Origin of the sequence: Methylobacterium sp. Leaf118, from assembly GCF_920984675.1 — a bacterium.
In the GTDB taxonomy this organism is placed as follows: Bacteria; Pseudomonadota; Alphaproteobacteria; order Rhizobiales; family Beijerinckiaceae; genus Methylobacterium.
Genome location: NZ_CAKLBV010000014.1, coordinates 1 through 50951, shown reverse-complemented (window position 1 = coordinate 50951; position 50951 = coordinate 1). Strand labels below are relative to the sequence as shown.

The window sequence follows — 50951 nt, the reverse complement described above, 5'->3', positions numbered from 1 at the left end:
GCGGCGAGCGCCGCCTGGATCGCCGCGGCGCGCGCCCGGGCGCTGTTGCTCTCCGCCTCGGGCAGGCTCTCGCTGTCCTTCACGAAGGCCTTGAGGCTTTCGCCGAGCGTCGTCACCGCGGCGGCCGCCTGCGCGAACGGGCCGCTCGTGCCGAAGCCCGCCGCGACCTCCTTCAGGGTGCCCTCGAACGCGTGCATGAAGCTGTCACGCAGCCGGAAGGCGAACTGGGTGTATTCGACCATGATCTGGTCGGCGGTCTTCTGGTCGCCGCCCTGGGAGGCCGTTTTGTTCGCCGCCTTGGCCTGCTGGAACGCCTCGTCGATCTGCGCGCCGACGGCGCCCAACGACTCGCCCCGCAGCGTCTTGCGCAGCTGGTCGATCTGGGGCTTGGCCTCCTCGTAGGCCTCGCGGTAGGCCTTGAGCTGATCCTGGATCCTCTTTTTGGCCGCCTTTTTTGCGTCCGCCTGCCCGAGGAGCCCGCCGATCAGCCCGGCGCCCGCTCCGATCACCGCGCCGATCGGGCCCATGGTGCCGCCCGCCGCCGCGCCGGCTGCAAAGCCCGCGAGACCACCGCCCACCGCGCCGATAATGGGGTTCTGCGAGGAATAGCCGATCGAAGCGCCGACGCCGGCTGCCATGAGGCCGCCGCCCAGCTTCGATGAGGCGAAGCCTCCCTTGCCGCCCTCACCCCCGGGCTTCAGCCACTCGGAGATGCCGTCGAAAATGCCAGAGAACGAGCCTTCGCTGACGGCTTTCTCGATCCCGCTGAAGTCGAAGCTCGAGAACAGGTCCAGACCGCCCTTGGCCCCGCCCTCCTTGCCGCCGCCGAACAGCGGGGTCAGGAAGGTGCTCTCCAAGAGACGGGTGCCGATCCGGCTCAAGCTCTTCGTGAAGCTGGCCAAGAGCCCGTCGAAGCCCTTGTTGCCGGCCGAGAACATCTCGTCGAAGACGCCGCGGAAGGCGCTGGACATCTCCTTCGAGAGGTCGTCCGTCTTACCCTTGATGCCCTCGATATCCTTGCCATCAAGGTTGAGCCGGATCTTGGTCTCCATGGCTTGAACAAGCCGCGGGTCGACCGCATTGAGTTGATCGCGGAACTTGTCCAGCAGGGCCTGGAGCGCTTCGCCCTTCTTCTTCAGGGCCTCTTCGGGAAACAGCTTCTGGAACGCAGCGTCAGCCTGCTTTTCGAAGCTCTCAAACTCGCGCGTGGCCTCCCGTGCGTCCTTCGCGGCCTCCTTCGTCGCCGAAGAGCCGGCCTTTTTTGCTTCCCGCTCGGCGTACTTCGAATTGACGTTGGAGATCTCCTGGGCCAGCGCCTGTTCCGACTTGGCAACGAGATCGTTCCGCTGAGCGCTGGTGAGGCTTGCGCGCTCGCCCTCGCTCAGGCTTTTCACATAAGCGTCATGGCTGTCGCGCAGCTTCGCGACCTCGCCGGCCTGTGCCTCCATGGCGCCGATCGACGCGGACCGCATCCGCGTATCGACTTTGGCCAGCGCATCCTCGTAGCCGGAGACGGTGCTTGTCGCGCGCTCGTAGACCTCCTTCACCTTTGCGACGCGGTCGACCATCTCATTCTGCGAGATCTCGCCCTTGAGGTAGGCCTTCTGAGCGCTCACCGTCCCTTCGTCGAACAGCGATCGGGCCTGCGTGAGCTTGCCCTGCGCCTCGACCGCCTTGGCCAATTCCGGCACCATGGCGATTAGCTTCGACAGCGCGTCGCCGTACTTCTGCATGCTCGGGATGGCAGCATCGACCTGAGCGGTCACGGCGCTGATGGTCGGCGGGAGTCCGAGGAGCGCTCGGTCAGCATCCGTTGCGGTGCCCGCAAGGCGGCGCATCGTTGCATCCGAGCGCTGGACCTTGTCGTCCAGATCAGCCTGAGCCGCGCCCAGCTGGAAGCTCGCGTCCTCTGCCTGTCCAGCGGCTGTGGAGAAGGCTTCGAAACCCGCCACACCAACTTGGGGGGAGTTGTCCGCCGCCTTGGCCTGAGCCTGTGAAAGTCGCAGTCGGGCAGCTTCGACAGCGGCCTGAGCTGCAGCGAGCTGCTCGGCGGCCAACTTCTTGGTCTCATCCGAGGCGCTCGCGAGCGAGCCCTTGTGCTGCTGAAGCGCGGCATCCAGGGTCTTGAGACCTGCCGCCTGCGCCTCGGCAGCCTTCGTGCCTTCGTCCTGCCGGAGGGCGAGGTAGGCGACGCCAGCCGCCGCGGCGGTCAGGGCAAGCCCGATCGGCCCGCCAAAGGCGCCCATCGCCACCGACAGGGCTCGGCTCGACGCGATGGCCGCGGTCTGGCTGACCACGAGTTGCCGCGTGGCGACATCGTAGACGCCTACCATCGATGCAGCGCGCGCCGCGCCGGCCGCGATCTCGATGATCGACGGGCCGAAACGGAGAGCGAGAAGGGCCGCCAGCGCGGCGCCGGCAAGCTCGCTGTTCTGGCGCAAAAACTGGAAAGCGGTGGCTGCCGTCCGCAGGCCGGACGCGAGGGCTCCGCCGACGCCCGCAGCGGTGTCCTGGCTCGAACGGAGGAACGCCGTCGTCTGGCGCACGGCGTCGTTCAGCGCCTCGGTGAGCCCGCCTTTGCCGGCCGCAAGGAACAGGTCGGTGACTGCGGTTTGGAGGCGGTTGAGGTTGGCCTGGAGGTTCTTGGACGCGTTCGCCGCCTCGGGCCCGAACGCCTCGTGCATCGCGTCGGCAAATTTCGGCAGAAAGTCCGAGGCGAGCACCTGCCCCTGCTCGAGCATCTTACCAAGTTCGGAGGTGGTGACGCCCATCGCCTTGGCCGCGATGTTGAAGGCGCCGGGCAACCGCTCGCCAAGCTGGCCGCGCAGCTCTTCGGAGGAAACGGTGCCTTTGCTCGCCATCTGGCTTAGGGCCAGCAGCGCGCCGCTCATATCGTCAGCGGACAGCCCGAGCACGGTGCCGGCCTCGGCCACGGCCGAGAACACCTTCCGGGTCTTCTCGCCCTCCAGTTCGGTGCCGCGGGTTGCCGCAGCGAACGAGGTGAAATCCTTGGCCGTCGAGCCGAGGCTGAGACCGAGCCGGTCCGACTCCGAGCGCACAAAGGCCATGGCCGACTGCGCTGCCTCGGTCGATCCCGTGGCCGCCCTCAAGCTGGCTTCGATCGCTTGGAAGCTGGTGACCGTCTGGACGAACTGTCCGGCCGTGAAGACGGCGCCGAGGGCCCCAGCCAGTGCGATGAGCTTGCTGTAGCCGGGCAGAAGCGCGCCGATTTGGGCGCCCTGCGCGGCGAAGCCTGTGGCCACGTTGTCGTTGGCGGCTCGAAGATTTTCGAGAGATCGCGCCTGCGCCGACCCCTGAGCCGAGAGGTTGCGCCACTGCGCCGCCGCCCGCTCGTTCGCTTGGATTGATTTCTCCTGAGCGGCGCCCTGCGCGGACAGCGCCGACCAGCCGCCGCGCGCCTTCGCAGCGGCGTTGTCGTTCGCTGCCGCAACTTGGGCAGTGACGCGGGCCAGATGCGCCTGCTTCTCGGCGAGAGCGGCGGCGGCACGCTCATAGGCGCGGGTACCCGAGAGGCCCTGCTCGAACGCGCGGTTCACCAGGGCCTGCGCACGCTCCACCTGCTGCTGCGCCTTGAAGGCCTGATCGTTGGACGCGGCGAATTTCTCCAGCGCCCGCTGGACGCTGATGACCTTCCGCTCCTGCTTATCGGCCGAGGTCGTGACCTTATCGACCGCGCCGGCCAATCCTTCAGCGGCGGCCTTCGTCTCGTTGACGCCATCTGCCCGGGCTTCGAGCCGATACTCGTCGCGGATCTGATTGACTGCGACCATGATCGCTCCATGGCGTTGCGGTCCCCCGGCCGGTCGCGCAATGGTGCGCGCCGCTGGTGAGGGAGGCGGATGATGGTTCGGTGCGTGGCGGTTGCGTTATTCTGCGCAACAGGCGGGGCGGCGACCGCACAAACTATCGTCGATGAGTCCGCATCTAAAATTCCAGACCCGGTCAGGGCGGCGGTCTTGAGGGTTGTTTCTGATAAATTCGGAGACCCTGTAGGAACTCAATTCAGAAGACTGGGCTTGATGGAAAGCAAGACGCCAAATTCGACTGTGGTTTGCGGCCAGATTAACGCAAAAAACTCATACGGGGCATATGTTGGGTTCAAAATGTTCGACTATATAAAACTAGAAGCAACCGAAGTTGCTCATTTCACCAATTTCATGGATCTAAATAAAATCCGGCAATCGCGCCCAGATTTGATTGAGCCGTACATCAAAGCGGGCTGCTGGCCATAGCTTAGGCGCGATCAAGGCGGAGGGGGCGGCCATTATGGCCGCCTCACTCCCCGCCCGGCTGCCTCGACGACTTCGCCATGTGCTCCAGATAGATCCGGTCCTGGGCTCGGATCATGCGCCGGAAGCGGTCGAAATCGTCCAAGTCGTCGATCTCATACCGGTCGGCATACCGGTCGATGGAGGACCAAGGAACCTGCCCGGCGCCGCCCATGGCGCCGAGCTGCCGATCCGCTGAGAGGTCAGCGAACGCCTCGCTGTAGAAGGCGAGGTGCGGCCACAATTCAGGCCGCTCGGCCATGAAGGCCGGGAAGAAGGAGGGATCGTGCTCCATCTCCATCTCGGCCCACTCGACCTCCTTGCCCCACTTCAGGGACCACCTCAGGCAGTCGGCGAGTTTCCCTCATCGGCCCGCTCAGCTTCGGCCTGCTCCTCGCCGACCTGCGAGGCCGCCCAAATCACGCCCTCACGGAAGCGCCGGAACTCCGCCTCGCTCAGCAGCGTGGACGCGAGGTCTTTGGAGTAGGGCAGCGGCTGGCCATCCTCGCCTTCGAGGCCCCGCCAGTCGAGCAGCACGGTCGCGTTCAGGCAGGTCGCGGTGATGCGGTCCTGCTCATCGGGGTCCATACGCCCGCCCTGGCGCTTGGCCCGCGGCACAGCGTCGATGAGCTTCGTCTGCAGGCGGCGGTACCTGGCGTTGTTGAGGCCGCGGACGCGGACTTCCAGATCGCCCATCTCGGGGATGTTGCCGACCCACTGGCCTTCCTCGATGGCGCTGGCGTCGACCTTCAGGCTGGAGAGCTTCACTTGGTGTCGTCCTTCTGCTCGGGCTCGGCCGCAGCCGGTTCCGTCTTGGGGATGGAGGGCTTCGCTCCGTCGCCCTTGGCCTCGCGGGCGAGTCCCTTGGCGATGAGCAAATCGGCGTGTTCGTTCGACAGCTCGGGCTCTTCACCCGTTTTGAAGACGCGCTCGTCCTTGCCGTTGGGGTAGGACGAGAAATCGGAAAGGATCTGGACAGTCTTCATCCGTACCTCCATCATGGATGGGCTGTGAGAGCAGCTTGCCGGGCGGCCTATGGTGACATGCAGCCCTATGAAGACCTGCCGCCCGGCTACTCTCAGGCCACCAGCCTCGTGACCTGAATGGAGGCCAGCGCGGTTGCGTCGTAGACGCCGCGGAACGGCAGCGAGATCATCGCGTCGTCCGTGTTGCCGCCGGGGTTGCGGGCGCCGTCGAGGAACTGCGCCTTCGGGATGAGGATGCTGTACTTCTTGTTCGCCTCGACGCCGACGGTGAACGAAATCGCGCCGGAGCCGTGGTCGAGCACCGCCTGGAACTGGTCGTTCCCCTCGAAGTAGCACTCGATCGTGCCGGTCACGTTGGCACGGCCTGCGCCGAACTCGGCCGAGTACATCGTCCCGACCGCATCACGAACGCGCAGCTCGTTGTTGACCTCGATCGACAGCGACTTCACGCGGAACGGGGTGGTGGTGCCGCCGACGCTCAGCGTGCCGACGTTCGCGGTCGACGTGGCCGGCTGGTTCGTGTTGGGCGCCGCGTAGGTGGCGCCGGTCACGATGGCGGACGCCAGCGTCTCCTGCGCGCCCATCAGGCCGAACGAGCCCGTCACCTTCTGCCGCGAGGGCAGTGTCAGCGACATGGTGTTCACCATCACGCCCGCGAAGCGCGAGAACGAGTTGGTGCCGCCGAAGTTGATGGTCTCCTCGACGGTGAAGGACGGGCGAAGAACGCCGTTCTTCAGGACGTTGGTGGCCCAGGAGCCCCGGAGCGCCGCCGCGATGAAGTCGTCGAACGTATCGCCGGTCAGCTCGAAATCGTAGGAGCCGCTGACATCCTGCGAGGTCATCAGCTCGGCGCGAATATTGCGGTCGGCCTGGATCTCGTCGGAGGTGACGGTGCCCTTGTTGGTGCGCAGCGAGCCGCCTGTGATGCGTAGCAATTTGAAGGCGGGGGTCGCAGGGGTGGTGCCGAAAACGGTCTCAGCGACGTATGCGGTACGCCGCTCGCTGCCATTGGCGAATGCCATGGTGCTTCTCCTGATGGTGGTAGCGGGAAGGCGCGACGCAGCCGCGCGGAAGGCCTCTCCGACGCGGGAGAGGATCAGGGTCGGGCCGCTCAGGCGGCCGGATTAGGCGATGATGTCGTGCTCGTAGGGCACGGCGAATGAGAGCGTGAACCAGCCGCCGGCATCGTTGCGGTCGTCGATCACGGGCTGAGACGGCGCGAAGCAGCGGACGCCGTCGAAGTTCTTGCCGCGGAACAGGGCGGCGATCTCGTCGACCAGGGCGAGCGCGTCTACGACGCCCGTTCCGGACTCGACGTTCAGCAGCACTCGGAACGCGCCCTCGTCGCGCCAGACGTTCGCGCCCGGCGCGCCCATGCTGATCTGCTCAGAGGTTGAGACGGGGTATTGGACCTCGAGGTAGGCGCTGTTATCGGCCGGCGTCTCGGCGTCCTGCGTGTTGAGCCCGCGAACCGGCGGTCGGCCTGCCTGGGCGGCCGACCACGCCGTCAGCCTCGCCTCAACCGCGGCGGAAACCGCAGAGAGCGCCATGGCCTAGCGGCCCTCGTCGATGATGATGGCGGGCTGGCGTGTCAGCCAGTCCTCCCGCTTCCGGCGGTCGCCTCCGCGCACGTCCCGGGCGAGGTCAGAGGCCGTGGCGCTCCCGGCCCATTCGCCAACGGCGCCGCCACGCATCGATCGGTAGCCGAAGCCGATGTAGGAGACTTGGCCGAAGCGCTTCTTCGCCATGGCAGCGACGCCTTCGTAGACGCCGTCCGGGGCCTGAGACGACTGCCCCCGTTCGATCTTGCGGGCGTAGGGCTGGGCGTTCATGACCACGAACTGCTCGGCCCCGGCGGGCGGGCTCATTGGGTCCATTTCCTTGCCGTCGGCGAACCACGCATGGCTGCGGGCGTACCGCTCGGTCAGGACAGGGGAGTGGAGCACGAGCATCGCATCCACCCACTGGATCACCTGGGAGAGCAGGTGGAACCGGAACACGATCACGCCGCGGTCCGGGTTGACGCTGGTCAGCGGCGCCTCGGCGCGGCCATCGACGAAGGTGTCGTGATCCGGCACGCGACCGAGGGCGGCGCGGTTGATGTCCTGGCTCTCGCGCAGGCCCGCGCGGGCGTGCTCGGCGATGAGGGCGCGGCGGCGCTCCGGCGAGAGCGAGGCCGCCACGGTCAGGCGGATGTCGAGGCCGGAGGATTTGAGACGGGTGAGCGCCATCAGTCGTTGCGCGCCAGATAGGCCATCACGATCGGGTAGCGCTGCATGAGTGCGAGGGCCTGCTCTCTCACCTCTGCCAGCCGGGCCGCCTTCGTGGCCTCATCTGGGAAGCCGTTGAGAACGGCGCTCTTTTCGTCAAACGACTGCGCGGCCTCATAGGCGGCGATCAGGGCCAGCGTCGGAGAGGGCAGCGCATCTCCCGACGAGGCAAAGGTGAACGCCGCTCGCATGGTGCGGAACTTCGTCCTCGGCTCCGGCTCCGGCTCGGTCGGCTCGTCCCGACCGGGCATGACGATCTGAACCTGGCCGTAGCGCCATTCCTTCCGCCGGCCGTCATCGTCCTTGATGCATTCCCCGGCGTCGTCCTGCGCGTAGACCAGCACCTCGCCAAGCTCTTCATCGGCGGTGATGCAGTATTTCATGCGAACGCCGTCGAGGAAGATGCGAGCCTCGCAGAGCTGGCCGCCCCACTCCTCGAGCTTGGCCCACCCGGAGTCGCGCTGATCGATCGAAATACGCATCGGCGCGACCCTACAACTTAAACCGCTCCGCCGGCCTGCGCGGGCCGGCCGCTTGGCGCTCTGGAGCTTCGTAAGGCCGGAGTTGATCGCGAGAGACAGCGATGCCGCAGTCGAGCTGATAGGCCACCAAGCGCGGCCCGCTGCCGACGTGCTGCGACCAGAGATAGCCCGCAACCTGAGCGATGATGCCTTCGGGCAGGTAGACGACAGTGTCGCCAATCTGCAGCTGCTCGGACGGGTCCTTACGTTCGACGCTCATCGCCTACCCCTCCACGGTCACGTTGAGCCGCACCAGCACGCCAGCGACGCGCACCGGTTCCACGAATTTCACGGTGCGGGTGCGCCCGTCGAAGATGATGCGGTCGAGCTTTCTCAGCCGGGTCGCATCAGCGTCGGCGAACTCGGCGGGCAGCCCCGTCGGCGAGAGCACCACCTGCGTGTCGCCCTGCTGTAGGCCGCCCGCGAGTTCGTCCGGCCGGTAGCCGCGGACGAAGGCGCGGAAGGGTCGCTCGATCGCCGCGGCGTTAGCCACGGGCCGGCGCAGAGTGATGTCCTGCCCGTGGTCGCGGATCTGCTGGTCGAGCATGGCGATGGCGGCGGCGGGGCTCATGCGAAGGCGAGCCTCCGGTACTGCGCCAAGGTCGCCTCCGCCTCGGGATGTGGCAACGAAGCGCCCGCGCCCTGGATGTAGAAACTGCGCGAGCCGACGCCCTCGACGTCGTCGCTCTTCACCATCGGGTCACGGCCGAGACCGAAGGCGGGCACGCCCACCAGCTGGATCACGGCCCGCTCGATGTCGGCAGGCAGCGGCTCGGTGCCGGCGGGTGGATTGGTGTAGTCCGTCTCGCCAGGAAGCACCCATCCGGCGACGTAATCGACCACGACGAGGCGGCCGTAGAAGGCCCGGCGCTGGCCATCCTGAAGGCCGTAGAGCATCCGGTCATCGGCTTCGTAGGTACCGGGGCTGAGCAAGAGGCTGTCCACGGTCACCGCCGAAATCGACACGATCGGGCCGGCATCAAGCAGCAGGCCGAGATAGAGGTCGTCGCGGCACCGATTGGTCAGATCGAAGCGCTGGCGATAGGTCGCCCGGCCGAAGACGCGGCGGCAGAACGTCGAGGCCTGGGCGGAGGCTTGATCGATCCAACGGTTCAGTTGGTCGTCGGTCGGCGCTCCCGCGGGCAGGCCGAGATCGCCGCGAGCGTTCGCGACCGTCGTCAGGCGGCGAGCCGTGGCGGCTATGGTGATGGTTGCGGGCATCAGTTGCAGATCACCCGAATTTGGATGGCGGTGTTGGGTGCGGCCTCAAACGGCCCGGCGCTGAGCAGCAGCGCGCCGCGGGAGCGCTTGGCGGCCACGGTCGCGCCTGAGAGCGTCTGCGAGACGACCCCGCCGATCACCATCTGGTCGCCGGCCCAGGTCGGGATCACATCGACATCGGGTGTCGTCGTGCAGGCCGCCCAGGTGAAAATGGCGACCGGATTGGTCAGGCTCGTGCTGGAAGTGGCGATGTAGCGCTCGACACGCTTCGGGGCGCCGGCCGGGCCTACGGGCCCCTGAGCGCCCGAAGCTCCCGGCGCTCCCACAGATCCAGCCACGCCTTGCTGACCTTGAGGGCCAGCCGGTCCGGCAGGCCCAACAGACCCGGCCACACCTGCTGGTCCAGAAGGGCCAGTCGCACCCTGAAGTCCGCGATCGCCTTGAGGCCCTGCTGCGCCAACTGCACCCGGCGCTCCGGCGTCACCCTTCGCCCCAACATCGCCCTTGTCTCCCTTCGGCCCTACAGAACCCTGAGCCCCTGTCGCGCCAGCGGCGCCGGGATCCCCCTTCGGACCAGGCGGTCCACTCGGGCCTGCTGATCCTGCTGCGCCTTGGAGGCCTCGCTCGCCAGCAGCGCCGGCCGAACCCACAGATCCAGCCACACCGTCTGCACCGCGAGGCCCAGCCGGGCCCATTGGCCCCACAGGTCCAGAGTCGCCTGCTGCACCCGCAGGGCCTGCTGGCCCCACTGCTCCAGGCTGTCCGGCCGGTCCTGCATTGCCACGCTCTCCTTGCGGTCCGGAGGGGCCAACCGGGCCGGGCGCCCCAGGTTCACCCGCGGGCCCTGGCTCGCCCTGCGGGCCGGCAGGGCCCTGAACGCTCCGCAGGCTGTAGCCGACAGGCCGAGCCTCGGAAGCGACCGGCGCGGCGAGCGCGAGGCAAAGCGCGGGGAGGAGCAGCGCCCGCATCAGCCGCCGCCCATGCCGTAGTGCATCTCGGGGGTGCAATCGCCCGTCGGCTCCGCCGTCGTCTTCGCGATGATGAAGTCGGGCTTGCTGGTACCCATCGTCACGTCGGTCCCGGCGAGATAGAGGACGCCGTTGTCGTCGGTCAGCACCTCGTTGGCGCTCGTCGCGCCTAGGAGGCGGATGTTGACGTTGCACGGCACGACCACCCGATAGGTCGTCGCATCAGCTGGGCGGCTGATCGGAAACACCTTCGGGGTGGTCCCGAGCGCTTTCAGGCGGATCGGAGCCGAGTGCAGGCGCCGAAACGGCGCGCTGAGGATGTTCATCGGCGCCGCAAGGCTGCCGCACGGGGCAGCCTCTCGCGGCTTCCCGGTCGAGCAGTAGATCACCTGTCCGATGATCCCCTTGCCCTCTGGGGTGTGCCACTGCTCGTAGCTCGACTGCGCCGTCAGCGCGACCAGCAGCGTCGCGGCGAGCGCCAAAGTGAGAGCAGGCCGGCGCATCGGGTCAGATCTTCAGGGTGCCGCGACGACCGCGAGGGCGCGCGTCTTCCTCGACGGGCCCCTCATCGGCGGCATCGGGTCGGGCCTCTTTGCCCTGCGGCTCGGCCTCCCCCTCCACGAGCTTGGCGAAGCCCTGGGCGGCGAGTTCCTGGGCATGCCAGCGCGGCACCGCATACGGCTCGCTGACGGCACTCTTGTGCTCCGACCCCTCATAGTAGGTCGTGAGCGGCTGCACCTGGACGGTCTCGGCTTCTGCCATTGCGACATCTCCCGGGCGGACGGGACCGGCGGCAGCGAGCCGCCGCCGGTCGTTGAAGGTGATCGACATCAGAAGCGATCAGGGGGTGACGAGCACGCCCTTCACGAAGGCGGCGGGGCGGTAGACCGCGAGGCCCAAGCGCTCCTCGGCGCGGATCGTGATCATGTTCTTCTCGAAGTCATCGACGTTCTCGGTCGAAAGCAGCACCTCGATCGCCATGCGGTCGAAGAGCTGCGCCCCCGCGCGGAAGGCGCCGACGAGGAAGTCGTTGGCGGTCATCGCTAGCGTCGTCGCGACCGGGAGGCCCCAGAGGTTGGCGGCGATGTTGCCCTGCGGGTTGCCGATCAGGTAGCGGCCCTGGGTGTCCTTGATCATCTCGATCTTGGCCCAGTCGGTGTCGTTCAGGACGATGCCGGTGGCCGGGTACAGGGCGAGGGTGGCCTGCAGGATCGCGAGGCGCAGCCGGTCGATCGGGGTCTCGCCCGTGACCGCGAACGGCGCGGCGTAGGCCGAGGCCTGGGGCATGATGCCCGCGAGGTTCTGGCCCGTCCCGTTGCCGTACAGGATCTGCGCCTCCTCGGCGAAGCGCAGCCCGTAGCGAGCCCGTCCGTCGATGTAGGAGACGAGGCCCGCCGCATCGTCGAGAAGCTGGCGGCTGGCCTTGAAGATGTGCGCCAGGGTGCGGACGGGAGCCGACCGCATGTCGAACGCGAGACTGGACTCGGGCTTCTTGGCGCCCTCCGCCACCATCGCCGCGGCGTTGGTGTAGGTGGTCTCCACCGGGTACTCGATGTTGTTCGAGTTGGTCTGGCCGGGGGTGATGAGGTCACGCACCCGCAGCGTGCGATCCGGCAGATTGACGATGCCGCGGCGGTCCGCCTGGATGATGGAGTTCGACAGCGAGGTCGTCGAACCCGTCACGCCGGGTACGGTCAGCATCGCCTTCGTCTCGACGGTCGCGCGGACGTTGCCACGGAAGCCGGCGCCGTTTTCCTTGATCGCCTTGAAGCCCTCGCTGTCGGCGAAGTGCTGGCCGAGGGTCTTGAGTTCGATCTGCTCGCCGCCGCCGGGGCCGCCGCGACGGGCCGCCTTCTGCTCGGCATCGGCAAGGCGCCCGTCAAACGCCTTCATCTCCTTCACGAGTTCGCCGAGCTTGCCGTCGACAGCAGCCTTGGTCTCGTCGCTGAGCTTGCCGGCGTTCTTGGCCTCGGAAAGGGCGCCTTCGGCGAGGCGCTTCACCTCGTCGCCGATGGTCTTGAGGTTGGCAGCGGCGGCCTTGAACTCGGCCTCGCCAGCGCCCGCCATGGCACCGGCGGCGGCGGCGGCACCGCCATCGGGCTTCTCCAGCGCGACACGGATGCCGCCGATCCCGCAGTTGGCGAGGAACGAGGCGTGGAAGGCAGCCGGGATCGCCCCGGCACGCAGGGGGTGGGTCTTCATGGTCAGATGTCCTGGGATCAGAGCTTGAAGGCGGCGATCTCGGCCAGCAGTTCGCTGAGCGCGGATTTCGCCTCGGGGGGGCTCGCCTGTCCGCCCGGCTCATCCCGAGCCTGCGTCTTGGGAAAGCCCGCGGCGGCGATGTCGCGGGCCTGCGCGTGCGAGAACCCTACATCCCGTAGGGTAGCCTCGAACTCGCGAATGGTGGTCGGCACGGCTTTCGTGCCGGCATCAGGAAGCGGACCGCCCATGGCATCCTGCAGGTCCTGAAGGTGTGACAGGAATTCGGCCCGGTCAGCGGTCGTCGGCGCGGCGTGGCCGGTCATGGAGCGCTGGTGCAGGGCCATGAGCGCCGCGATACCGGCGCGGGCACGGTCGCTATCGACGATGACACTCTGCGCTTTCACCTGAAGCACGAGGCTCTGGGCGTTCGACGGGGTATCGACGATGCTGATCTCTTCCAAGCCCACGTCGCGGAGCAGGCGGCGGGCGCCCTTCGCGATGGCTGCGGCCTTGGTGCCGAACTCCGCGCCGTTCGGACGCACGGCGTAGCCGATTGAGAGGCCAGGAAGCGCGCCGTCCTTGATGCCCTCGTACAGCACGCGGCCGGTCTCGGTGTTCATCCCCGAGATCTTGCCCTTCACCTCCAAGCCGCGGCTGTCTTCAGCGATGTGGGTCCAGACGCCGACGCCGCGGCGGCCGAGCAACTGCGGCAGGCCGTGGTTGAGGTGCATGGCGACGCGTCGGCCCGCGGCCTTCCGCTCCGCAAGCCCGGCGGTGAAGGCGCCCGGCACGATGACATCGCCATGCCAGTCCACATTACCGAAGACGGCACCGTAGCCCTCGAACTCGCCATTGTCCGCCGAGCCCGTGCTCTTCACCTCGAACGGCGCGACGAAGATGTCTGTCATCGGCTCGATCCTTGGTTGGTTTAGGCAGGGCCGCCGACGGCGCGGTAAACCGGGCCGTACAGGCTGAAGTCAGTGCCGCCGCGACCCGCCGGCACCGGGCGGTAGCTCTCGGCGTCGTCCACCCACTGCTTGCGGTGGAGATCCCACAGCCGACCGGGCTGCGCGCCGTAGACGAGACGGGTCTCGGGGGCGGCGCGAACCAGCAGCGAGCGCAGCCCGCGCGCCCTTCGCGCAAGAAAATCACGGATCATGCTGCAACTCTCAAGTATTCGCTTGACGTAGCCGTGCCATTGGCACATATTGTACTTGCCAACACGGAGCCGACCGATGCACACTCAGACCGAAGCCGCCATCCGCGCTACCCGCCGCTGGGTCATGACCCGCTTCTACGGCGCCGCGCTGCCTGCCCCTCTCGCTGCCGCCTACGACGAGGCCGAAGGCGCCTTCGCCATGCTCGCCGAGACTGCCCCGCGTCAGCGAGCCCGGCTGACCCGCGAAGGCTTCGGCGTTGAGACGCTGAAGGGCCTGCAACTCGCCATCGAAGATGCTGGCCTCTGGCCTGCTTACGCCAAGGGCGCCCGCACCTTCACGGGCCGCGCCTACGATCTCGACGAAGGCCTCGCGCTTGCGGGCGCGCTGTGACCGGCGTCGAACTCCGCGCCGCCCGCGAGCGGCTGGGCTTCAGCGTGTCGCTGTTCGCCGAGCGTCTAGAGGTTGATCGCAGCGCCGTGAGCCGGTGGGAGTCCGGCGACCGTGCCGTCCCCGGCCCCGTGCGCGTCCTCGTCCGCCTCTTCCTCCGCGGTCTTGACCCCTGAGGCGCCTCGGGGCGCCAACAACCCGCGCTTTCGGGCGTTCGCGTAGCTCTCCCGGTCCATCGAAACCGGCGCGTAGGTGAGCCCCAGATCGCGCATCGCCGCGAACCGGTGCCGTCCGTCCTCAAAGCCCAGCATGTCGTTGGTGACGCCGAGGATCGGTGCGTTGAAGGTCCGGTCCGGGGTCAGATTGCTCAGGAAGTCCTTGGCGCGGTCGAGCTTGCCGTTAACGCCTGGGGCAGCGGGCTTGATGCGGAAATCCGTGTCCTTCTGCCATTCCGCGTCCAGCTTCCGCACGTTGACCAGAGCAAGGCGCTGGCCCGGCTGGGCCACGGCCTGCGTCGACAAGCGCGCCTGCAAAGCTGGTGCGCCAGAAGTGTTGCTGGGCCCTTGGCCTGCCGCAGACGCTGCGCCCTTGAACCCGATGACGCCTTTCTTCTGGTCGGCAGCGAGCTTCCGCAGCGCGTAGGCTCGGCCCTTCGGGTGGGTTTCGACGAACTCGCGGACCGTGGCCTTGCCCTGGTAGGCCCGCACCCGCTTCGACAGCACCTCGATCGTGTCATTGGCCGAGACGCCGGAGGTCTTGAGCGCAGTCTCACCGACCAGCGCCTTCTTCGCTGCCGCGGCCCGCGGCTTCCTGGGTGCCTTCGGGGCATCGTTGCCGGCGCCAGGCTTGTCCTTGAACTGCCCGCGCGCGCCGCGTGGGTGAAGTGCTTCGTTGAAGGCTCTTCGGACAGCCGAGGAGACCCCGGTCCTCGCAAGCGAGCCGGCTCCTCCCTTCGATGTGCGAGCCATCAGCCCCTCAGCAGATCCGCCGAGAAGAGGCCCTTAAGATCGTCGTCCGTGACGGCGTCGATCTCGTCGTCGGTGGCCTCGTCGGGGTCGTCGGCGTCGCCTTCAGCCGCGGCCTGCGCGTCAATCATCATCTGCGCGGCGGCCAAAGCGGCCTGCTCCACCAGCACGTCCAGCGGCATCATCGCGCCCTGGATCATCAGGTGATCGCCGCCCTCGACCGGCGGCAGGTTCTCGTACCGGCGGGCGTCGTTCGGCGTGTAGATCGTGCCGTTCACCATGCCGCGCAGGAACTCGGCCCGGCCCTTCGAGTCCGCCCGGAGCAAGCCCTCGACGTTGAACTCGGCGTAGAAGCGCCCGCGCTCGCCCGGCCGCAGGCACCGCATACCGAGCGCCTGCTCGATCTCCTTGAGGTGAGTTCGCAGGGTGTAGGTCAGGAAGCCGAGGTTGATCTGCTCGAGGCCGGTGCCCCAGGTCGTCGTCTTTTCGGTGTGCCCGACGAGGCTCGGGTTGACCCGGAACCACCGACACACCGTCTCGACGTTGAAGCCCCGCGTCGCCAGCAGCTCGGCGTCGGCCGGCGAGAGGGTCAGGGCCTCCCACTTCCACCCACCCTCAAGGACCGGCACCTTGCCGGTGTTCTGCGCGCCCTGAAACTCGGTCAGGTAGGCCTTGGCGTCGGTGCGCTGGTCCTTGTTCAGGTAGGCCGGCGCCATGAACACGCCGGAGGGGCGCATTCCGTTCTTGAACGTGGTGCCGGCAACCCGCTCGGCGCCGAGCGCGGCGCCCAGGCTGTGCCGCGCGGTCGATACGACGGACAGGCCCGTCAGCCCGTCGAGCGAGAAACCCTTAAGGTGGAGGATGTTCTCCTCTTGGTAGACCGTCGTCTGCCCATCGAACGTGTACGTGTAAGTCCGCGAGCCGTCCTGCTGGCGCTGCACCTGCATCAGGCTCGGCAGCAGCGGCTCGAGTGCGATCACCGAGCCGTCGCTACGCGTCTCGATCGCGGCGTACCCGTTCCCCCAGATCAGCTTGCACGCCACTAGGGCGGTCCAGAACTCAACCGCCGTCATGTCCGCGTTGGGCTGGTCGTGGATTACGCGGTAGAGCGGATGATCCTTGGCGAGCTTCGCCTCGCCATCGCCCTCTCCCGCCTCGTAGAGCATCAACGGGAGCGTCGCGATCGTCTGCGCGATGAGCCAAACGCACGCCCAGAACGCGTCGAGGGTCAGCGCCGTCTCCGGCGTCACCTTCTCACCGGAATGCGCCGCCTCGACGCCGACGTAGCGCATCAATTGAGGGTCGGTCAGCCGCAGGCCCGAGGCGAGCGTCATCACCGCCTTTCGGAAGAGGCCCATGCGGTGCCTTTCAGGCGAACAGCGGTTCCCGAAGGAAGTCGCTCGGGTCGGAGGTGCTGGCCGGCTCGGGGTTCGTCGCCATCAGGGCGACGGCGTTGAACAGCGCCATCACCACGTCGATTTTGGCGTCGCCTGCGTTCTGCTTCGTCGCCCGGATCGCGGTGGCCGTCGGTTCGATCTTCAGGTTGCCCACACACCATGCGGCGAGGCTGGAGCCCGAATGGCGGAGCGTGCCGGAGGCCAGCTTTCGCTCTGCCGTCTTGATCGCGTTCATCAGCCCGTAGCCTTGGCTGACGCCGGTCAGGAGCTTGCTCTCCTGCGTGATGCCGATCTCCGCGAAGGCCTCAATCAGCTCGCCGAGCCCGGCCGGGTCGACGCCGACACAGGCCAGCAGGCCGGCATCCTTCACGCGCTCGGCGATCTCGACGATCTCGGAGATGTCCGCGAGTTCGTCATCGACGATGGTCAGCTCGTCCGCAGCGTCGAACTCCCGCAGCTTCGCCGCGATGCTCTTGCGCCGGTCCAGCACGCCGCGGTGGCACCATGCATGGGTCCAGGCGAGCCATCCCCGGGTGATGCGGTCGCGCCCCACCACGGCGAGGCCGAAGAGATCGTCCAGGCCGCCGCCGTCGATGCCGATGCAGACGACCTCGGAGCGTTTGAGCAGATCCTCCAGGGTGAGGCCGCCGAGCTCTGCGGCGCGCTTCCAGAACTCGGCGCCAGGCCAGCGGTCAGACCGTAGGGCGAGCCCGATCTCGACGTTGAGGTGCTGGGTTGCCCAGCGTCGAAGCTCCTGCTCACCCGCCTGATCGGCGGCCTGAAAGTCCGGGATCAGCCGCTCAACCGTGATGGACTTGCCGGCGTTCGGCGTCACCATCGACCAATTGGCGGGGTTCTTCCAGTCGGTGCCCTCTGGCATCTCATAGAGGAGCGGCAGAAGAAGCGAGTTCGTCAGCGCTCCGTCGCGAACCGCCCGCGCTTTATGCAACTCAGACCGGAACACCCCTGATGGCGGACGCTCCGATTGCGTTGTGATCGTGAGCAAGAAAGCCTCAGGCTGAGAAATCATCCCGCCGCGAAGCTGGCCGAGCACGCGGTCTGCATCCTTGTGCTCGGCAATGACGTGAAGCTCGTCGAGGAGGATACCCGTTGGCTTTGATCCAACGACGATCTTCGGATCAAACGACTTCACCTTCAGGAAGGCGCCGGTCGGACGATATGTGATCTTCTTGTTGTAGTCCTGGACGTGGAACTTAAGCGCCAGGACCGGGTCCGCCTCGATCATGCCGGCCGCCTGCCGGAACGCGAGTTCGGACACCTCTTGCGTCGGAGCCACGATCAGAAACTCGGCTCTGGGTCTCCGGTTCATCAAGATGGCGGTGACCATGATGGCCGCGCCACCGGTCGTCTTACTCTGCTTCTTCGGCACCATTACGAAGAATTCGCGGAGATGCCGGGCCTTCGCTTCTGGGTCGTAAGAGCCGAAGAGTGCGCCGACGAGGTCGCGCATCCAGTCGCCGGCTGCGTGCTTCAGTTCGGGCTGACCAGCGACATCAGGCAGTCGCAGCCGGTTGAAGATGGCTACACCCTTGGCGGCCTCCGACTGAATCAGGGGCAGATCAGGGAGGAGAGACCGCAGACCCCGTATCCGCGCTTCCCAGTCAGGACACGCGCATGACCAGGGGTTCACTGTAGCAGCCCGTCCCAGCCATCATCCCCCGAGGACTTGCCAGCGCTGGGCTTCTGCGAGGCCTCGCCCGACTCGTCCGAAGGTGCTGAGCCGGATTTGAACATGCCGAGGTGCCGCCCGATGTCGACCAAGGCAGCGCGCTTGTCGACGAGCTTCACTTTCAGCGCCCCGTCTTTGGTCTGCGAGATCTCGGTGATGGCAGCGGCTGTGTCGGCGTCGATCTTGTCGCTGTCGACCAGCACCACCTGGTTCGTAGTTCGGAGAACGGGCTCGCCGTCCTCGTCCTCCTCAATCTCGGTGACGAGTGCCCGCCATTTGATGACCTTCCGGATGTCGGCGAAGCCGAACTTCGCCAACTCCATCAGAACTCGCTCGGGCGTGATCCCAGTCCGATTGGAGACCGCCCGGCGCTCACGCGCGATGGCCGCAGCCACCTTAGCATTCTTTAGCAGGCGCGATCCCTCAACCTCTGCGGATCGGGCGCTGTATCCTGCGCGGATCGCAGCCTGCTTCGCGTTAAGATCCACGAGGTACTCGCGAACGAAACGGGCTTGTTTGTCGGTAAGGTCTGTCATGGATTGCGAAATTTCTCAGTGGCCAACCCTGCGATTGACCAGAAGCCCCACGACCCCGACACCTTAGCAAAAACCTGCGAAGGGGACCCCATGCGGTAGCCATCCCCTTTCCGCCTAGACTTTTGACCCCTCCCCTCCCTCTCAGTCGGCGAGCGCAGGCGCCTCCTCAGCACTCACGACTTTCAGGTCTGCGCCATCGTCGAGAACCAGGACGCGCGGCTTGAACGAGAGGTGATCGAAAGCCTTCGTAGCGAGCTGATGCACGACCTCGAACTGCTCGCGGTTCAAAGCCTGCGGGATCGTTATGACTACCAGGTCGCTTGGCTCGAGCCGCAGGCGCCGCACGTCATGGCCAAGGTCTTTCGTCATTACGGCTCCCCTCTCGGGTCAGGCGGTCGGTCGGCGCTTGCGGGCCTGCCTCTCGGCGTGTCGGAGCTGCTGTCGGGTCACGGTGTGTATGAGCGCCATATCGCGTTGCTTTCTGGCGGCCTCACGCTGCCATCGCTCCATCTTGAGCAGGTGCGTATGCAGGTCTGTCACCGTCACAGCCCCATCCTCTCCGCCCGAGCCCGAGCCGTCTTCAGCGAATGGTGACGACTGCACAGCGCCTGGCCATTCGCCGGGTCCAAGGCCGCCCCGCCATCCCTGCGCTCGACGATGTGATCGGCATAGAGCCTGACGCCGCCTCGTCCGCCCTGAGCACCGCATCCTGGCCATTGGCAGCGCCAGTGGGCGCGCTTCAGCACCTCGAGGCGCCACGCCTTGTGCTCGGCCGTCAGCAACTCGGGGTCAGCCTGCTTGGGTGGGGGCCGAGATGTGCGGGTGTCCAGCGCGCAAAGGCGAGGCGCCAAGGTCGTGAGGCGGGCCATGCTCTTGCCTCGTCTTCCATGTGCGCCGAAACACTCAGCCCTTCCGAAGGTGAGCCGCCGCTTCTGGCAACCGCGCCTCGTGATTGACGCATCCAAACGAAGCCCGGGTTTTAAGCACAAATTCCGAGTTCATGCTTCCGTCCAAAACCGCTAGCTCGGGCCTGACCGGCCTCATCTTAGCGAGACTATCTCGAAGCCATGGACGGATATTGGCAGTGTCTGCCTCAACCACTCGCCTCTGCTCCTCAATGTAACTGTCGGTCGAGAACTCCACAATCGATTGAATGCGCCGACAAGACCCCAGCCCCGCGTCTTCGAAGTAATCGAAGTCATCGCTTACAGGCGTTGTCGGGGCAACCCAATGACGGCACGTTACGCACCTCGGCATTTCCATCGCCATCACCCGCCCCAATCACGCCACTCGCCGCACCATCATAGCTGAAAGCCGCGCGGGAAGGTGCCCTATCGCCAATCCCTCATGCGATACGCGGCCTGGATGACGAGGGCGGCGTGATCCACGATCATCCTGTCGGGGACGGCGTTGGTGCGGGTCTGAGCAGCCTCACGAGCCGCAGCCGCAGCGCGACAGAAGTGGATGGCGCCCCGAGCGTGCGGGCTGTCGTCCCAGGTGGAGGCGATGGTGGCGAGGCCGGAAGGAGGAAGGGCTTCGGTCATTTCAAAGGGGCCGGCGGGACCGGAATGCACTCGAACCACGAATGAAGCGCCTTACCGCCATCCGTGGTCTTCACCTTTTCCTTTGGGAGCCGATCCAGGGCCTCGTCGCGCTTTGCGACGCAGGCTGCTTTGTCGGTGAAAAACGGCTGAAGCACCGTGACGCGGTTCGTGACCTCGCCGCTCGGGTGCTGAATGACGAAGAGCCAGGTGAGCAGGTAGAAGGCGGGTTCGATCACCGGCATCATCCCCTCACTCCCCTACCGCCATCCGATTGGTCGATGGACGCCGCTTAGTCGCCGCCGCCTCCGCCGCCATCGCCTCCGGAGCAGGACGAGCCGCCGTCCGAATGGGACGAGCTACAGCTGCCGTTGGACGAGGCGGCATGGGCTGGGCCGCTGCTGTCGATGATCGGGGGGTAGGGGTAGGCGCCAGAGTCGCCGCTGGCCCCACTGCGCCGGGCCTCTTCCTCGCGACGGCGCTGCTCTTCCTCGCGACGCTTCCGGCCGAAGATGTCGAACATGGCGGCTGCCCTACTGAGGAGCTTCGACGACGGGCCAGCAACCTACCTCTGGCTCCCTCCCTGGCTAGCACAGGGATATCACCTACCCGTGCCGTGACGGGCCGTCGTCGAACTCTGAAGCTTGGTGCCAGGAGGGAGGAGGCATCCCCGCTGCGCCATTGCATGTACGCCCTGGCTGATCACCTCGCCGCGTCTCGGTTCCTCCGACGGGGCTGAGGTAGGGGATCGATGCGGGCGGGACGCTAACCCCGCTCTAGCGCTCCTGAGACGGCATGACCCGTTACTTGGCGCCACCGGTCCGGCTCGTGTCTGCTTTCCACGCCGCCGCATCGAACTCTGAAACTGCTGCCCTAGTCGGACCGCTTGTGCGGCGAGCCCCTCACTGAGGTCTTCCAGGCACCATTAACCGACTGTCGATGCGGGACGCTAGACCTCCGGCCATCGCTTCGCTCATCGGGACATCTCCCAATCCGCGCCGCATCGATGGTGTTGCAGCCTCTCGGCCGCTGATGGATGCCCGGAGCGGTGGGCTCGGGGCGCAACTGGACATGCGTCCGCAGGACTGGTGATGCGGACCTTACACAGGCGCCGCAACGCGCGCCCCGAATTCTCCGTACATTTCGACCGCTTTTTCGGCGCGGGCAGCGACCGCATCGTCAACTGCATCGAACCACGCCGAGGCCCAGGTCGACCCGTCTTGGGTTATCTTGGCCCTATACATCTTTGTTGTGGGATGCTGGATGATTCCCACTGGCAACCGGCCGCGCGGCACCTTCCGAAAGGCCCGGTTGAACGCGTTCTGAGAGACCGTCGCCTCTCGCAGATTGGACCAGCGATTGTTCATTCCATCGCCGTCGGCGTGATCAATGATCGGCGGCGGCTCCTCTCCCGCCTGAACCATCCAGCACAGCCGGTGAACGAGGTAGGTCTTGCGCAGGATCGTAACCTGCAAATACCCTCGCGTGGGACCGCCAACAGGATCACCGCGGCGATGAACGTTGAACCAGCGCCGCCATGTCAGCGCGCCGGTCTTCGGGTTGTAGTCGAAGAATTCTCGCGCCAGCTTTGGCGTGATCCTCACATCTAACCCCATCGCAGGCATGCTTCCGCATCGGTGGTGAGGACATTAAGTCACACTCAGCCGCCGATGCGTAGGTATCTAGATGTCACGCCGCTTTCAGCAAGTCAACGTCCACATCCATCTTGAGCTTCTTTCCCCGTGCATCGAGGAGGATGGCGATGCGCCGACTCTCGGGCGCCCGCATCACCTGTCCGATCAGTCCTTCCCACATCGCCCCGACAACGCGCACGGCCTGACCTTCGTGGAACGAGGCGTGCGGCTTCGGAGCCTCGTAGGCGTCGAACTCATCGGCCGCTGCCAGAAGCCTCATCTGCCACGGCGGCAGAACGATCGGCGTCGAGCCCGCCGCCACCAGAGACACGACACCCGGCTCCCGCAGGATGCCGTGCCAGGATTGCGCCTTGGACTTACCGACGAACGCGTAGCCGGGGAAGACCGGGCGCCGAACCAGCGTCTTCCGGCCCGCGTGCCGCCTTTCCACGATGCGGCTCGGCACGAATGGTGAGTAGCCGGCGCGCTCCAGCCACTCGCTTGCCCTGCGCTCGCCGCTCGGGGCCACGCTGGCGGCATAGTAGGTCAGGCCCGGATCGAACCGGCCGATCCGCTCGGGCGCGTCATCAGGGCAAGCGGCTGGGCGAGGCCAGCGGCAACGCTCGCCCAGCCCCAGCGCCTCGTCATGCGCGAGGACATGAAGCGGCAGGGTCGCGCTGTGCTGCGGCGTTGCTTTGGCTTCGTAGGGAGTCGTCATCTCGTCTTCCTCGGCTACGCAACAGGAGGGGGCGGAAGCGATAGGGCGGCACGCTGTCGATCAGAGCGGCGGAGCGGCCGGCGTTCGGAGCCTTCCTCTGCTCGCTCCTGCGTGCCCCAGGTGGTGGCGCAGCGCAGGCAGCGGCGTCGACGACGAACGGCGCCAGGAACGTCGCGGCTGTCCAGGACGCGGGATGTCGGCCAACCGCAGGCAGGGCACGGGATCATCGCCGACGGCCCTCAATCTCGGCCTGGGCGGCGACGATACGGTGATCGACGAAGCCCACCGCGTGCGTATCGGTGGCCTGCTCTATGTGCTGGGGATTGAGGCGAGGGCAGCGGAAGCCAAGGGTGAATCCGCCTGCCATTGGCCAGGAGCGGCGGGCGGGCTCGCGGATGGGTCGGCCGCTGGGATGAGAGGTCATGCGGCGGGGCATCAGGCGCCGCCCTCCGCTTCGGCATAGGCCCGGCGAGGCGCGAAGGGGCTCGGCGCCGGCGGCAGGCCAGCAGCTTTTCGCGCCATGGCGTCGCGTAATTCGACCGCCGCGTTTGCCCGCACCTGCTCCGCCCGCTCTCGGTCGATTTCCTCGCCCGTCCGCTCAGTGATGACGTTGGAGCGACCCATCTGGGCCTTGATCTGCTCCCACCGGGCGACGGCCTCGCGGCGCTCGTTTTCGGTGGTGTCGGTGTCGACGAGTTCGGCGTCGAGGATCGCGTTGATGCGACCGATTTCGGTTTCAACCTCAAGCGTAATGAAGCGGCACTCGGCGACTACGCTGGCCGTGGGGGGGACGTCGCGGCCGTCCCAATTGCACTGCCAGCCGCCCTTCGCGAACCGCTGCCGGGCCTTTTCGATGGCCCAAGTCGGCTCCTGCCGCAGAGCCTCGCCGTACAGCATCTCGCGAGCGTCGCTTTCCCGCTCGGTCATGCCGTAGGATTTCCCGCTTGCCAGCAGCAGTGTGATGACGGCACGGGCGGTGTCGTCAGGCGTCGGGCGGAGAGAACGCTGAAGTTCAGCGCGGCGGGCCTCAAGGGCCTCGCGCTCAGTGCCGGCCGGCGCCAACGAGGCGGAGAGCAGCTTGCGGCGAAAATCGCCCGGCTTGTCCTCCAGTCGGTTCGTGAACTTCCCGATCGTATCGGCCATCGCCCTCGTGGTCGATGAGGGGGCCGTGATCGGCGAACTCTGTCGGGTCTGAAGATTGGCCATTTGGAACGCTCAGCAGGTCGGCGACGCGGGAGAGGGCACCGTGGGATGAAGGCTTCGCGGCCGGCCCAGCGCGTTGCTGGGGGCGGCCGGCGCCGCGCTCGCATTCCCGTTCGGCCTCACGGCGCATCCAGCCTTCGTGGGTCGCATCCCAGTCGGCGCGAACCTCGCCCTTGCTCTCGGCCCAAGTCCGCATCGCGGCGGCCGTCCGGCGCATCCAGTTGACGTTGCGGCCCAACTCGGCCCTGACCCGATCGCTGCGCTCGCCGGGCTGCCATTCGGTCGGCAAAGCCCGATTTCGAGGCTTGCGAGTCGTTTTCGCCCCCTTGGGGGCAGAGAACCCGTCAGGGTTCTCAGGGGAAACCTGAGAGTAGTTTTTCTTAGGGGTGTGGGGACCGTCTTTTTGCAAATCGACGTCACCGGACGTCGCGTGACACTCCGTGACTTCACGTGACGTCACGTGACGACGGCGGGCCTGACGATCACGGTCGTTCTGGCGGCGCGCCTCAATCGCTTCGTTCTGAGCGGTGGCGCGGGCCAGTTCGAGCACGACCCGTTGCAGAAGCTCGGGGTCGAGACCGGCGCGGGCCAGGTCGGCGATCAGCGTTTGGTCAGCCACGTGGGCTCACTCCGCAGCGATGAGAGGTGTGGTTGCTCCGAGAGACCGAGTTTCAGCCTCGGCCCGGCAAACCGCGTCCGTGCAGGCCCAGGTGCCCCGGCTGGTCCGAGAGGCACCGAAGCCAAAGCAGCCAGCACCAACGAGACCGCAGATGTCGCAATCAGCCTGGACGCCGGCCTGAGCCGTCTCAGCAGGCTCACGAGCCCATGAGGGGTCGAGGTAGTCGGGATCGCCGACGAGCTTGGGGCGGGCCGCCATCAGGCCTTCCTCCGGCGCTCAGTCTTGATCGCGTTGTTGCGCGCGTCCTTGCAGACAGACGAGCAGTAGACGGCGCGAGAGGTGCGAAGGATCTGGCCCTTGCAGACCGGGCAGAGGCGGACGGCGCTGGTCATGCGCGGCTCCCCTCATTCGAGAAAAGCGACGACTGGCGCACGTCCACTCGATCCAGCATGCGCAGAACGGTTTCGCCGCGATGCGCCCGATCCCAGACGAACCAGCCGTTCAGCATCGGCGGAGCCCCCTGACCGGTGAAGTCGATGCGCCACCGCATGACGTACAGGCGGGAAGGCGGAAACTTTGCCCAGAGAGCCGCGCGGCCAGATGCGCCGACCCAATTGATCGGTAGGAGCAGAGCCATGTATTCGACCCCCAACACCTCTAGGGCGTGACGGACGAAACCAGGGTCTCTGTTGCACTCATCGAATGGGGGATTGGTGAGGATGGCCGGGCCGAGCGCTTGGCCGAATTCGTAGAAAGAGCGGATCTCAGCCCCACAACCACGGTCGATGAGGTCGCTAGCGACGACTTTCAGGCCAAACGCCTGCATCTCGCGCACCATGGCGCCGTCGCCCGCCGCAGGCTCCCACAAGGCGCTGAATTCTCGCAGGCGCGGGCCCTCAGCAGCCAAGATAGCGCGAGTCGGCTCGGGCGGGGTCGGGTAGAAGTCGTCCTCCTCTCGCAGCAGGGCGTCGGCCTTCACGATCTCGCCGGTGACGAGGTCGCGGATGTGGACCGGCTTCGGGCGTTTGCCGGTGGCGCGGAACAGTCCGCGGGCGGAAGGCGCATTCATGCGCGGGCTCCCTGACGGGGGGCGTGGCGCTCGTCCTGGATGCGGGCGAGAATGCTGTAGGCTTCCGCCTCAGTGAGACTGGCCGCCTTCGCGATCTCAACGGTGTCCTTGCGCCGAGCCCAGAGGTGGGCGACGAGGCGCTTGCATGTCTCGGAGCGGGGCCAGGAGTCGTCCTGCCAGGCGGCGGTCATGCGAGGCCTCCGTTCGCGAGATACGGCATGGTCACGGGGGCATCGGCCGGCTCGACGACAATGACCGTCTCGGCCGTCGCGTCCTGCCACCAGAGGCCGATGCGCTCGGCGTTCCGGTCGTTGCGGATCACGCCGTGAAGCTGGAGGAGGTCGCTGGCCGCCTTCACCGCGTTGTCGAGGTCGAGCCCGCTTTCACGCGGCAAGCCAAGGTCCAGCGTGTAGCGGCCGGCGATGCGGCCCGGACGCTGAGCGGCGAGCCGCCAGCCGGCTTCCGTGAGCCACGCCTCATAGGCGTCGGAGCGACGGATGCCGCCGCCCGCGCGAGGGGCGTGCAGGTCGTTGACGCTAATCGGCGTGGGCAGGCACAGGACGATGCGCTCGGCGTCTGTGCGCTGAGCGAAAGCAGCCTTGCCGGCCGCGATCTCGGCGCGACGGCGCGCGCCCATCCGGCGATGAGGGAGGACGGGCGCGCCCATGCCGTCAGCCCACCGAGCCGAACAGCGGCGACAGGCCGGTCTCTTCGCCGACCGCCTTCGCCGTCGTCTGCACCGCGTCCTGAAGGACGAACTGCTTGCGATGCAGGACGATGTGAAAGGCGAGTTTGCCCTCGTCGATCCGGTAGCGGAGGAAAGCCTTGATCTTGTAGCGGTCGCCGCCGAAGAACACGGGGATGCCGATCACGAACTCAGTCGGGATCTTTACGTTGCCCTTTGTGCCGGCCTCGACCTCCTCGCGGTAGGTAAGCTGGGTCGAGCCGTCCTGCAGGCGAACGCCGCTGTCGAACTGCACCTTCTTCTTCGACTGAAGTTGGAGGGCCACCTCAAGCACCGAGGCGCCGGCCGGCTCTACGATGTCCTGCAGGTTCTCCTCCAAGAATTCGGCGAACTTGGCCTGAGGCATGGCGACGCCATCGACGCGCGACCAGCGCGTCCATTCCTCCGAGAACGGCATCGTGTAAGAGGCCTTGTGGTCGAGGTAGTCGGGCTTGCCGGCCTCGTCCCCGTTGGCGGCGGCGTGGTAGTCGAGGTGCGCCGTCATGCTGTGATGCGACACCGAGACGAACAGACGCGAGCGCAACGTCTTAAAAGCGTTGACGTAGGCGGCGAAGGACGCGGCGTCCTCAAGGGCCACGACCTGACGGATGTGGCTTGAGAGCGGCTTGTCGATCGGCTCGACGACGCGCTCGTTCCAGCCCGGCGGCGAGAACACCCGCTCGCGACCGTCCTGTGTGCCGACGACCTTGCCGACACCGTCCGCGTCAAGGTCGGCGATTTTCTGGATGGCGCTCTCGTCAAGCATTGCGCGCTTCCTTCATCTCGGAGGTGTCGGACACGTCGCGAAGGTTCATCTCGTGCTGGCGCGGGTTGTTGCGCATCAGCGAGCCGGACTCGGTCGCGAAGAACATCGTCTTCGGGCGCGCGGCCTCGGGCACCTTCACCTTGATCTCGTCGGTGATCGTTACTGAGCCCGGACCGTTGGCGGCGATCTTGAGACTGAGGTTGAGTGAGCCGGCCTTGCCGGTCTGCATCACCGCCTGGACGACCTCGCCGAGTTGCAAGGTCAGTTCGTCGTAGGCGTCGCCGTTGAGTTCTCGCAGCACATCCGCAAAGGGCCTAGACATCGCGTAGTTCCTCATGTGGCGGGAGCCGCCCGCCGCGGGCTCTGCAGGGCGCGGCCCCGCGGAATGGGTTGCAGTGCTACGGCTGGCGCTCCTCGGTCTCGCTGCGGGGATCGCGGTCGCGCTGCCAGAGACGGGGGCGCCACTCGCGCGGCGGATCGACCGCATCGGCGAGGTCGGTCGCCCATACGAGGATGGAGGCCACGAAGCCGATCGTGCGCCGGATCAGGCTGCCGATAAGCGCGCGGGCAATGTCGGTCAGTCCGCGGACAGCCCTCATGTGGCAGCTCCATCAAGGCGAGACTGAAGCGCTGCAATCTGCGCTCGAAGGCGACGCGACTCCTCTTCCCGTGCGGCGCGGTCGAGCCACGCGGGCGGGTGGTCCATCACCGCGACGGCGAACTCCGGCCCATAAGCCGAGATCAGCCGGAGGAAGGCCCACGAGGTCGGCGCCGACCCACGGTCGAGCCAGCGCCCGATCGTGCTGACGGCGATGCCGGTGTCAGCCGACACGTTGTCCGCTGTCTTCTGCGGGTGAACCCGCCGCAGAAACTCCATCGTCTTCTCAGCAACAACTGTGCGCTCATCACCCACAACTGTGGTGTCGTTCCCTGGCGACTGTTTCATCGTCCTCCCCGATGCTGTGTGCATTGGAGAGGACAGCGAGGGGCCGGCGGTGAAGGAGGCGGCGGACATATCAGGCGGACCCGGCCGAATGGATCGGGAAGCACGCACGAAGCACGATGGCAGAGACAGCGACCGGACGGCGGACACCGGACCGGACGCGAACCAGGCTCCCGAAAAGGAGCGGCCAGCCCTGCAAGGCCGACCGCTCAGTCAGGGAGGAACCAGGGCCTCGGGCCCAGAGCACGGCCGAACGCAGAACGAAGACGGCCGAGGGGATGACGCCGAAGGCTCTGGCAGGCCGGCGGCGGAGGACGGGGCGACCAAGCGCGGTCGCCAGATGATGGCCCGGCTGGTGCGGATGCACGGCGGGCTGAGGCAGGGTGGATGAGGCGGCGATCACCGCTCGCTCCACGGCATGCGCGGGAGATCGACGTAGGCCCGGGACAGACCCTCAGCCCCAAGGGCGACGAGGATGCAGGCCAGAAGGATGGCGAGGGCGCGGGTCATGCCGACTGCCTCGCCGGCGCCGGCCGCGTGATCCCCTCAGGCCAATCGAGATGAGGAGGCCAGCTATCCGCGAAGAAGCGCATCGCCCTCTCGTAGCGGCCGAGATAAAGGTCCCGGCCGGCCGCGATGGCATCAAGCTTGTTGGTGTCCTGGAACAGGCGCCAGCTAACGGTCGTGCGCTCGAGACCGAGGGCCTGCCCATAGATCGATGCGAGTTCGAGGATCTGGTCTCGGCCGGTCATGGGAGCCTGCAAGGAAGGACCAGACCAATATCGGTAGAAATACCGTTAGTGTCAACGGCCTTATTACCGCTCTGTGCGGCCGCTTCGTGCGGTTATCCTACCGCCATGGAAATGCACGAGATTTTGGCTCGGATTGAGCGGCGCCTGGAGGCGGTCGGCTTGACAGAGAGCGCCGCTTCGAAGCTGGCGGGTAAGCCGGACGCGATCCGGAACCTACGCCGCGCGCTCGAGAAGGACGGCCGGCAGGGTGTCAGCACCGCCACCCTGAACGCACTTGCTCCCGTGCTGGGCACGACCCCGGTCTGGCTTTTTGCGGGCGCTGGCCCGGAGACGGTCGGCGAGCCCGGCGAGGAGAATCATGCGCTCGCAGATGGTCCGAATGAGATCGGAGACGCGGTGCTCGTCAACGCACGGCTAGCCCGGGTCATCTATGCCGGGGTGGTCGAGGCAGGCTCCTTCCGAGAAGTCGCCGATTTCGACGACATCGAGCATGAGGTCATCGCCTATCCGGCCGACCCCGATTATCCTTGGGTGCAGCAACTGCAATTTGAAGTGCGCGGCGACTCGATGAATGCGCTGTCACCAAGGCCTATTATGAACGGGGACAGGCTCATTGCCCTGGACTTCGAGGGGCTTAATGGCCGAGTCGCCCTGCATACAGGACTTATCGTTGTCGTGCAGCAGAGCAAGGATGGAGGTCTCCTTGTCGAGCGATCCGTCAAACAACTTGAAGTGTACGAAGATCGCTACGAGTTTCATCCGAGATCGCACAACAAAAAGCTTAAGCCTATCGTTACCCCGCACGACATGACTGCAGAGGACGGCAAGGAAGTGCGCATTTTGGCTCTGGTCCGGAGCGTGATGAACCGGCTCTGACGGTCAAGCCCCTTCCGCGAAATAGGCGACGATCCGGCTGCGCTGCCCTGTACAGGTCTCGCACTCAAAGCTTTCTCGGTGAGAGGCGGAGCGGATCACACCATCCACGCACTTGGGCGTCGCGGCCCTAGCCGGATCCACGAGCACCGAGCGATAGCTCTCCCCCATGCATGAGAGGCACCGCAAACGGACGCGGTAGAGACGCCTTGGAGACCCGACCGCTTCTACCTGCACTGACGACTCCTGGAACGATGTTGCCAGGGTGTTCTCATTTCCTGCGGTTGTCGAGAGCACATTGAGCACGTTTGGCTCGCTGTGGATGGCGGGCATATCTCCGCGTCGCCGCTTGACGGTTTTTCTACCGCTTCTGACTTGACGCGGTACAAATACCGCTGATAGGGTCTGCCCATCGCCACCCCGCGATGGAGCGCCCCGATGGCCCCCGCCTACTTCACCCAGCGCCGCCTCGACGGCCTGTACGCGATCTACGACGCCCGCGGCCCGGTCCTTGGCTACGAGGCCATCGAGACCCGCGGTGACGCTGAGGCGCACATCCTCGACCTGATCGAGCGCGACCGCCGCGAGGCTGCTGCCATCGACGAGTGCGTGGCCGGCTTCGACGCTCTCCTGGCGGAGGCGGCGTGATGGAGGGCGATCTCTCCGCCGCCGTCGCTCAGATGCTGATCCGTGGGGAGGGCATCCGTCAGGAGGACGACCCTTCTGTCTGGGTGGACGCCATGCTCGATCGATGGCCGGGCATCACCGCCGACGAGATTGAGCGCGGCTTTCATATCGCCATCGAGATCCAGCGCGCCGACGATATCGCCGGGGCCCGCGCCGATGGCTGACCCCTGGCCCGCCATCGCGCTCCTCACGGCCAGCACCTTCCTCGGCGCCTCCGTCGTGACCCTGCTCTGGGTCCTGTGCCGCACGCCCTCTCCGCGCCGCGTCCGCTCTGCCGTGACGACTGGCCCGGCCACTATTCCTTCCCCCGCCAACCTGAACTCCGAGACCGCCCATGACGCCGCATCTGTCGTCGGCCGCTGAGCCGCGCCCTGATCTGACCGCGGCGGCCATCGGGCTTGTTGCTCTCGCCATCGCCGTCGGCGCGCCCGGCACGGTGATCTGGTGCCTCTTCGAGAATGGGTGGCTGTGATGACCGGGCAGGCCGATCCTCATCGCGCGCAAATTCTTCGGCAGCAATGCAATCGCACATTCGCCGGCAAGCGCCACGCCGACGTGGTCGGGGCGATCGAGATGCTTACCGCCGACCTGCTTCTGGCCCTGCCCGGCTTGACCGAGAAGCAGGCCATCGGCGGCGCCGACGCCATCGCTGCCGACATCCGAAACATCATCCGCGAGCGCTTTGCCGCGGCCGGCAAGGGGCACTGACCATGGCCGCCTCCGCAGCCCTCGCCTGCCGTCAGCAGCAGCGCGCCACCTTCACGGTCCGCTCGACCGGCTCCGCCTTCACCGTCGTCCGCGAGATGTCGGGTCACGACGTGCAGCGGGTCGAAGAGGTCTCCGACTACGGGCCATTCCCGACGGCCAGCGCGGCCAACGCCTTCGCCTACCGCGCTGCCGAGAGCTTCTTGCAGCAGCACCCGACTTTCGTCGCGGAGGCCCGCCCGATCAACGCGGGCCGGAACACGGGCACGCCTGAAGTCGTGAGTGCGCACGCATGAGCGCCCCCGTCATGCCCTGCCTCTCGCTCGGCGAGACCAACGACGCGCTCCGCTCCGCCGCGGAAGCTCTCGATACCGCCCGCTATCACATGGACCGGGTCCTGGCCGGCGCCCGTGAAGGCTCCTGCTCCATCCGCCAGGCGCTCTGGGCGACCGATCTGCGGAACGAGGCCCTGTCGTTCGCCGGGTCGGCCGGCGCGGTCGAGGCGGCCGTGCAGCACGCCATGGAACACCAGACAACCCGAACGCAGGAGGCCGCATAATGGGTGAACTTGCTCACGTTGCCGAGCGCGAGACCGCGCCCGCCGCACCGACCAGTGAGACTAGCGCGATCATCAGCATGATCGAGCGCGCCGCCCGTGACCCGGCCGTCGATCTCGACCGGATGGAGCGTCTGTTCGCCATGCGTGAGCGGATGGTCGCTCGGGAGGCCGAGACCGCGTTCCAGGCGGCGATGACGGCCGCCCAGGCCGAGATGCCCCAGGTTCTTCGCGATGCTGAGAACAGCCACACGAAGTCCGCCTACGCCCGGCTCGAAACGATCGCGAAGGCCGTCACCCCGATCTACACGAGGCACGGCTTTGCCCTCTCATTTGGGACCGACGCGTCGCCGGTCGAGGGTCACTACCGACTGACCTGCGAGGTCACGCACGCCGCTGGCCATCGGCGCACCGTTCATGCCGACCTGCCATCCGATACGGCCGGCGCGAAGGGCGGCGCGAACAAGACCGCGGTCCAGGGCTTCGGCTCCACGATGAGCTACGGGCGGCGCTACCTGACGCTGCTGATCTTCAACGTCGCCCTCACGAACGAGGACAACGACGGCAACGACTACGGCGATCCGCCGTGCATCGGCGCGCAGCAGGTCGAACAGATCGAGGCCTTGGTGCGCGAGACCGGCGCCAACCTCGCCAAGTTCCTCGGCATCTTCCGAGTGGAGACCGTCGCCGCCATCCCGGTTGGGCGATACGGCGAGGCCATGAGCATCCTCCGGGAGCGCCAGCAGGCGCGCGGAGGTGCCCGATGAGCACTCTCCGCATCCTCGACTGTGAACAGGGCTCGCCGGAGTGGTTCTCGGCACGCGCTGGTCTGCCGACCGCCTCCGAGTTCGCGACGATCCTCGCCAAGGGCCGGGATGGCGGCGCCAGCAAGACGCGCCGCGCCTACATGATGCGCCTCGCCGGCGAGCTTCTGACGGGCGAGATCGCTGAGACCTACACCAACGGGCACATGGAGCGCGGCAAGGCGCTGGAGCCCGAGGCCCGCAACCTCTACGCCTTCCAGGCGGACGTGGACCCGCAGCAGGTCGGGTTCGTCGTCAACGGTTCCAAAGGGTGCAGCCCGGACAGCCTGATCGGCGACCGCGGCGCCCTGGAGATCAAGACCAAGCTCCCGGCGCTGCTGATCGACTGCCTCCTCCGGGACGAGTTCCCGGCCGAGCACAAGGCGCAGTGCCAGGGCGTGCTCTGGGTCGCCGAGCGCGAGTGGATCGACATCGCCGTCTACTGGCCGCGCCTGCCGCTGTTCGTGAAGCGGGCGCATCGGGACGAGGCATACATCGCCGGCCTCAGCTCCGCGGTAGACGCCTTCAACGACGAACTCGCCGAGATGGTCGAGCGGGTCCGCCGCTACGGGATTCCGGCGGAGGCGGTCGCAGCATGACCGACGCCCTGCATGTCGAGCACGAAGAATGGAGGCCGCTGTCTGTCATTGCCGGACACAGCGTCTCCTCGTTCGGACGGGTTCGCAGGGACCTTCCTCGCTTCGGCGGAGGCGGATCGATCCGGCCGCCGCTCGAATGCCTGTCGCTGCGAAAACTGCCGACCGGATATATTCAAGTTGACGCATCAATCAATGGGCGCAGGACGACGCACTATGTGCATAGGCTAGTAGCTGAGGCTTTTCTTGGCCCTCCCAAAGCAGGGCAAGACCGTGTCCTGCACAAGGATGACGATCCTTCGAACAATAGGCCCGACAACCTTTGCTGGGGAACCGCCGCCGACAACTCGGCGGATATGGTCCGCAAAGGCCGTCAAGCCAAAGGCGTTAGAGCCGGCGCGTCAAAGCTGTCGCCTGATATGGTTCTTTCAGTTCGAAGAGATAGTGCTTCTGGCATCTCGCAAAGAAAGATCGCATCGAAATACGGAATTTGCCAAGCGAATGTAAGCCTAATTGTTTCTTGCGCAACGTGGAGGGATATCTGATGGACGCTCTACCCCCGATCCCCTATCGTTGGGACGGCGAAGCCCTCGTCCCCGCCGGCCCGCATTGGGCCCGCCGCGCCAACGAACTCCTCGTGGTCGGCCAGACCTACACGATGGAGGAGCGGCAGGAGCGCTCGTCCAAGTCGCACGCCTTCTACTTCGCGGCGGTGAAGGAGCTTTGGGAGAGCCTTCCCGAGGCCGCTTCTCGCGACCTGTCGACGCCAGAGCACGCCCGCAAGCGCGCCCTGATCCAGACGGGCTTCCACCGCCGGCACGACGTGGCCTGCGCCAGCAAGGCCGAGGCAATCCGGGTCGCGGCCCTGGCGGCGATGCTCGACGCCTACGCGGTGGTGGTCATCGATGGCACGCTCGTCTCAATCCTGCGGGCCCGATCCCAGGACTACCGCAACATGGACCGCAAGACCTTCGCGGCCAGCAAGCAGGCGGTCCTCGATTACCTGTCCGATCTGGTCGGCGTGCCGGCTGGCGAGCGGAGGGCCGCGGCATGACCGACGATCGCATCGAGTGCCCGCACTGTCAGCACATAATCCCGATGACGGACGGAGAGCGACTTCAAGGCCACGTCACCTATTGGGGCCAAGAACGCATCACCAGCCTCGAATGCCCGAAGTGTGAGCGCGAGGTGTTCCTACAGGAATACGTGAAGCGCTGGTGGAATGCTGGCCGGACCGCCGAAGAGGCGGCCGAACTATGAAGCGCGCCGAGCCACGCCGCACTCCGCCTGTCGGCAAGCAACTCGCCGCCGCGAAGCGCCAGATCGCGGAGCTTATGAAGCGCTGCGGCATGGTGCCGGTTGAGGTGCCGGTCGATGAGGTCGTCTTGCAGTGCGACCACGACCCGGCCCTCGGCCTGCGCGATGTCTGCCCGAAGACAGGTCAGCACGTCCCGCACCAGCACGACGACCGCTATCTCGTGTTCCGGCCCGACTACCGCCACGCGATCAAGACGCGCGGCAACGGAGCCACGACGGCCGGCTCGGATGTCGGCGAGATGCGCAAGACCCGGCAGCTGGTCGAGGCGCGGGTCGGTCGTGGAGAGATCGCGCCGGACGATCCGAGCATCGCACCGTGGGCGCCCCCGACTGACAAGCGGCCGACGCCCAAGCAGCAGATCAAAGGCGCCAGCTTCCCGAAGGCCGAGCCACAGCGCCGCGCCTCGACTCCCCTCGCCAAGCCCCTCCCGCCCCGTCGCTCGCTTTTCGGAGGCGCATAGCCATGCGGACCGACTACGTCCCCGTCACCGATCCTCACAGCCTCTCCGAAGCGCAGGCCCGCGTCCGCGCAGCGCTCAAGCGCCAGGGCGACGCGGCTATGGCCGCTTCCGGAGCACGCGCTGCCGCCGTGCCCAATCTGCCGCTCCCGGCGCCTTCCGGGCCAGGACCGGAAGAGAAGAAGGAACGCGGGCCCCTCACCAGCGAAACCCCCATCAAGGCCGTGATTGCCGAGGTCGCCTCCGCGTTCGACGTTTCCTATGCCGAAGTCGTCGGCCCGCGCCGCAGCGCCCGCATTGTCGCCGCCCGCTGGGCCTGCATCGACGCGGTGCATCGGCTCAAGCCCCTCATGAGCCTGCCCGAAATCGGCCGACGCTTCGGCGATCGAGACCACACCACCATCCTGCACGCCATCCGCAAGATGGAGCGGGTCGGCGTGCCCCAGCCCCCGGCCTCGTCCGGCAAGCCGACGGGAGGCCCCTGACATGGCAACTCCCTCAGCCGATCGCGACAGCATCCTCGCGACCCTACTCACGGGCAAGAGCCAGACCCAGACGGCCGCCCTTCACGGCGTCACGCGCTCAACCGTCGAACGGGTCGTGCGTCATCACCGGGCCGACCACCCGATCTTGAGCGCCAAGAAGCCGAACCGCGTCCCGCCCCCGGGGTCAATCCCGATCCCTTCGTGGGTCCGCCGCGCCGATCTGGTGTCGGACTATGCCGATGTCGCCCGGCTCTCTGACGAGTTCGACGCCGCCCGTCACTGTCGCCGCCTCCTTGAGGAGTCCCGGGCATGACCGGCGCCCTCGACGTCACCCGTACCGCGATCCCCACCCCCGCGCCCCGATCGGCGCCGCGCATCGCCCCGGACGCCCCAGGCCGGGACGCATCCCCAGAACAGCACGAGAGGAGCGCGTGACGATGAGCGACGAGGTTCTAGCTGCCAAACGCAGGCAGGTTGTAGATCAATGCAGGGCTGTCGCGCACCTCGCGAGGGCAATCGCCAAGGTCCACGATCACTATGAGGGGATACATCGAGCCGGCGCCTTCAACTTGATACTCAACCAAGTCGGCGAAAGAACATCCGATCTGATGGATCAATTGGGCGACATCTTGAACGAGATGGATGCCTGCACGCCCGAAGATGAGTGGACGCATCAAGTCTTTGAAGCGCGGGAGCGGTTCGATTGGAGGCAGGTATGATCGACCACGACCACCAGGGCGCGCTTGGCGCTGAGACGAGGACGGCTGCTCTCTGGTCCGCGTGGCCGGAGGATGACTGCGACAGCGATCCCCGCATCGACCCGATGGCGCAGAAGACCACGGAGTGGTTCGTTGGTCGGTGGCCCAACGGCGCGGATGAGCCCGAGTGCCGCATCCTTATTGGCGGAGGGCGTTCGGCCGAGATCGTCGCGCGGCGCATCGCCGAGAAGCTGACGAGCATCTTGAGCACGGGCACGATCGTCGGGCGAAAGCCCTCCACCCCGGCCACCAATCCGGGCGTGCCGGAGGAGGTGCGGGCGGGTCGCCCATCGGACGACGCCCTCTTCGCAGCGGATGCGTGGCTAGAGCGCCTGCGTAAGGACGAGGACACGCTCGGCGGGCAGATGCTCATCGACACGGCGAGGATTGCCGTCCGCACCCTCCTCGCCGCCCATCTGGCCGGGCAGCGCGGCGGCGAGACGAGAGCGGACGGGCGGGGGGAGAAAAAACCCTTGCCTCCGCACATCCGGGCCAGCCTCGACGAACTCCTTGCTATGACGTCAGACGACTGGATGCTCCTGCGTGCGATGGAGCCCGAGCTTGTCGCGCGGTTCGCGTCTTTCCTCGAAGCCTCCCCCGCCCCTACGGCGGACAGGGGACGGGATGCGGGGGGTCGCTTCCGCGTCGGGCGGAAGGTGCCGCGCCATGTCTACGAGGGCGACGAACCGCTCTTCACGATGCCAACTGAGGAGCAAGCCGCCCGGCTCGTGGATCTGCTGAACGCCGCCCCCGCGCCAGCCGGCGAGCATCCGGGCGGGTGGCGCTGGACCGTCCGCGACGGGCTGCCGATCTCCGATGCAGAATTTGGGGAGAGGTGGCTTCTGACGTGGTGCGAGACCTCCGCAACCTACGACATCGCTTGCATCACCAACGAGTGGGGGCACCTAGAGCCGATTACGCTGACCGGTATGGACGCATGGACGTGGCTCGCATTCTCGCCCGGCGATCCGCCCGCTCCTCCCCCTGCTGGGGAGGCCTGAGCCGTGGGACGCTTCGCTCAAGGCTTGGCAGCTTCGCCCTTGACTGTCCGCTGTTCGTCGGCGGGAGGGTTTTCATACGACCTGTCGGCAAGCCTGAGCGCTCAGGCGCTCTTCAATGGAGGGCGCCAGCTATGACACACGGCCATCAACCTAAGCATCAGCCAGAAGGGCGCCCTACTCCGCCTACCGGCGGCAGCGGCGTCATTCCGCCCAGCGGTCACATCGATCCGGCCCGCGTCCTCGCAGTCTACGAGGACCACATCGCTCGCTTGCAGGAGGAAGCGGGCTCTTGGCGGCGCGTCGCTGAGCGGGTCGAAGCAGAGAAAGCCGTCCTGTCCGCCCGCGTCGATACGCTGACGATCGCAATGCGGAACGGCAGGCACTGCGCCCTTGGAGGGAACGCCGATAAGTCCACAGCCGAGATGCTGCGCTTCCTCGCCGACCACGCGCCGGAGGGACGAGCGCTCTCCGAGATGCCGACCAAGAACGACATCCTCGACCGCGCTTCCCGCCTGGAAAACGCCGACCGCATGATGCGGGCGGCCCTCTACCCGGAGTACTGACGATGGCCGAGACCCCGACCCACGCGACTCTGTTCGTCAGCATCTCGACGGACGCCTACGAGGACTGCGCTCGCATAGCAGAATGCTGGCGGTGCGAGGCCCTGTCGAGCACGCCGCAGGTGATCCGGGAGCGCACCGAACGCCAGAACAAGGTAGCAGTCGAGATCGCAGCAGCTATCCGCGCCAAGGGCGAGAGCGCGAGCATTGCTATATCGAAAAACATAGAAGCTATAGCCCGGTCTATTGCTGCCGAGAAGGTTGGTTCGGCCGATCCTACGGGATCGCGATTGCCAGAAGATATTTGGAGGCAATGCCTTCCGGAGGCTCGTCTGCGGCAAGCCTTGGGAGACGGCAAGCTACGCGAGGCCGCCGCTGCGGTACTTCGGGCCTGTATTGCGGACATGGAATTCGGCCTTGCTCACGACCTTCATGACGATGAGCCCGTGCGCGAAAGCCTGTTTGGCGACTGGAGGTCCGCTCTCACGGTTGGCGATCTGCGGCGCCTGGAAACCGCTCTTCGCGGCACACCTCGGTGGCCGCCATCCAAGGACGAAGAAGCCGCTGAACTCTTCCAGTCCGAGCGCATCTCGGAGGCTTTGGCGACCTTCGATTACGTGCTCGGCGATCTTGAGCCGGATGACCCGGATCGTGAGGAGCGCACCTTCGACGCGATGAAGGCCGCGATCCAGCGCGCCGATCACATCGCACGCCCAGGCCGGATCGGCGAGGTCTGACATGTATTCTTGGAACGATCCCTCAACGGCTCCTCACAACGAGGAAGTCATCATCCAGACCCGCTACGGCATGTACATCGCGCAGTGGTTCTCGCTTCGCTCGCACGTCAGCGAGCATCGGGGCTGGTATGTCCATGACGGCCACCAGTGGCACGTGATCCACGACGAAGAGATCGAGTGCTGGATGCCACTGCCTGACAGGCGGCAAAAGCTGACAACATCCGAAACCGGCGCCTCGGACCAGCCGGAGCGATCCGCTGGTCTAGGCCCTAACAGGTAAGGCCTGAGCCGTGGGACGCTTCGCTCAAGGCTTCGCGGCAGCCTACCTGTTGGCCGCTCTGTATCACTGCGCGCTTTTCGCTCAGCCGGGCGTCGTCACGCCCGCAGGCGGCGCGCCAATCCTCGCCCTGGCGTGGCCGATAGCGCTCGCGCCCATCTTCTGGCGCGAGATCAAGCCCTCGCGAACGGAGCCCTGCCGATGACCGCCCCCACCACCGAGGCGCAGGCGCTGCGGGAGGCGTTGGCTGAAGCATCGCGCGAGAACACCATCCTCCGCGCCAGCCTCGCGAATAGCAGCAGCCCATGCGCCTACTGCAAGCTGCCCCGCGAGGAGTGGTCGAAGTGCGCGTCAGGCTTTCCCGGCTGCGACCGGGCCGATGACGCGATGCTCTGCCCTCATGTGGGCGCAGAGCTTGAGACAGCCGACCGCCTTGCAGCCGCCGAAACCGCGCTCGACGCCCTCTCCGCCGAGGTCGAGGCGCTGAGGGCGAGGGTCGAGCGGAATGAGAGGGCTCTGGTCCTGCTGCTGCCGTTCGTGGACTTCGCGGCCGGCGAGGGGCTGAGCTTCGATCCTGACCCCAACGATATGGGGGCACGGCTGGACGCGTGTGACCTGTGTGTCGCAGCCGCGGAAGCGCTCGGCCATGAACTCGGCGATCCCGACTACATGACCCGGCTGGCTGCCGGGAAAGCTGCTGTCCGCGCCGCCCTCGCCCAGCCCGAGCAGGAGGGCGAGACGCGCTCTTCCGCCCTCGCAGAGAAGGACATGACCCATGAATGACCGAGAGCGTGAAGCCCAGGATATTGCGGACGAACTGGTGCGGATGCTGACGCGTCGGCTCTGCGAAGGTGCCAAGGCGGGCACGCTGATCGCTGGCCTCAGCCTGGGGCTCAGCGAAACGCGCAAGTCGGACCCTCAAGGCGAGATGATCGTCGACCTCGTTCGGGGCATCCTCGATCAAGAATTCGGCCCAGCGAAGGGCCCTGACCATGGCCGCTGATCTTGCGCGCAGGCCCATGACCGCGGATGGCGAGCCGCTGCGTGATGAGTTCTACCCGCCGCTCCCAGACATCGAGGCCGCCATAGTGAACCCGGCGCCGGACGGGCGCCCTTGGCTGAAAGGCTGCGGTGAGTGCTTGTTCCGCACCAACGACCCGCAGGGTGTCGGTGTGAGTTACGCCGACAGTATCCGGCTCAACAACCTCCATGCGGTAGGGTTCTTCTACTGCGTTCACCGCAAGGACGGGGAGCACAACCGGGTCTGTGCATCCTACGCGGCCTGCCGGGCGGGCGCGCATCACCGTTCTGAAAAGTACGCAGCGGCCCTCATCGCCCAGACCGAAGGAGCCCGCCATGACGCATGATCAGGAGATCGCGAGCCTATCCGACGCCCTGGCTTACCTGAAGCCACACGAGGCCAACAACGGCACGATCAGCCTGCGGGCTGCGAAGGCCCGGCATGCGGTCGAGGTCATTGAGGCCGAGATCGCCGCCCTCCGGTCGAAGGACCGCGAGGACGGGGCGCGGCCTTCCGAGCCGCCGCCCGGCCTGCTGATGAGCATGGCGATCCGGTATGACCACGCCATAGGGATGCCGGGATACTACGAATGGAAGACAATACCGGGCCTCGGCACGCGAGAGCCGGTTCGGCACGCTCGCATCCTCAGCAACAGGCTCGGCACGATGCGGAAGATTTGGGAGGAGGTGTCCGACCAAGGCTTCTACAGCCCCGAGCGCGAGGCTGAATACATCGCCTGGGCCGAAAGATGCGGCGTGACCTTCGGAGAGAACGGGCGGCCGAGGCCCCTTCCCCTCCGCCCCGCACAGGAGGGAGACGAACCCGGCCGCTCCGCCCTTACGGACACGGCCCAAAGCGGGCGGGAGGGAGCGGATGGGTAGGGAGGAAGGAGGGACCATGCTCGACGAACAGACCGCTGGCAGCTCTTCGTCCGCCCGCAAGCCGGGCCGCGAGATCAAGCACGCGCTCACGCCGATCGCCTATCGACCGGGAGACGCGGCGCACGTCCTCGGCGTCAGCCGCTCCACCATCTACAAGATGATGGCCGACGGAGATCTTGAGGCACGGCATCTCGGCGGCGCCACGCTCATCGCTCATGAAGAGTTGCTGCGTGTGTTGCGCTCGGCGCCGCTGACGCCGCACACGAAGTTCGCCCAGGCCTCCATCAAATGACGCCGCTTCGCCAGGGCATCGCCGCGCCGATACGCTCGCTCCGTCTCATCTCCGACGAGGTGGGCCAAGGCGGCCTCGGCAACGTCCCCTGGGAAGTCGGTCTCTTCGTCCACCCAATCGCGGAAGGTGGAGCGAAAGCCGTGGGTCGTGAAGTCGCCCATCTTCCCCCGGCGCAGGAGCATCAGGAACACCATGTCGCTGAGCTTCGCCAGCTTGGTCGAAGGGAACACCAGATTGCACGGTCCCGGCGCGATGGCTCGCGCCTCCTCAAGGATGGTGATCGTCTCTGCCGTCAAAGGCACGCGGTGTTCGCGCCCGCCCTTCATCCGCTCGCCCGGAACAGTCCACAGGGCTTCAGCCATGTCGATTTCGTTCCAGGTCATCCCGCGGGTTTCGCCCGTGCGGGCCGCCGTGAGGATCGTCAGCCTGAGGGCAAGGGCACTCAGCTCGGGACGGTGGCACAGGTATCGGTAGAAGCCGGGCAGCTTCGTCCGCGGCATCGCGGCGTGATGGCCGCGCTTGAGCTTCTTGACCCGGGGCAGGATCGTATCGAGGTGCCCGCGCCAGCGGGCCGGGTTCTCGCCGCTTCGATGCCCGCTGGTTCGGGCAGCGTCGAGGACACGCTCAATCCGCCCTCGGATGCGCCGAGCCGTCTCGCTCTTCGTTGCCCATATCGGTCGCAGCACGTCGAGCACGTCGTTAGTGGAGATCTGTGCGACCGGCATCGGCCAGATCGCGGCGGCCTGCACCTCCAAGGTCTGGCGCCACTGCTTGCGGTGCGCCTCGTTCTTCCACCCCACCTCCTGATCGGCCATGTAGGTCTGCGCCACCTCACCAAAGGTGACCGCCTTGGTGGGGATGGGTGGTGGGGACGCCTCTCTCTTCTCGGTGAGAGGGTTCGTGCCAGACGCGATCTTCTGCCGGGCCGCGCTCGCCAGATCTCGGGCGGCCGTGAGGGGGACGGAGTTGATAGCGCCGAGCCCCATCTCGTGGCGCTTCCCACCCATACGGAAGAGCATGACCCAGCTTTTCGCGCCGCTAGGGCTGATGTTGAGATAGAGCCCGCCGCCGTCGGCGTGTCGGCCCGGAGTGGTCAGCGACTGCACCTTGCGAGCCGTCAGGCGATTGATTGCATTCGCCATCCCCACCAGCCCCACAATCGTCCCCACCGCCATCCCCACCGCGACACGCGACAAGGCGCTCTCGGGTTAGGACGCCATTGGACGGTTAGGGCGTGTCCTGTCTCAGGAGCAAGGTCGATGCGCACACACCCGTGGAAAATATCGGACACTATCGCATTTTTCGCTGGCGGAAGGGGTGGGATTCGAACCCACGGTGGAGTTGCCCCCACGGCGGTTTTCAAGACCGCTGCCTTAAACCACTCGGCCACCCTTCCAAGCCTTTAAGATGCCTGGAGAAATCGGCTCCGACGTCTGGCGCCGAAAACCGCGTTTGCTACCGCTTTGCTACCACTTCAGCCCGCGGTCCTGTCTATGGCCGCCCGCAGGGCAGCGTCAACCTTCGTTGCCGCATCCTCCTGCATTCCCGGCAGAACGTGGCTGTACAGGTCCAGGGTGATCGCGATGCTGGAGCGGCCAAGGCGCTCCTGCGCGATTTTCGGGTGGATGCCGTTGGCCAGCATCTGCGTCGCGTGGCTGTGCCGAAGGTCGTGGAAGCGGATGCGGGGCAGCGTCGCTGCCAGAGCCAGGATCCGCATGAATTCGTGGGTCAGGCTGTTGGGCTGTACCGGCTGGCCGGCCACCGCCGGGGCCGCGGCGGCGCTGACGCCGGCCCTGCTCGCCATGCTGCTGGAGGGCATCGACTGGCGCACGCCGCGGCGCACCGACCGGCCGACGATCGCGGGCTGAGGCGGAAGATTACCGAGCCGGTCGTGTCCGGGACCGAGGCTGTGGCGAGCCCCTTCCGCAAGGCCTAAGCTGTTGGCGTGGCTCTCGATCCTGCCCTGCTGCCCGACGACGTCGACGCGCTCAAGCGTCTGATCGTCGGCATGGCGCGCGAGGCGGTCCAGGCCGACACCCTGATCGAGAAGCTGCGCTTCGAACTCGCCCGGCTGAAGCGGGCGCGGTTCGGTGGCTCCTCCGAGAAGCTCGGCGAGCGGGTCGAGCAACTCGAACTGGCCATCGAGGCGCTGGAGACCGACGCGGCCGAGCGCTTGGGTGCCGCGCCGCGTGGCCCAGTCGGTGGAAGCTGCACGCCTCAGGCTGGCCCGGCGGGCCTTGCCCGAGCACCTGCCGCGCGCGAGCGTGGTTCATGCCGGCCCCTGCACCTGCCCGGCCTGTGGCGGGGGCTCACGCCGGATCGGCGAGGACGTGACCGAGAGCCTCGACTACGTGCCGGGCCGCTTCAAGGTCGTGCGCCACGTGCGCGAGGCTTTTGCCTGCCGTGCCTGCGAGCAGGTGGTGCAGGCCCCCGCGCCCCACCACGCCGTTCCCCGCGGACGGGCCGGTCCCGGGCTGCTCGCCCACATCGCGGTGGCGAAGTTCGACGACCACCTGCCGCTCTACCGCCAAGCCGAGATCTATGCCCGTGACGGGGTGGACCTGGCCACCTCGACGCTCTCCGGCTGGCTCGGTGCCATCGCGGCCACCTTGAGGCCGCTGGTCGATCTCCTGCGCCGGGAGGTGATTGCCGGCTCGGCCGTCCTGCACGGCGACGACACGCCGATCCCGGTGCTGGCGCCGGGCAGCGGCAAGACCCGGACCGGCCGGCTCTGGACCTACGTGCGCGACGAGCGTCCCCACGGTGGCACCCGTCCGCCGGCGGCCGTGTTCTACGCTTCGGCCGACCGCCGGGGCGAGCGCCCGCTCGCGCATCTGGCAGGCTTCTCCAGCGTGTTGGTGGCCGACGGCTATGCCGGCTTCAACGCACTCTACGAGAATGCCCGACCGGGCGGCCCGCTGACGGAGGCGGCCTGTTGGGCTCATCTGCGCCGCAAGATCTTCGACGTGCATGCCGCGACCGGCTCGGCGCTGGCCGCGGAGGCACTGGCGCGGATCGGCGCGCTCTCCGGGATCGAGCGTGAGCTGCACGGCAAGCCGCCCGACGCCCGCACCCGTGAGCGGCAGGCCCACGCGAAGCCGCTGGCGGCGGCGCTGAAGCTGTGGGCGGAACGAAGCCTGACCCAGCTGCCGGGGCGGTCCGAACGGGCCAAGGCGCTGCGCACCATGTTGGCCCGCTGGTCGGCGCTCATCCGCGCCTTCGACGACGGACGCATCGCGCTCGACAACAACGCGGCCGAGCGGGCGCTGCGCGGCGGTCGGGCGCAAGACTTACCTGTTCGCCGGCTCCTAAACAAAAACGCGAGAGGTATGAGACAACCGCCGGGCACATCTCCGAGTCTCAATGATCCTAATCCCCAGGCGTCTCAGCCGCAGTGAGGTTACCCGTGCGCCGGTGCGGCTTACGCGATCAAGAAGTCGTCGGCGAAGAGCGCGGCTTTGTTGTCGAACACGGCGATCTTCACCTTCACTGCGCTCCCCGAGCCGTCCGCGTCGTAGAAGAGCTCACCGGTCGATTGTTTGTAGAGGAGGCGGTCGCTGGCATCGACCGGTCCCGAATCGAGGTTCTTGAACGCAGCGCCCGCGAGCGGGCCGGGGGCCAGCGCCGTGAAGATGGCGTCGGAGAGCCGGATCGTGTCGTCGGAGGCGAAGTCGGTGATGCGGTCGACATTGCCGGGGCCGATGGCGCTGTTGAAGACGAAGGTGTCGGCTCCACCCCGGCCGGTCAGCACGTCGTTGCCCCAACCGCCATCCAAGATGTTGGCACCGGTGTTGCCGGTCAACGACTGAGCGCGTGCGTTGCCGGTTAGGTTGAGCGCCGCCGATCCGGTCGAGACGAGGAGCCGCAGCGCCTCGATTTCCTGGCCCGCCGCCAGCATGTAGCTCACCGAGGAAAGTACCGTATCGTTGCCTTCGCCCACCCCCTCGATGACTTGGTCGGCACGGGTGTCGACATAGTATGTGTCGGAGCCGAAGCGCCCGATCAGCACGTCGGCGCCGGCTCCCCCATTGAGGGTGTTGGCACCGTCGTTGCCGGTGAGCGTGTTGGCGCTGGCGTTGCCGGTGAGGTTGATGGAGGCGAGTGCGGTTGGATCGATCGTGTCAAGGTTCTCGATGGCCTGTCCGGCGGTGAGGGCGTAGCTGACGCTCGTGACGACGCTGTCGAAGCCGCCGCCCGCCGCCTCGATGACCTTGTCGCCGGCATTGTCGACGATGAAGGTATCGTCCCCCGCCCCGCCCGTAAGAGTGTCGGCACCGAGCCCGCCATCAAGGATGTCGGCCCCGCCGAGGCCACTGATCGTGTCGGCGCCGTCCGAGCCGATCATGCGGTCGGCCGCGTCCGAGGCGACGAGCGAAACGCGGAACACGTCCGCGTTGCCGTTGGTGTCGCCGCGCACGAAGTTGGTTGCATTGCTCGAGAAGGTGACGAACCGCCCGTCGGAGGAGATGTGCGGATCGTTAGACGCTTGGTTGCCCTCCGCTCCGTTCCAGGCCAGGGACAGGCGGGTGGTGGTTCCCGCAAGGGTGTCGCGCAGGAAGATGTCACTCTTGCTGTTGGTGTCACCCGCGACGAGGTTGGTGGCCTCGCTCTCGAACACGACGTAGCGTCCATCGGCCGAGATGCCAGCATTGTAGCTCCCGGCGTTCCCAATGACGCCGCCCGCGTTCGCAGAGACGAGCTTGGTCGTGCCCGTCGCCATGTCGCGCAGGAAGACGTCAACCTGACCGTTGGTGTCGTTCGCGAGGAGGTTGCCGGCGAGGCTCTCGAAGACGACATAGCGGCCGTTGTCCGACAAGTCCGCCCGGAAGCTGTTGCGGTCGGTCTGCGTACCGCCGCTTCCGAGCGAGACGCGGGTGGTGACGCCTGTCACCTTGTCGCGCAGGAAGATGTCGGAGGCGCCGTTGGTATCGCTCGCGACGAGGTTGCCGGCGTTGCTCGTGAACACGACGTAGCGTCCGTCGGCCGAAGCGGTGGCCTCGTAGCTGGCGCCGTCACCCTGGCTGCCGTCCGTGGCGACGGAGATTAGCCGGGTTTTTCCGCTCAGCATGTCGTAGGCGAACACGTCGGACCAGCCGTTGCCGTCACCGGCCACGAGGTTGCTGGCATTGCTGGTGAAGACCACGGTACGACCGTCCGCGGTGATCTGAGGTTCGGAGCTGAAACTGTTCCCCTCGGTACCGTCGCTGGGCTGAGAGATGCGGAAGGTCGCGCCCGACTGCATGTCCCGCACGAATACGTCGTATTGCCCGTTAGCATCTGAACCCACGAGATCGGTGGCATAGCTTTGGAACGCCACGTATCGGCCATCGTCGGAGATCGTGCCGGCGGAGGAGACATCGTTGGCAGTTGAGCCGTCAGGGGCGGCCGAGATCAGTGTGGTGGCGCCCGTTACGGTATCGCGTAGGAAAAGGTCGGTGGAGCCGTTGTCGTCGTCCTGAACGATATTGCTGGCGAAGCTTTGAATCAGCACGTAACGTCCGTTTTTAGAAATTCCGTCTGAGTTGCTCGAACTGTTTCCTGCGGTGCCTGCGCTGGATACGGACACGCGAACGAGACTTGCAGTGTTAACGGCGGCCATGATTGCGTTTCCTCAGTGGCAGGCGCTCGGCTCTGCGCCCGAAAACCCGCGGGCAGCTCGGTCGGCGGCTTCCGTTCAGAAGAGGACTGACGGGTGGACTAGGCGAGAAGTCAAGCGCAGTCGTGGCGCGCCCGGACACATCGTCGTCCGAATTTCCGACTGATCAGCTCCACGACCGGGGCAAATGGGGCGCTGCCGCTCGGGCGTGCAGTCTTCGGCGATGGAGGTCGCGGCGGTGGGATCAGTGCCGCGTGGCCGTGTCCTCCGAGAACGTTCGGGTGCCTTCCTTATGGACGCATTGCTCGAAGACCTCGTAGGCCTCTACGTCGGTCTCGAAATTCCCGTCCCAGACGGTCTATCCATCCTCATGATCGACGACCTCAAGCGTCCCGCCGTCGTTTGTGCCGGCGAAGCGGTAGATGTGGACTTGGATGGTCACGCCATGCCGCGTCACGCGGCGGGAAAGCGGAGAGAACTCAAGCTCCCACTCATACCAAATCCGGTTGATCCCTTCCCAAATCCGGTTGATCCCTTCGGGATGGCGGATTTGGGCTTCGCTCAAACGCCGCGCGGGCTTGCCTGATCCGGGCTCCGCTTTGATCAAGCGGAGCCCGGATCAGGGATCGAAGTGGCGATCCGAGAGCCGTGCCCGCTCCCGCAGCGAGGGCCAAGTCGGTACCCGGCCCGGCGGACTGAACGGAAACCTGGACGTTTGGCGTCCACCTTTCGCAGCCCGGCCGGGCCTCACGACCGCCGATCTCGCCGCCAGCATTGCAGCCTCTCTACCCGAACAGACAGGGGCTATCTGCTACCGCTTTTGCTGCCCAACTCGGTATCACAGGCCGTGATGGGCCGGCATGAGGACGGCGTTGCGAGGCGAAAAACGCATACAGGACAACAGCTAAGCGAACTGAAAAGGATTTGTCAGGATGGCCGAGAGCGAGTTTCAAGACCGCTGCCTTAATCCACTCGGCCACCCTTCCCCGAACCGGCGCGGGACGCCGGGCCGGTTCGTCGTGTCTAGGGCCGCGGGCCGACGCCCGTCATTGCGGGGGATCAGGCCGGGCGCAGGCGGGTGAGTTGGTCGAGCAGTGCACGGTCGTGGAGAAGGGCGAAGCGCTCGCGGGGTGAGAGCCAGGCCTGCGCTTCGGGCAGCGTTTCCGCCTCGACGATCTTGGCGCGGGCGAGCGTGTGCTCGGCGTCGATCTGGCCGCGGGTGCGGGCGCGGCCCTCGGGCAGCATCGCGGCATGGTCGCGGGCGAGGTCGGGGTCGGCGTGCAGGGCCGCCAGCGCGTCTGTGTCGTCGAAGCCGCGCGCCGCGTTGCGGGCGGCGAGTTCGCCCGCGTGCCGCGCGATGGCGGGGGGCGCCTCCTCCTCTGGGGTGACGAGCAGGCCACGCCGCTTGAGGGCGAGGCCGAGCGCCAGCTGTCCGCTCGCCCAGGAGAGCGGAATCGCCAGGACGAGGCCGAGGATCGTCGGCGACATCCAGAGGAACAGCGAGGTCGCGATCGCGAAGGCGGCGATGCCCGTGACGATCCCGAGCCCGGTGTGCCAGCGATGGCGGCGCACGATGTCGGAGAGGGGAATCGAGCCGTCGTCGCGCCGCTGCGGGTTCCAGCCGGTGTCGCGCCCGGCCAGGATCTGGAAGACCGAGCCCGACTGGACCACCATCGCGATCGGCGCGATCAGCGCCGAGAGCAGGATCTCGATGAGGAAGGAGAGGGTCAGGCGCCCGACCCCGCCGCTGGCCCGCCGGATCCGCGCATCGAGCAGCGCGAGAAGCAATCCCAGGAATTTCGGAGCCAGCAGGATGCCCATGGTGAGGGCGAAGAGTTGGAGCGCGCGCACGGGATCGAAGCGGGGCCAGACCGGGTAGAGGCCGAACTCCGCGGAAAAATACTCGGGACGCACCCAGGCGGTCTGCAGCACGATGATGAGGCCGATGACGAGCTGCGCCAGCCAGAGCGGCGAGGCGACGTAGCCGGCGATGCCCGTGGCGAAGTGCTGGCGGGAGGCCGGGGCGAGACCCGCCGCGCCGATGACGCGGGCGTGCTGCAGGTTCCCCTGGGCCCAGCGCCGGTCCCGCACGGCCAGATCGATCAGGGAGGGCGGGCTCTCCTCGTAGGAGCCCTCCAGCCGCGGCAGCATGGTCACGCCCCAGCCCGCGCGGCGGATCAGGGCCGCCTCGACGAAATCGTGGCTGAGGATATGGCCGCCGAAGGGCGGACGGCCCTTCAGGTCGGGCAGGCCGGCGGCCTCGGCGAAGGCACGCATCCGGATGATGGCGTTGTGGCCCCAGTAATTGCTGTCGCGGCCGGACCAGACCGACAGGCCGGTGGCAATGACCGGGCCGTAGATGCGCGCCGCGAATTGCTGGAGCCGCGCGAACAGGGTGTTGCGGTTGATGATGAGCGGCAGGCTCTGGACGATGCCGGCCTGCGGGTCGGCCTCCATGGCGGCGGCGAGGCGGACGATGCACTCGCCCGTGAGCAGGCTGTCGGCGTCGAGCACCAGCATGTGGTCGTAGGCGGCGCCCCAGCCGGTGACGAAATCGGCGATGTTGCCGGCCTTGCGGTGATGGTTCTTCTCGCGATGCCGGTAATAGAGGCGCGCCTCCGGGCCGAGTTCGGCCCGCAGCGCCCGGAAGGCGCGTTCCTCGGCGATCCAGGCGTCGGCTTGCGTCGAATCCGAGAGCACGAACCAGTCGAACGCGGTGCCGAGGCCCGTGGCCTCGACCGCGTCGTGCATCGCCTGGAGACCGGCGAAGACCCGGGCGCTGCCCTCGTTGTAGACCGGCATGACGACCGCGGTGCGGGTGGTCAGGGCCGTCGGCACCGGCGCCTCGGGGCCGGCCCGCAGGAGGGCCGCGAAGCCGAGAAGCGCCGCGGTGAAGGCCAGCGCGATCCACGAGAAGTTCAGAACGAACAGCACCAGCAGCACGTATTGCAGCCAGGTGGCGCCGCCGGAGACCGAGATCACCTCGTACATCTGCCACGCGCCGTAGGCGGTGAGCGCCGCGGCGCCCCCGAACACGAACAGGCGGGCCGGCAGAGGCCCGCCCCCGCCCGCGCGCGTCGGCGCGGACGCCCGGCGCAGGTCCTGCACCGGCATTGCCAGGGGCGCGCGCGGCGGCATGGCCGGCGCGAGGGTGACCGCGCGCCCGCCGTCCGGCTCCTGCGTCGGGGCGATCTCGCGGGGGATCTCGCGAGGGATCTCGCGAGGGATCTCGGCGGTGTCAGACATCGATGCTCCGGTTCGCCGGACGCTCAGGGCGTCCAGCGGTACAGCCACGTCTCGGTGATCTGCCGACCTTCCGTCTTCAGGGCAAGGCGCAGCTCGCTCGCCCGCTCGCTGCCGGGATCGATCTCGAACGCGACCCGCACGGTGCGCTGCTCGGGGCGGACGAACCAGCGGGTCGCCCCCTCCACGAGCTTGCCCTGCCCGACGATCAGCACGGTCTCGAGGGGCCGCGCGGCGCCTTCGGGGGTGAACAAGGCCTCGCCCGTGAAGTCGACCAGGAACAGCCGGCGTGGATTGGCGCCCCCGCGTCCGCTGCGGGTGCCCGTGACGCGGGCGAGCGGCGCGATCCCGGGCTCGCTTCCCCAGGCCTGACGGTAGGTGAGGTGGACCTCCCGGCCCGCGGGCAGCGGCGCCTTGGGCCGCCAATAGGCGATCACATTCTCGTTGATCTCGGCGTCGCTCGGGATCTCGATGAGGGTGACGGCCCCCTCCCCCCACAGGCCCTCGACGCCCGCGGCCTCGCCGGGCTCGACCCAGAGGGAGGGGCCGCGCTCCCAACGGCGCCGGTCGTCCTCGAAGGTCTCGAAGCTGCGGTCGCGCTGGATCAGGCCGAACCCCTTCGGCCCGCTGTCGACGAAGCTCGAGATCTGGAGCGTCTCGGGGTTGCGCACCGGGCGCCAGATCGCCTCCTCGCCGCCGTTGCGGATCTGGAGACCGCCCGCCGCGTAGGCCGCGGCCCGGGCGTCGTCGGCCCCGCGCCGGTCGTGGGGACCGAACAGGAACGGGGCCTGCATGCCGGCAAGGCCGAGATGCTCGATGTCGCGGCGGGTCACCAGCGTGGCGGCGACCGTGGCCCCGGCGGTCTCGCCCGGCGTGAGTTCCAGCCGGAAGGCGGCGGCGAGCGATTCGGAATCAACCAGCGCGTGGATCACGAGGGGGCGGCCGGCCTCCTTCGGCCGCTCGACGAACAGGGCGCGCCAGCGCGGGAATTCCTCGCCGCGCGGGTCGGCGGGGCGCAGCATCAGGGCGCGGCCGTTGACGCCGAAATCCTGGCCCTGCCCGATCAGGCGATAGAAGCAGGCGCCCTGGAGGATCGCGAAGTCTTGATGCGTCTCGCCGATCCGGGCGCGGATGCGCAGGCCGGAAAAGCCCGGCTCCTTACCGGCCTCCGGCAGGGCGGCGCCGCCGCTGTCGTAGCCGGCGGGATCGTAGGCGATGGGGCGGACGATCCCGTCCTCGACGGTGAAGAGCGCGACCCGATCGGTGAAGTAGAAGCCGCGCAGGAGCGGCTCCAGGGCGACGCCGTGCGGCTCGCCGCCCCAGACCAGCCCGTCGGGGCGGATGCGGATGGCCCGGTACTGCTCCCGCGAGAGGTTTTTCAGACCGTCCGGCAGGTCATCGGTGGGGCTCGCCACGAAGGGGCGCCGGCCGAGCGCCCGGGCGAGGTCCGGCACGGTCGCGTCCGAGAAGGCCGAGCCGGCGGCGGGCAGGGCCGGAGCGGCGTCCTGCGCCAGGGCGCCCGCGGGCAGCAGGGTCAGGGCGGC

General features: G+C 67.0%; 74 protein-coding genes, 1 tRNA gene and 2 pseudogenes (1 of these 77 running past the window's edge). 32 read left to right on the top strand and 45 right to left on the bottom strand.

The genetic code is table 11. The features are described from left to right. Positions 1-3791 carry the beginning of a tape measure protein gene (locus LW587_RS08555; RefSeq protein ID WP_232629166.1) on the bottom strand. 6166 nt of this gene lie to the left of the window's left edge, so the window shows 3791 of its 9957 coding nt (coding positions 1-3791); it begins with the start codon at positions 3789-3791; its stop codon lies off the left edge, out of view. Between the two features lie 72 nt (positions 3792-3863). Here LW587_RS08555 and LW587_RS08550 point away from each other — a divergent pair, with 72 nt between their 5' ends. Further along, positions 3864-4253: a hypothetical protein gene (locus LW587_RS08550; protein ID WP_232629165.1), complete on the top strand. Its 390-nt coding sequence runs from the start codon at positions 3864-3866 to the stop codon at positions 4251-4253. 43 nt (positions 4254-4296) lie between these two features. On the opposite strand, the gene LW587_RS08545 is transcribed toward LW587_RS08550, so the two are convergent. The 18 genes from LW587_RS08545 to LW587_RS08460 all read right to left on the bottom strand — a co-directional run bounded on the left by LW587_RS08545 (position 4297) and on the right by LW587_RS08460 (position 13616). Further along, positions 4297-4584 (bottom strand): phage tail assembly chaperone, encoded by a 288-nt coding sequence (locus LW587_RS08545; RefSeq protein ID WP_232629164.1) that lies wholly within the window; start codon positions 4582-4584, stop codon positions 4297-4299. Between the two features lie 47 nt (positions 4585-4631). Further along, a complete protein-coding gene (locus tag LW587_RS08540; RefSeq protein ID WP_232629163.1) occupies positions 4632-5057 on the bottom strand; it encodes a hypothetical protein in 426 nt (141 codons plus the stop codon). Then, positions 5054-5275 carry a hypothetical protein gene (locus LW587_RS08535; protein ID WP_232629162.1) on the bottom strand — a complete coding sequence of 74 codons (222 nt, stop codon included), beginning with the start codon at positions 5273-5275 and terminating at the stop codon, positions 5054-5056. Before LW587_RS08535 ends, LW587_RS08540 begins: the two co-directional genes overlap by 4 nt. 92 nt (positions 5276-5367) lie before the next feature. Next, positions 5368-6297, bottom strand: coding sequence for a phage tail tube protein (locus LW587_RS08530; RefSeq protein WP_232629161.1), 930 nt, complete (start codon positions 6295-6297; stop codon positions 5368-5370). A 102-nt stretch (positions 6298-6399) separates the two neighbouring features. Continuing rightward, positions 6400-6825, bottom strand: a complete 426-nt coding sequence (locus LW587_RS08525; protein WP_232629160.1) for a phage tail terminator-like protein — start codon at positions 6823-6825, stop codon at positions 6400-6402. A gap of 3 nt (positions 6826-6828) precedes the next feature. Beyond that, a complete protein-coding gene (locus tag LW587_RS08520) occupies positions 6829-7506 on the bottom strand; it encodes a hypothetical protein (protein ID WP_232629159.1) in 678 nt (225 codons plus the stop codon). After that, the gene (locus LW587_RS08515; RefSeq protein WP_232629158.1) at positions 7506-8027 is read right to left on the bottom strand and encodes a hypothetical protein; all 522 of its coding nucleotides are present in this window, start codon (positions 8025-8027) and stop codon (positions 7506-7508) included. Before LW587_RS08515 ends, LW587_RS08520 begins: the two co-directional genes overlap by 1 nt. A gap of 10 nt (positions 8028-8037) precedes the next feature. Then, positions 8038-8286, bottom strand: coding sequence for a hypothetical protein (locus LW587_RS08510; protein WP_232629157.1), 249 nt, complete (start codon positions 8284-8286; stop codon positions 8038-8040). 3 nt (positions 8287-8289) lie between these two features. Next, positions 8290-8637, bottom strand: a complete 348-nt coding sequence (locus tag LW587_RS08505) for a hypothetical protein (protein WP_232629156.1) — start codon at positions 8635-8637, stop codon at positions 8290-8292. After that, positions 8634-9287, bottom strand: a complete 654-nt coding sequence (locus tag LW587_RS08500; RefSeq protein ID WP_232629155.1) for a hypothetical protein — start codon at positions 9285-9287, stop codon at positions 8634-8636. The genes LW587_RS08505 and LW587_RS08500 overlap by 4 nt, the downstream gene beginning before the upstream one ends. Continuing rightward, positions 9287-9613 carry a hypothetical protein gene (locus tag LW587_RS08495; protein WP_232629211.1) on the bottom strand — a complete coding sequence of 109 codons (327 nt, stop codon included), beginning with the start codon at positions 9611-9613 and terminating at the stop codon, positions 9287-9289. The genes LW587_RS08500 and LW587_RS08495 overlap by 1 nt, the downstream gene beginning before the upstream one ends. Then, complete coding sequence (locus LW587_RS24025; RefSeq protein ID WP_269780311.1) at positions 9574-9771, bottom strand: hypothetical protein; 198 nt, start codon at positions 9769-9771, stop codon at positions 9574-9576. Before LW587_RS24025 ends, LW587_RS08495 begins: the two co-directional genes overlap by 40 nt. 36 nt (positions 9772-9807) lie before the next feature. Continuing rightward, positions 9808-10065 carry a hypothetical protein gene (locus LW587_RS08485; RefSeq protein ID WP_232629154.1) on the bottom strand — a complete coding sequence of 86 codons (258 nt, stop codon included), beginning with the start codon at positions 10063-10065 and terminating at the stop codon, positions 9808-9810. Positions 10066-10254: 189 nt separating this feature from the next. Then, positions 10255-10758, bottom strand: a complete 504-nt coding sequence (locus LW587_RS08480) for a hypothetical protein (protein WP_232629153.1) — start codon at positions 10756-10758, stop codon at positions 10255-10257. A gap of 4 nt (positions 10759-10762) precedes the next feature. Continuing rightward, positions 10763-11017 (bottom strand): hypothetical protein, encoded by a 255-nt coding sequence (locus LW587_RS08475; RefSeq protein WP_232629152.1) that lies wholly within the window; start codon positions 11015-11017, stop codon positions 10763-10765. A gap of 78 nt (positions 11018-11095) precedes the next feature. Further along, a complete protein-coding gene (locus tag LW587_RS08470; protein WP_232629151.1) occupies positions 11096-12457 on the bottom strand; it encodes a phage major capsid protein in 1362 nt (453 codons plus the stop codon). A gap of 17 nt (positions 12458-12474) precedes the next feature. Continuing rightward, positions 12475-13365 (bottom strand): HK97 family phage prohead protease, encoded by an 891-nt coding sequence (locus tag LW587_RS08465; RefSeq protein WP_232629150.1) that lies wholly within the window; start codon positions 13363-13365, stop codon positions 12475-12477. 20 nt (positions 13366-13385) lie between these two features. After that, positions 13386-13616, bottom strand: a complete 231-nt coding sequence (locus LW587_RS08460) for a hypothetical protein (RefSeq protein WP_232629149.1) — start codon at positions 13614-13616, stop codon at positions 13386-13388. Positions 13617-13692: 76 nt separating this feature from the next. On the opposite strand from LW587_RS08460, the gene LW587_RS08455 reads away from it, so the two are divergent. Together LW587_RS08455 and LW587_RS24215 are read left to right on the top strand one after the other, a co-directional pair. Next, on the top strand, positions 13693-14007 hold the full coding sequence (locus LW587_RS08455) for a hypothetical protein (RefSeq protein WP_232629148.1): 315 nt from the start codon (positions 13693-13695) through the stop codon (positions 14005-14007). Further along, positions 14004-14180, top strand: a complete 177-nt coding sequence (locus LW587_RS24215) for a helix-turn-helix domain-containing protein (RefSeq protein WP_442919105.1) — start codon at positions 14004-14006, stop codon at positions 14178-14180. Before LW587_RS08455 ends, LW587_RS24215 begins: the two co-directional genes overlap by 4 nt. A 791-nt stretch (positions 14181-14971) precedes the next feature. Here LW587_RS24215 and LW587_RS08445 read toward each other — a convergent pair. The 20 genes from LW587_RS08445 to LW587_RS08360 form a co-directional block, all read right to left on the bottom strand. Beyond that, entirely contained in the window at positions 14972-16327 is a 1356-nt protein-coding gene (locus LW587_RS08445; RefSeq protein ID WP_232629146.1) for a phage portal protein, read from the bottom strand. 10 nt (positions 16328-16337) lie between these two features. Beyond that, complete coding sequence (locus tag LW587_RS08440) at positions 16338-17837, bottom strand: terminase large subunit (RefSeq protein WP_332839827.1); 1500 nt, start codon at positions 17835-17837, stop codon at positions 16338-16340. Between the two features lie 176 nt (positions 17838-18013). After that, positions 18014-18592, bottom strand: coding sequence for a terminase small subunit (locus LW587_RS08435; protein ID WP_232629144.1), 579 nt, complete (start codon positions 18590-18592; stop codon positions 18014-18016). A gap of 141 nt (positions 18593-18733) precedes the next feature. Continuing rightward, positions 18734-18961 (bottom strand): hypothetical protein, encoded by a 228-nt coding sequence (locus LW587_RS08430; protein WP_232629143.1) that lies wholly within the window; start codon positions 18959-18961, stop codon positions 18734-18736. A gap of 173 nt (positions 18962-19134) precedes the next feature. After that, positions 19135-19461, bottom strand: a complete 327-nt coding sequence (locus LW587_RS08425; protein WP_232629142.1) for an HNH endonuclease signature motif containing protein — start codon at positions 19459-19461, stop codon at positions 19135-19137. A 671-nt stretch (positions 19462-20132) separates the two neighbouring features. After that, positions 20133-20381: a hypothetical protein gene (locus LW587_RS08420; protein ID WP_232629141.1), complete on the bottom strand. Its 249-nt coding sequence runs from the start codon at positions 20379-20381 to the stop codon at positions 20133-20135. Between the two features lie 852 nt (positions 20382-21233). Then, positions 21234-21758: an HNH endonuclease signature motif containing protein gene (locus LW587_RS08415; protein WP_232629140.1), complete on the bottom strand. Its 525-nt coding sequence runs from the start codon at positions 21756-21758 to the stop codon at positions 21234-21236. A 64-nt stretch (positions 21759-21822) separates the two neighbouring features. Next, positions 21823-22485: a transcription termination/antitermination protein NusG gene (gene nusG, locus LW587_RS08410; protein WP_232629139.1), complete on the bottom strand. Its 663-nt coding sequence runs from the start codon at positions 22483-22485 to the stop codon at positions 21823-21825. A gap of 14 nt (positions 22486-22499) precedes the next feature. Further along, positions 22500-22712, bottom strand: coding sequence for an NrdR family transcriptional regulator (locus tag LW587_RS24210; RefSeq protein ID WP_442919104.1), 213 nt, complete (start codon positions 22710-22712; stop codon positions 22500-22502). 208 nt (positions 22713-22920) lie between these two features. Then, positions 22921-23628 carry a hypothetical protein gene (locus LW587_RS08405; RefSeq protein ID WP_232629138.1) on the bottom strand — a complete coding sequence of 236 codons (708 nt, stop codon included), beginning with the start codon at positions 23626-23628 and terminating at the stop codon, positions 22921-22923. Then, positions 23528-24307: a hypothetical protein gene (locus LW587_RS08400; protein WP_232629137.1), complete on the bottom strand. Its 780-nt coding sequence runs from the start codon at positions 24305-24307 to the stop codon at positions 23528-23530. The genes LW587_RS08405 and LW587_RS08400 overlap by 101 nt, the downstream gene beginning before the upstream one ends. A 257-nt stretch (positions 24308-24564) precedes the next feature. Beyond that, positions 24565-24699: a hypothetical protein gene (locus tag LW587_RS24020; RefSeq protein ID WP_269780310.1), complete on the bottom strand. Its 135-nt coding sequence runs from the start codon at positions 24697-24699 to the stop codon at positions 24565-24567. Continuing rightward, positions 24696-25376: a hypothetical protein gene (locus LW587_RS08395; RefSeq protein ID WP_232629136.1), complete on the bottom strand. Its 681-nt coding sequence runs from the start codon at positions 25374-25376 to the stop codon at positions 24696-24698. Before LW587_RS08395 ends, LW587_RS24020 begins: the two co-directional genes overlap by 4 nt. Beyond that, entirely contained in the window at positions 25373-25567 is a 195-nt protein-coding gene (locus tag LW587_RS08390; RefSeq protein WP_232629135.1) for a hypothetical protein, read from the bottom strand. The genes LW587_RS08395 and LW587_RS08390 overlap by 4 nt, the downstream gene beginning before the upstream one ends. Further along, positions 25564-26043, bottom strand: coding sequence for a hypothetical protein (locus tag LW587_RS08385; protein ID WP_232629134.1), 480 nt, complete (start codon positions 26041-26043; stop codon positions 25564-25566). Before LW587_RS08385 ends, LW587_RS08390 begins: the two co-directional genes overlap by 4 nt. 4 nt (positions 26044-26047) lie before the next feature. Continuing rightward, complete coding sequence (locus LW587_RS08380; RefSeq protein WP_232629133.1) at positions 26048-26866, bottom strand: DUF2303 family protein; 819 nt, start codon at positions 26864-26866, stop codon at positions 26048-26050. Further along, positions 26859-27188, bottom strand: a complete 330-nt coding sequence (locus LW587_RS08375; RefSeq protein WP_232629132.1) for a hypothetical protein — start codon at positions 27186-27188, stop codon at positions 26859-26861. Before LW587_RS08375 ends, LW587_RS08380 begins: the two co-directional genes overlap by 8 nt. A gap of 76 nt (positions 27189-27264) precedes the next feature. Then, positions 27265-27465 carry a hypothetical protein gene (locus LW587_RS08370; protein WP_232629131.1) on the bottom strand — a complete coding sequence of 67 codons (201 nt, stop codon included), beginning with the start codon at positions 27463-27465 and terminating at the stop codon, positions 27265-27267. After that, positions 27462-27812 (bottom strand): hypothetical protein, encoded by a 351-nt coding sequence (locus tag LW587_RS08365; RefSeq protein ID WP_232629130.1) that lies wholly within the window; start codon positions 27810-27812, stop codon positions 27462-27464. The genes LW587_RS08370 and LW587_RS08365 overlap by 4 nt, the downstream gene beginning before the upstream one ends. A 503-nt stretch (positions 27813-28315) precedes the next feature. Beyond that, positions 28316-28561 carry a hypothetical protein gene (locus LW587_RS08360; RefSeq protein WP_232629129.1) on the bottom strand — a complete coding sequence of 82 codons (246 nt, stop codon included), beginning with the start codon at positions 28559-28561 and terminating at the stop codon, positions 28316-28318. Positions 28562-28666: 105 nt separating this feature from the next. Between LW587_RS08360 and LW587_RS08355 the strand changes: the two genes are divergently transcribed. From LW587_RS08355 to LW587_RS08230, 26 genes and pseudogenes are all read left to right on the top strand, one after another. Then, complete coding sequence (locus LW587_RS08355) at positions 28667-29437, top strand: S24 family peptidase (protein ID WP_232629128.1); 771 nt, start codon at positions 28667-28669, stop codon at positions 29435-29437. A gap of 435 nt (positions 29438-29872) precedes the next feature. Next, positions 29873-30082: a hypothetical protein gene (locus tag LW587_RS08350; RefSeq protein WP_232629127.1), complete on the top strand. Its 210-nt coding sequence runs from the start codon at positions 29873-29875 to the stop codon at positions 30080-30082. Continuing rightward, the gene (locus LW587_RS08345) at positions 30082-30285 is read left to right on the top strand and encodes a hypothetical protein (RefSeq protein WP_232629126.1); all 204 of its coding nucleotides are present in this window, start codon (positions 30082-30084) and stop codon (positions 30283-30285) included. Before LW587_RS08350 ends, LW587_RS08345 begins: the two co-directional genes overlap by 1 nt. Further along, entirely contained in the window at positions 30278-30484 is a 207-nt protein-coding gene (locus LW587_RS08340; protein WP_232629125.1) for a hypothetical protein, read from the top strand. The genes LW587_RS08345 and LW587_RS08340 overlap by 8 nt, the downstream gene beginning before the upstream one ends. Continuing rightward, a complete protein-coding gene (locus LW587_RS08335; protein WP_232629124.1) occupies positions 30456-30593 on the top strand; it encodes a hypothetical protein in 138 nt (45 codons plus the stop codon). Before LW587_RS08340 ends, LW587_RS08335 begins: the two co-directional genes overlap by 29 nt. Beyond that, a complete protein-coding gene (locus LW587_RS08330; RefSeq protein ID WP_232629123.1) occupies positions 30593-30829 on the top strand; it encodes a hypothetical protein in 237 nt (78 codons plus the stop codon). Before LW587_RS08335 ends, LW587_RS08330 begins: the two co-directional genes overlap by 1 nt. A 2-nt stretch (positions 30830-30831) precedes the next feature. Continuing rightward, positions 30832-31122 carry a hypothetical protein gene (locus LW587_RS08325; protein WP_232629122.1) on the top strand — a complete coding sequence of 97 codons (291 nt, stop codon included), beginning with the start codon at positions 30832-30834 and terminating at the stop codon, positions 31120-31122. Further along, complete coding sequence (locus LW587_RS08320; RefSeq protein ID WP_232629121.1) at positions 31119-31385, top strand: hypothetical protein; 267 nt, start codon at positions 31119-31121, stop codon at positions 31383-31385. The genes LW587_RS08325 and LW587_RS08320 overlap by 4 nt, the downstream gene beginning before the upstream one ends. 77 nt (positions 31386-31462) lie before the next feature. Further along, positions 31463-32149 (top strand): ERF family protein, encoded by a 687-nt coding sequence (locus LW587_RS08315; RefSeq protein ID WP_232629120.1) that lies wholly within the window; start codon positions 31463-31465, stop codon positions 32147-32149. Beyond that, the gene (locus tag LW587_RS08310) at positions 32146-32784 is read left to right on the top strand and encodes a lambda exonuclease family protein (protein ID WP_232629119.1); all 639 of its coding nucleotides are present in this window, start codon (positions 32146-32148) and stop codon (positions 32782-32784) included. The genes LW587_RS08315 and LW587_RS08310 overlap by 4 nt, the downstream gene beginning before the upstream one ends. Beyond that, the gene (locus tag LW587_RS08305) at positions 32781-33326 is read left to right on the top strand and encodes an HNH endonuclease signature motif containing protein (RefSeq protein WP_232629118.1); all 546 of its coding nucleotides are present in this window, start codon (positions 32781-32783) and stop codon (positions 33324-33326) included. Before LW587_RS08310 ends, LW587_RS08305 begins: the two co-directional genes overlap by 4 nt. Then, positions 33326-33835, top strand: coding sequence for a hypothetical protein (locus LW587_RS08300; RefSeq protein ID WP_232629117.1), 510 nt, complete (start codon positions 33326-33328; stop codon positions 33833-33835). The genes LW587_RS08305 and LW587_RS08300 overlap by 1 nt, the downstream gene beginning before the upstream one ends. Beyond that, positions 33832-34041, top strand: a complete 210-nt coding sequence (locus LW587_RS08295; RefSeq protein ID WP_232629116.1) for a hypothetical protein — start codon at positions 33832-33834, stop codon at positions 34039-34041. The genes LW587_RS08300 and LW587_RS08295 overlap by 4 nt, the downstream gene beginning before the upstream one ends. Beyond that, positions 34038-34559 carry a hypothetical protein gene (locus LW587_RS08290; RefSeq protein WP_232629115.1) on the top strand — a complete coding sequence of 174 codons (522 nt, stop codon included), beginning with the start codon at positions 34038-34040 and terminating at the stop codon, positions 34557-34559. Before LW587_RS08295 ends, LW587_RS08290 begins: the two co-directional genes overlap by 4 nt. A 2-nt stretch (positions 34560-34561) precedes the next feature. Continuing rightward, positions 34562-34984 (top strand): annotated as a pseudogene (locus LW587_RS08285) (helix-turn-helix domain-containing protein); the annotation flags it as partial. 58 nt (positions 34985-35042) lie between these two features. Continuing rightward, positions 35043-35354, top strand: a complete 312-nt coding sequence (locus LW587_RS08280) for a helix-turn-helix domain-containing protein (protein ID WP_232629113.1) — start codon at positions 35043-35045, stop codon at positions 35352-35354. Between the two features lie 124 nt (positions 35355-35478). Then, entirely contained in the window at positions 35479-35760 is a 282-nt protein-coding gene (locus LW587_RS08275) for a hypothetical protein (RefSeq protein ID WP_232629112.1), read from the top strand. Next, a complete protein-coding gene (locus LW587_RS08270) occupies positions 35757-36800 on the top strand; it encodes a hypothetical protein (protein ID WP_232629111.1) in 1044 nt (347 codons plus the stop codon). Before LW587_RS08275 ends, LW587_RS08270 begins: the two co-directional genes overlap by 4 nt. A gap of 269 nt (positions 36801-37069) precedes the next feature. Beyond that, on the top strand, positions 37070-37363 hold the full coding sequence (locus LW587_RS08265; protein WP_232629110.1) for a hypothetical protein: 294 nt from the start codon (positions 37070-37072) through the stop codon (positions 37361-37363). A gap of 2 nt (positions 37364-37365) precedes the next feature. After that, entirely contained in the window at positions 37366-38097 is a 732-nt protein-coding gene (locus LW587_RS08260; protein ID WP_232629109.1) for a hypothetical protein, read from the top strand. Position 38098: 1 nt separating this feature from the next. Beyond that, complete coding sequence (locus tag LW587_RS08255) at positions 38099-38377, top strand: hypothetical protein (RefSeq protein WP_232629108.1); 279 nt, start codon at positions 38099-38101, stop codon at positions 38375-38377. Positions 38378-38575: 198 nt separating this feature from the next. Further along, complete coding sequence (locus tag LW587_RS08250; RefSeq protein ID WP_232629107.1) at positions 38576-39157, top strand: hypothetical protein; 582 nt, start codon at positions 38576-38578, stop codon at positions 39155-39157. Continuing rightward, entirely contained in the window at positions 39150-39377 is a 228-nt protein-coding gene (locus tag LW587_RS08245) for a hypothetical protein (protein ID WP_232629106.1), read from the top strand. Before LW587_RS08250 ends, LW587_RS08245 begins: the two co-directional genes overlap by 8 nt. Next, complete coding sequence (locus LW587_RS08240) at positions 39367-39741, top strand: hypothetical protein (RefSeq protein WP_232629105.1); 375 nt, start codon at positions 39367-39369, stop codon at positions 39739-39741. Before LW587_RS08245 ends, LW587_RS08240 begins: the two co-directional genes overlap by 11 nt. Beyond that, the gene (locus tag LW587_RS08235; RefSeq protein ID WP_232629104.1) at positions 39731-40276 is read left to right on the top strand and encodes a hypothetical protein; all 546 of its coding nucleotides are present in this window, start codon (positions 39731-39733) and stop codon (positions 40274-40276) included. The genes LW587_RS08240 and LW587_RS08235 overlap by 11 nt, the downstream gene beginning before the upstream one ends. A gap of 16 nt (positions 40277-40292) precedes the next feature. Beyond that, positions 40293-40568 (top strand): helix-turn-helix domain-containing protein, encoded by a 276-nt coding sequence (locus LW587_RS08230; RefSeq protein WP_232629103.1) that lies wholly within the window; start codon positions 40293-40295, stop codon positions 40566-40568. Here LW587_RS08230 and LW587_RS08225 read toward each other — a convergent pair. From LW587_RS08225 to LW587_RS08215, 3 genes are all read right to left on the bottom strand, one after another. Then, positions 40490-41764, bottom strand: coding sequence for a tyrosine-type recombinase/integrase (locus LW587_RS08225; protein WP_332839826.1), 1275 nt, complete (start codon positions 41762-41764; stop codon positions 40490-40492). The two genes, LW587_RS08230 and LW587_RS08225, sit on opposite strands and share 79 nt — an antisense overlap. 110 nt (positions 41765-41874) lie before the next feature. Beyond that, positions 41875-41964 (bottom strand) — tRNA-Ser (locus LW587_RS08220). Between the two features lie 78 nt (positions 41965-42042). Further along, entirely contained in the window at positions 42043-42696 is a 654-nt protein-coding gene (locus tag LW587_RS08215; protein ID WP_232629102.1) for a tyrosine-type recombinase/integrase, read from the bottom strand. Here LW587_RS08215 and LW587_RS24205 point away from each other — a divergent pair. Together LW587_RS24205 and tnpC are read left to right on the top strand one after the other, a co-directional pair. Next, positions 42610-42786 (top strand): annotated as a pseudogene (locus LW587_RS24205) (transposase domain-containing protein); the annotation flags it as partial. The gene LW587_RS08215 and the pseudogene LW587_RS24205 overlap by 87 nt on opposite strands. After that, positions 42746-43966, top strand: a complete 1221-nt coding sequence (tnpC, locus tag LW587_RS08210; protein WP_232629101.1) for an IS66 family transposase — start codon at positions 42746-42748, stop codon at positions 43964-43966. The pseudogene LW587_RS24205 and the gene tnpC, both read left to right, overlap by 41 nt. A 23-nt stretch (positions 43967-43989) precedes the next feature. Here the strand turns inward: tnpC and LW587_RS08205 are convergent, their stop codons facing one another. After that, the gene (locus tag LW587_RS08205) at positions 43990-46167 is read right to left on the bottom strand and encodes a hypothetical protein (protein ID WP_232629100.1); all 2178 of its coding nucleotides are present in this window, start codon (positions 46165-46167) and stop codon (positions 43990-43992) included. 289 nt (positions 46168-46456) lie between these two features. Here LW587_RS08205 and LW587_RS08200 point away from each other — a divergent pair, with 289 nt between their 5' ends. Then, a complete protein-coding gene (locus LW587_RS08200) occupies positions 46457-46750 on the top strand; it encodes a hypothetical protein (protein WP_232629099.1) in 294 nt (97 codons plus the stop codon). Positions 46751-47223: 473 nt separating this feature from the next. Here the strand turns inward: LW587_RS08200 and mdoH are convergent, their stop codons facing one another. After that, positions 47224-49302 (bottom strand): glucans biosynthesis glucosyltransferase MdoH, encoded by a 2079-nt coding sequence (mdoH, locus tag LW587_RS08195; protein ID WP_232629209.1) that lies wholly within the window; start codon positions 49300-49302, stop codon positions 47224-47226. A 131-nt stretch (positions 49303-49433) separates the two neighbouring features. Then, the coding region (locus LW587_RS08190; RefSeq protein WP_232629098.1) for a glucan biosynthesis protein at positions 49434-50951 on the bottom strand (1518 nt) is incomplete at its 5' end.

What these genes read in the sequence shown, in the direction of transcription:
- LW587_RS08345 (WP_232629126.1), top strand. Translation starts at nt 30,082, where the DNA reads ATGGAGGGCGATCTCTCCGCCGCCGTCGCTCAGATGCTGATCCGTGGG.
- LW587_RS08270 (WP_232629111.1), top strand. Translation starts at nt 35,757, where the DNA reads ATGATCGACCACGACCACCAGGGCGCGCTTGGCGCTGAGACGAGGACG.
- LW587_RS08475 (WP_232629152.1), bottom strand. Translation starts at nt 11,017, where the DNA reads ATGGCAGAAGCCGAGACCGTCCAGGTGCAGCCGCTCACGACCTACTAT.
- LW587_RS08390 (WP_232629135.1), bottom strand. Translation starts at nt 25,567, where the DNA reads ATGACCGCCGCCTGGCAGGACGACTCCTGGCCCCGCTCCGAGACATGC.
- LW587_RS08530 (WP_232629161.1), bottom strand. Translation starts at nt 6,297, where the DNA reads ATGGCATTCGCCAATGGCAGCGAGCGGCGTACCGCATACGTCGCTGAG.
- nusG (WP_232629139.1), bottom strand. Translation starts at nt 22,485, where the DNA reads ATGACGACTCCCTACGAAGCCAAAGCAACGCCGCAGCACAGCGCGACC.
- LW587_RS08320 (WP_232629121.1), top strand. Translation starts at nt 31,119, where the DNA reads ATGAGCGCCCCCGTCATGCCCTGCCTCTCGCTCGGCGAGACCAACGAC.
- LW587_RS08310 (WP_232629119.1), top strand. Translation starts at nt 32,146, where the DNA reads ATGAGCACTCTCCGCATCCTCGACTGTGAACAGGGCTCGCCGGAGTGG.
- LW587_RS08520 (WP_232629159.1), bottom strand. Translation starts at nt 7,506, where the DNA reads ATGGCGCTCACCCGTCTCAAATCCTCCGGCCTCGACATCCGCCTGACC.
- LW587_RS08545 (WP_232629164.1), bottom strand. Translation starts at nt 4,584, where the DNA reads ATGGAGCACGATCCCTCCTTCTTCCCGGCCTTCATGGCCGAGCGGCCT.
- LW587_RS08355 (WP_232629128.1), top strand. Translation starts at nt 28,667, where the DNA reads ATGGAAATGCACGAGATTTTGGCTCGGATTGAGCGGCGCCTGGAGGCG.
- LW587_RS08350 (WP_232629127.1), top strand. Translation starts at nt 29,873, where the DNA reads ATGGCCCCCGCCTACTTCACCCAGCGCCGCCTCGACGGCCTGTACGCG.
- LW587_RS08290 (WP_232629115.1), top strand. Translation starts at nt 34,038, where the DNA reads ATGAAGCGCGCCGAGCCACGCCGCACTCCGCCTGTCGGCAAGCAACTC.
- LW587_RS08235 (WP_232629104.1), top strand. Translation starts at nt 39,731, where the DNA reads ATGACGCATGATCAGGAGATCGCGAGCCTATCCGACGCCCTGGCTTAC.
- LW587_RS08305 (WP_232629118.1), top strand. Translation starts at nt 32,781, where the DNA reads ATGACCGACGCCCTGCATGTCGAGCACGAAGAATGGAGGCCGCTGTCT.
- LW587_RS08370 (WP_232629131.1), bottom strand. Translation starts at nt 27,465, where the DNA reads ATGAGGGCTGTCCGCGGACTGACCGACATTGCCCGCGCGCTTATCGGC.
- LW587_RS08550 (WP_232629165.1), top strand. Translation starts at nt 3,864, where the DNA reads ATGGTTCGGTGCGTGGCGGTTGCGTTATTCTGCGCAACAGGCGGGGCG.
- LW587_RS08335 (WP_232629124.1), top strand. Translation starts at nt 30,456, where the DNA reads ATGACGCCGCATCTGTCGTCGGCCGCTGAGCCGCGCCCTGATCTGACC.
- LW587_RS08505 (WP_232629156.1), bottom strand. Translation starts at nt 8,637, where the DNA reads ATGAGCCCCGCCGCCGCCATCGCCATGCTCGACCAGCAGATCCGCGAC.
- LW587_RS08255 (WP_232629108.1), top strand. Translation starts at nt 38,099, where the DNA reads ATGTATTCTTGGAACGATCCCTCAACGGCTCCTCACAACGAGGAAGTC.
- LW587_RS08420 (WP_232629141.1), bottom strand. Translation starts at nt 20,381, where the DNA reads ATGATGCCGGTGATCGAACCCGCCTTCTACCTGCTCACCTGGCTCTTC.
- LW587_RS08200 (WP_232629099.1), top strand. Translation starts at nt 46,457, where the DNA reads ATGGACGCATTGCTCGAAGACCTCGTAGGCCTCTACGTCGGTCTCGAA.
- LW587_RS24210 (WP_442919104.1), bottom strand. Translation starts at nt 22,712, where the DNA reads ATGATCCCGTGCCCTGCCTGCGGTTGGCCGACATCCCGCGTCCTGGAC.
- LW587_RS08315 (WP_232629120.1), top strand. Translation starts at nt 31,463, where the DNA reads ATGATCGAGCGCGCCGCCCGTGACCCGGCCGTCGATCTCGACCGGATG.
- LW587_RS08360 (WP_232629129.1), bottom strand. Translation starts at nt 28,561, where the DNA reads ATGACCGGCCGAGACCAGATCCTCGAACTCGCATCGATCTATGGGCAG.
- LW587_RS08460 (WP_232629149.1), bottom strand. Translation starts at nt 13,616, where the DNA reads ATGATCCGTGATTTTCTTGCGCGAAGGGCGCGCGGGCTGCGCTCGCTG.
- LW587_RS08510 (WP_232629157.1), bottom strand. Translation starts at nt 8,286, where the DNA reads ATGAGCGTCGAACGTAAGGACCCGTCCGAGCAGCTGCAGATTGGCGAC.
- LW587_RS08485 (WP_232629154.1), bottom strand. Translation starts at nt 10,065, where the DNA reads ATGCAGGACCGGCCGGACAGCCTGGAGCAGTGGGGCCAGCAGGCCCTG.
- LW587_RS08275 (WP_232629112.1), top strand. Translation starts at nt 35,479, where the DNA reads ATGAGCGACGAGGTTCTAGCTGCCAAACGCAGGCAGGTTGTAGATCAA.
- LW587_RS08470 (WP_232629151.1), bottom strand. Translation starts at nt 12,457, where the DNA reads ATGAAGACCCACCCCCTGCGTGCCGGGGCGATCCCGGCTGCCTTCCAC.
- LW587_RS08240 (WP_232629105.1), top strand. Translation starts at nt 39,367, where the DNA reads ATGGCCGCTGATCTTGCGCGCAGGCCCATGACCGCGGATGGCGAGCCG.
- LW587_RS08365 (WP_232629130.1), bottom strand. Translation starts at nt 27,812, where the DNA reads ATGAAACAGTCGCCAGGGAACGACACCACAGTTGTGGGTGATGAGCGC.
- LW587_RS08500 (WP_232629155.1), bottom strand. Translation starts at nt 9,287, where the DNA reads ATGCCCGCAACCATCACCATAGCCGCCACGGCTCGCCGCCTGACGACG.
- LW587_RS08250 (WP_232629107.1), top strand. Translation starts at nt 38,576, where the DNA reads ATGACCGCCCCCACCACCGAGGCGCAGGCGCTGCGGGAGGCGTTGGCT.
- LW587_RS08280 (WP_232629113.1), top strand. Translation starts at nt 35,043, where the DNA reads ATGGCAACTCCCTCAGCCGATCGCGACAGCATCCTCGCGACCCTACTC.
- LW587_RS08260 (WP_232629109.1), top strand. Translation starts at nt 37,366, where the DNA reads ATGGCCGAGACCCCGACCCACGCGACTCTGTTCGTCAGCATCTCGACG.
- LW587_RS08525 (WP_232629160.1), bottom strand. Translation starts at nt 6,825, where the DNA reads ATGGCGCTCTCTGCGGTTTCCGCCGCGGTTGAGGCGAGGCTGACGGCG.
- LW587_RS08415 (WP_232629140.1), bottom strand. Translation starts at nt 21,758, where the DNA reads ATGCCTGCGATGGGGTTAGATGTGAGGATCACGCCAAAGCTGGCGCGA.
- LW587_RS08380 (WP_232629133.1), bottom strand. Translation starts at nt 26,866, where the DNA reads ATGCTTGACGAGAGCGCCATCCAGAAAATCGCCGACCTTGACGCGGAC.
- LW587_RS08300 (WP_232629117.1), top strand. Translation starts at nt 33,326, where the DNA reads ATGGACGCTCTACCCCCGATCCCCTATCGTTGGGACGGCGAAGCCCTC.
- LW587_RS08385 (WP_232629134.1), bottom strand. Translation starts at nt 26,043, where the DNA reads ATGGGCGCGCCCGTCCTCCCTCATCGCCGGATGGGCGCGCGCCGTCGC.
- LW587_RS08465 (WP_232629150.1), bottom strand. Translation starts at nt 13,365, where the DNA reads ATGACAGACATCTTCGTCGCGCCGTTCGAGGTGAAGAGCACGGGCTCG.
- LW587_RS08435 (WP_232629144.1), bottom strand. Translation starts at nt 18,592, where the DNA reads ATGACAGACCTTACCGACAAACAAGCCCGTTTCGTTCGCGAGTACCTC.
- LW587_RS08230 (WP_232629103.1), top strand. Translation starts at nt 40,293, where the DNA reads ATGCTCGACGAACAGACCGCTGGCAGCTCTTCGTCCGCCCGCAAGCCG.
- LW587_RS08515 (WP_232629158.1), bottom strand. Translation starts at nt 8,027, where the DNA reads ATGCGTATTTCGATCGATCAGCGCGACTCCGGGTGGGCCAAGCTCGAG.
- LW587_RS08480 (WP_232629153.1), bottom strand. Translation starts at nt 10,758, where the DNA reads ATGCGCCGGCCTGCTCTCACTTTGGCGCTCGCCGCGACGCTGCTGGTC.
- LW587_RS08445 (WP_232629146.1), bottom strand. Translation starts at nt 16,327, where the DNA reads ATGGGCCTCTTCCGAAAGGCGGTGATGACGCTCGCCTCGGGCCTGCGG.
- LW587_RS08330 (WP_232629123.1), top strand. Translation starts at nt 30,593, where the DNA reads ATGACCGGGCAGGCCGATCCTCATCGCGCGCAAATTCTTCGGCAGCAA.
- LW587_RS08340 (WP_232629125.1), top strand. Translation starts at nt 30,278, where the DNA reads ATGGCTGACCCCTGGCCCGCCATCGCGCTCCTCACGGCCAGCACCTTC.
- LW587_RS08375 (WP_232629132.1), bottom strand. Translation starts at nt 27,188, where the DNA reads ATGTCTAGGCCCTTTGCGGATGTGCTGCGAGAACTCAACGGCGACGCC.
- LW587_RS08395 (WP_232629136.1), bottom strand. Translation starts at nt 25,376, where the DNA reads ATGAATGCGCCTTCCGCCCGCGGACTGTTCCGCGCCACCGGCAAACGC.
- LW587_RS24020 (WP_269780310.1), bottom strand. Translation starts at nt 24,699, where the DNA reads ATGACCAGCGCCGTCCGCCTCTGCCCGGTCTGCAAGGGCCAGATCCTT.
- LW587_RS08245 (WP_232629106.1), top strand. Translation starts at nt 39,150, where the DNA reads ATGAATGACCGAGAGCGTGAAGCCCAGGATATTGCGGACGAACTGGTG.
- LW587_RS08325 (WP_232629122.1), top strand. Translation starts at nt 30,832, where the DNA reads ATGGCCGCCTCCGCAGCCCTCGCCTGCCGTCAGCAGCAGCGCGCCACC.
- mdoH (WP_232629209.1), bottom strand. Translation starts at nt 49,302, where the DNA reads ATGCCGCCGCGCGCGCCCCTGGCAATGCCGGTGCAGGACCTGCGCCGG.
- LW587_RS08205 (WP_232629100.1), bottom strand. Translation starts at nt 46,167, where the DNA reads ATGGCCGCCGTTAACACTGCAAGTCTCGTTCGCGTGTCCGTATCCAGC.
- LW587_RS08535 (WP_232629162.1), bottom strand. Translation starts at nt 5,275, where the DNA reads ATGAAGACTGTCCAGATCCTTTCCGATTTCTCGTCCTACCCCAACGGC.
- LW587_RS08430 (WP_232629143.1), bottom strand. Translation starts at nt 18,961, where the DNA reads ATGACGAAAGACCTTGGCCATGACGTGCGGCGCCTGCGGCTCGAGCCA.
- LW587_RS08425 (WP_232629142.1), bottom strand. Translation starts at nt 19,461, where the DNA reads ATGGCCCGCCTCACGACCTTGGCGCCTCGCCTTTGCGCGCTGGACACC.
- LW587_RS08440 (WP_332839827.1), bottom strand. Translation starts at nt 17,837, where the DNA reads ATGCGCGACCTCGTCGGCGCACTCTTCGGCTCTTACGACCCAGAAGCG.
- LW587_RS08295 (WP_232629116.1), top strand. Translation starts at nt 33,832, where the DNA reads ATGACCGACGATCGCATCGAGTGCCCGCACTGTCAGCACATAATCCCG.
- LW587_RS08455 (WP_232629148.1), top strand. Translation starts at nt 13,693, where the DNA reads ATGCACACTCAGACCGAAGCCGCCATCCGCGCTACCCGCCGCTGGGTC.
- LW587_RS08405 (WP_232629138.1), bottom strand. Translation starts at nt 23,628, where the DNA reads ATGGCCGATACGATCGGGAAGTTCACGAACCGACTGGAGGACAAGCCG.